Source organism: Streptomyces sp. NPDC032745, from assembly GCF_055579465.1.
The window spans coordinates 526369-582117 of sequence record NZ_JBVING010000005.1 but is presented as its reverse complement, the minus strand read 5'-3'; the positions used below and the strand labels follow the sequence as shown (position 1 = coordinate 582117).

The 55749-nt window shown below is 72.8% G+C and carries 52 protein-coding genes and 1 pseudogene (2 of these 53 cut by a window edge); 25 read left to right on the top strand and 28 right to left on the bottom strand.

Translation table 11 applies throughout. The features are described from left to right. The 13 genes from ACZ5WG_RS16920 to ACZ5WG_RS16860 form a co-directional block, all read right to left on the bottom strand. Positions 1-202: the start of a sensor histidine kinase gene (locus ACZ5WG_RS16920; protein ID WP_468723863.1), read on the bottom strand. 1199 nt of this gene lie to the left of the window's left edge; the window shows 202 of its 1401 coding nt (coding positions 1-202); its start codon is at positions 200-202; its stop codon lies beyond the left edge, outside the window. Next, on the bottom strand, positions 199-921 hold the full coding sequence (locus ACZ5WG_RS16915; RefSeq protein WP_468723861.1) for a response regulator transcription factor: 723 nt from the start codon (positions 919-921) through the stop codon (positions 199-201). The genes ACZ5WG_RS16920 and ACZ5WG_RS16915 overlap by 4 nt, the downstream gene beginning before the upstream one ends. Before the next feature lie 9 nt (positions 922-930). Then, complete coding sequence (locus ACZ5WG_RS16910; protein ID WP_468723859.1) at positions 931-1515, bottom strand: hypothetical protein; 585 nt, start codon at positions 1513-1515, stop codon at positions 931-933. A gap of 66 nt (positions 1516-1581) precedes the next feature. After that, positions 1582-2364 carry a cytochrome c biogenesis CcdA family protein gene (locus ACZ5WG_RS16905; RefSeq protein WP_468723857.1) on the bottom strand — a complete coding sequence of 261 codons (783 nt, stop codon included), beginning with the start codon at positions 2362-2364 and terminating at the stop codon, positions 1582-1584. Continuing rightward, on the bottom strand, positions 2361-2990 hold the full coding sequence (locus ACZ5WG_RS16900; RefSeq protein WP_468723855.1) for a TlpA family protein disulfide reductase: 630 nt from the start codon (positions 2988-2990) through the stop codon (positions 2361-2363). The genes ACZ5WG_RS16905 and ACZ5WG_RS16900 overlap by 4 nt, the downstream gene beginning before the upstream one ends. Then, positions 2987-3754 carry a thioredoxin family protein gene (locus tag ACZ5WG_RS16895; protein WP_468723853.1) on the bottom strand — a complete coding sequence of 256 codons (768 nt, stop codon included), beginning with the start codon at positions 3752-3754 and terminating at the stop codon, positions 2987-2989. Before ACZ5WG_RS16895 ends, ACZ5WG_RS16900 begins: the two co-directional genes overlap by 4 nt. Before the next feature lie 336 nt (positions 3755-4090). After that, positions 4091-4642, bottom strand: a complete 552-nt coding sequence (locus ACZ5WG_RS16890) for a hypothetical protein (protein WP_468723851.1) — start codon at positions 4640-4642, stop codon at positions 4091-4093. Between the two features lie 191 nt (positions 4643-4833). After that, positions 4834-5640: a CAP domain-containing protein gene (locus tag ACZ5WG_RS16885; protein ID WP_468723850.1), complete on the bottom strand. Its 807-nt coding sequence runs from the start codon at positions 5638-5640 to the stop codon at positions 4834-4836. A gap of 243 nt (positions 5641-5883) precedes the next feature. Further along, positions 5884-6174 carry a hypothetical protein gene (locus ACZ5WG_RS16880; protein WP_468723942.1) on the bottom strand — a complete coding sequence of 97 codons (291 nt, stop codon included), beginning with the start codon at positions 6172-6174 and terminating at the stop codon, positions 5884-5886. Positions 6175-6221: 47 nt separating this feature from the next. Further along, positions 6222-6578 (bottom strand): UBP-type zinc finger domain-containing protein, encoded by a 357-nt coding sequence (locus tag ACZ5WG_RS16875; RefSeq protein ID WP_468723848.1) that lies wholly within the window; start codon positions 6576-6578, stop codon positions 6222-6224. Continuing rightward, a complete protein-coding gene (locus ACZ5WG_RS16870; protein ID WP_468723934.1) occupies positions 6575-8053 on the bottom strand; it encodes an ATP-binding protein in 1479 nt (492 codons plus the stop codon). Before ACZ5WG_RS16870 ends, ACZ5WG_RS16875 begins: the two co-directional genes overlap by 4 nt. Before the next feature lie 14 nt (positions 8054-8067). Then, positions 8068-9744, bottom strand: coding sequence for an NAD(P)/FAD-dependent oxidoreductase (locus ACZ5WG_RS16865; RefSeq protein ID WP_468723846.1), 1677 nt, complete (start codon positions 9742-9744; stop codon positions 8068-8070). Positions 9745-9916: 172 nt separating this feature from the next. Next, positions 9917-11257 (bottom strand): helix-turn-helix domain-containing protein, encoded by a 1341-nt coding sequence (locus ACZ5WG_RS16860; protein ID WP_468723844.1) that lies wholly within the window; start codon positions 11255-11257, stop codon positions 9917-9919. Positions 11258-11469: 212 nt separating this feature from the next. Here ACZ5WG_RS16860 and ACZ5WG_RS16855 point away from each other — a divergent pair, with 212 nt between their 5' ends. Next, the gene (locus ACZ5WG_RS16855; RefSeq protein ID WP_468723842.1) at positions 11470-12246 is read left to right on the top strand and encodes a DUF4232 domain-containing protein; all 777 of its coding nucleotides are present in this window, start codon (positions 11470-11472) and stop codon (positions 12244-12246) included. A 110-nt stretch (positions 12247-12356) separates the two neighbouring features. Here the strand turns inward: ACZ5WG_RS16855 and ACZ5WG_RS16850 are convergent, their stop codons facing one another. Together ACZ5WG_RS16850 and ACZ5WG_RS16845 are read right to left on the bottom strand one after the other, a co-directional pair. Then, positions 12357-13322 (bottom strand): DUF1648 domain-containing protein, encoded by a 966-nt coding sequence (locus ACZ5WG_RS16850; protein ID WP_468723840.1) that lies wholly within the window; start codon positions 13320-13322, stop codon positions 12357-12359. Then, the gene (locus ACZ5WG_RS16845; protein ID WP_468723838.1) at positions 13319-13666 is read right to left on the bottom strand and encodes a GntR family transcriptional regulator; all 348 of its coding nucleotides are present in this window, start codon (positions 13664-13666) and stop codon (positions 13319-13321) included. Before ACZ5WG_RS16845 ends, ACZ5WG_RS16850 begins: the two co-directional genes overlap by 4 nt. 266 nt (positions 13667-13932) lie before the next feature. Here ACZ5WG_RS16845 and ACZ5WG_RS16840 point away from each other — a divergent pair, with 266 nt between their 5' ends. Together ACZ5WG_RS16840 and ACZ5WG_RS16835 are read left to right on the top strand one after the other, a co-directional pair. Further along, positions 13933-16086 carry a PIG-L family deacetylase gene (locus tag ACZ5WG_RS16840; protein WP_468723836.1) on the top strand — a complete coding sequence of 718 codons (2154 nt, stop codon included), beginning with the start codon at positions 13933-13935 and terminating at the stop codon, positions 16084-16086. A gap of 250 nt (positions 16087-16336) precedes the next feature. Then, entirely contained in the window at positions 16337-16771 is a 435-nt protein-coding gene (locus ACZ5WG_RS16835; RefSeq protein WP_468723834.1) for a hypothetical protein, read from the top strand. Positions 16772-16802: 31 nt separating this feature from the next. Here the strand turns inward: ACZ5WG_RS16835 and ACZ5WG_RS16830 are convergent, their stop codons facing one another. Then, entirely contained in the window at positions 16803-18284 is a 1482-nt protein-coding gene (locus ACZ5WG_RS16830) for a glycoside hydrolase family 15 protein (RefSeq protein ID WP_468723833.1), read from the bottom strand. Positions 18285-18498: 214 nt separating this feature from the next. Here ACZ5WG_RS16830 and ACZ5WG_RS16825 point away from each other — a divergent pair, with 214 nt between their 5' ends. Together ACZ5WG_RS16825 and ACZ5WG_RS16820 are read left to right on the top strand one after the other, a co-directional pair. Beyond that, positions 18499-20052: a hypothetical protein gene (locus tag ACZ5WG_RS16825; protein WP_468723831.1), complete on the top strand. Its 1554-nt coding sequence runs from the start codon at positions 18499-18501 to the stop codon at positions 20050-20052. A gap of 69 nt (positions 20053-20121) precedes the next feature. Further along, positions 20122-20598: a hypothetical protein gene (locus tag ACZ5WG_RS16820; RefSeq protein ID WP_468723829.1), complete on the top strand. Its 477-nt coding sequence runs from the start codon at positions 20122-20124 to the stop codon at positions 20596-20598. Here ACZ5WG_RS16820 and ACZ5WG_RS16815 read toward each other — a convergent pair. Further along, positions 20547-21557: an amidohydrolase family protein gene (locus ACZ5WG_RS16815; RefSeq protein WP_468723828.1), complete on the bottom strand. Its 1011-nt coding sequence runs from the start codon at positions 21555-21557 to the stop codon at positions 20547-20549. The two genes, ACZ5WG_RS16820 and ACZ5WG_RS16815, sit on opposite strands and share 52 nt — an antisense overlap. A gap of 47 nt (positions 21558-21604) precedes the next feature. Here ACZ5WG_RS16815 and ACZ5WG_RS16810 point away from each other — a divergent pair, with 47 nt between their 5' ends. Beyond that, positions 21605-21769, top strand: a complete 165-nt coding sequence (locus ACZ5WG_RS16810) for a hypothetical protein (protein ID WP_468723826.1) — start codon at positions 21605-21607, stop codon at positions 21767-21769. 127 nt (positions 21770-21896) lie between these two features. On the opposite strand, the gene ACZ5WG_RS16805 is transcribed toward ACZ5WG_RS16810, so the two are convergent. Then, positions 21897-23468, bottom strand: a complete 1572-nt coding sequence (locus ACZ5WG_RS16805) for an MFS transporter (protein WP_468723825.1) — start codon at positions 23466-23468, stop codon at positions 21897-21899. Between the two features lie 79 nt (positions 23469-23547). Between ACZ5WG_RS16805 and ACZ5WG_RS16800 the strand changes: the two genes are divergently transcribed. The 9 genes from ACZ5WG_RS16800 (at position 23548) to ACZ5WG_RS16760 (ending at position 30826) form a co-directional block, all read left to right on the top strand. Further along, on the top strand, positions 23548-23718 hold the full coding sequence (locus ACZ5WG_RS16800) for a ribbon-helix-helix domain-containing protein (protein ID WP_030301855.1): 171 nt from the start codon (positions 23548-23550) through the stop codon (positions 23716-23718). Then, positions 23715-24059, top strand: coding sequence for a VOC family protein (locus tag ACZ5WG_RS16795; RefSeq protein ID WP_266635549.1), 345 nt, complete (start codon positions 23715-23717; stop codon positions 24057-24059). The genes ACZ5WG_RS16800 and ACZ5WG_RS16795 overlap by 4 nt, the downstream gene beginning before the upstream one ends. A 245-nt stretch (positions 24060-24304) precedes the next feature. Then, a complete protein-coding gene (locus ACZ5WG_RS16790) occupies positions 24305-25408 on the top strand; it encodes an NAD(P)/FAD-dependent oxidoreductase (protein WP_468723823.1) in 1104 nt (367 codons plus the stop codon). 299 nt (positions 25409-25707) lie between these two features. Beyond that, a complete protein-coding gene (locus ACZ5WG_RS16785; RefSeq protein ID WP_468723821.1) occupies positions 25708-26673 on the top strand; it encodes a cucumopine synthase-related protein in 966 nt (321 codons plus the stop codon). Then, positions 26666-27793, top strand: a complete 1128-nt coding sequence (locus ACZ5WG_RS16780; protein ID WP_468723819.1) for an NAD(P)/FAD-dependent oxidoreductase — start codon at positions 26666-26668, stop codon at positions 27791-27793. The genes ACZ5WG_RS16785 and ACZ5WG_RS16780 overlap by 8 nt, the downstream gene beginning before the upstream one ends. 67 nt (positions 27794-27860) lie before the next feature. Continuing rightward, a complete protein-coding gene (locus ACZ5WG_RS16775; RefSeq protein ID WP_468723817.1) occupies positions 27861-28898 on the top strand; it encodes a class I SAM-dependent methyltransferase in 1038 nt (345 codons plus the stop codon). Next, positions 28895-29275: a cupin domain-containing protein gene (locus ACZ5WG_RS16770; RefSeq protein WP_266661278.1), complete on the top strand. Its 381-nt coding sequence runs from the start codon at positions 28895-28897 to the stop codon at positions 29273-29275. The genes ACZ5WG_RS16775 and ACZ5WG_RS16770 overlap by 4 nt, the downstream gene beginning before the upstream one ends. Continuing rightward, complete coding sequence (locus ACZ5WG_RS16765; protein ID WP_468723815.1) at positions 29272-30336, top strand: pyridoxal phosphate-dependent aminotransferase; 1065 nt, start codon at positions 29272-29274, stop codon at positions 30334-30336. Before ACZ5WG_RS16770 ends, ACZ5WG_RS16765 begins: the two co-directional genes overlap by 4 nt. 22 nt (positions 30337-30358) lie before the next feature. Continuing rightward, positions 30359-30826, top strand: coding sequence for a VOC family protein (locus tag ACZ5WG_RS16760; protein ID WP_468723814.1), 468 nt, complete (start codon positions 30359-30361; stop codon positions 30824-30826). 61 nt (positions 30827-30887) lie between these two features. Here ACZ5WG_RS16760 and ACZ5WG_RS16755 read toward each other — a convergent pair whose 3' ends face one another. Together ACZ5WG_RS16755 and ACZ5WG_RS16750 are read right to left on the bottom strand one after the other, a co-directional pair. Beyond that, positions 30888-32294, bottom strand: coding sequence for a M1 family metallopeptidase (locus ACZ5WG_RS16755; protein ID WP_468723813.1), 1407 nt, complete (start codon positions 32292-32294; stop codon positions 30888-30890). Positions 32295-32329: 35 nt separating this feature from the next. After that, entirely contained in the window at positions 32330-36235 is a 3906-nt protein-coding gene (locus ACZ5WG_RS16750) for a Pls/PosA family non-ribosomal peptide synthetase (protein WP_468723811.1), read from the bottom strand. Between the two features lie 269 nt (positions 36236-36504). Between ACZ5WG_RS16750 and ACZ5WG_RS16745 the strand changes: the two genes are divergently transcribed. Continuing rightward, on the top strand, positions 36505-38052 hold the full coding sequence (locus ACZ5WG_RS16745; RefSeq protein ID WP_468723809.1) for a hypothetical protein: 1548 nt from the start codon (positions 36505-36507) through the stop codon (positions 38050-38052). A gap of 43 nt (positions 38053-38095) precedes the next feature. Here the strand turns inward: ACZ5WG_RS16745 and ACZ5WG_RS16740 are convergent, their stop codons facing one another. Continuing rightward, positions 38096-38734: a sigma-70 family RNA polymerase sigma factor gene (locus tag ACZ5WG_RS16740; protein WP_468723808.1), complete on the bottom strand. Its 639-nt coding sequence runs from the start codon at positions 38732-38734 to the stop codon at positions 38096-38098. A 156-nt stretch (positions 38735-38890) separates the two neighbouring features. Further along, the gene (locus tag ACZ5WG_RS16735; protein WP_468723806.1) at positions 38891-39667 is read right to left on the bottom strand and encodes a hypothetical protein; all 777 of its coding nucleotides are present in this window, start codon (positions 39665-39667) and stop codon (positions 38891-38893) included. Positions 39668-39918: 251 nt separating this feature from the next. Between ACZ5WG_RS16735 and ACZ5WG_RS16730 the strand changes: the two genes are divergently transcribed. Together ACZ5WG_RS16730 and ACZ5WG_RS16725 are read left to right on the top strand one after the other, a co-directional pair. Next, the gene (locus ACZ5WG_RS16730; protein ID WP_468723932.1) at positions 39919-41049 is read left to right on the top strand and encodes an MFS transporter; all 1131 of its coding nucleotides are present in this window, start codon (positions 39919-39921) and stop codon (positions 41047-41049) included. Continuing rightward, positions 41046-42104, top strand: a complete 1059-nt coding sequence (locus ACZ5WG_RS16725) for a sugar ABC transporter permease (RefSeq protein WP_468723805.1) — start codon at positions 41046-41048, stop codon at positions 42102-42104. Before ACZ5WG_RS16730 ends, ACZ5WG_RS16725 begins: the two co-directional genes overlap by 4 nt. A gap of 243 nt (positions 42105-42347) precedes the next feature. Here the strand turns inward: ACZ5WG_RS16725 and ACZ5WG_RS16720 are convergent, their stop codons facing one another. Then, complete coding sequence (locus tag ACZ5WG_RS16720) at positions 42348-43541, bottom strand: acyl-CoA dehydrogenase family protein (RefSeq protein WP_468723803.1); 1194 nt, start codon at positions 43539-43541, stop codon at positions 42348-42350. A gap of 145 nt (positions 43542-43686) precedes the next feature. Here ACZ5WG_RS16720 and ACZ5WG_RS16715 point away from each other — a divergent pair, with 145 nt between their 5' ends. From ACZ5WG_RS16715 to ACZ5WG_RS16705, 3 genes are read left to right on the top strand one after another with little or no spacing between them, the layout of a single operon-like run. Beyond that, on the top strand, positions 43687-45519 hold the full coding sequence (locus tag ACZ5WG_RS16715) for a CoA transferase (RefSeq protein ID WP_468723801.1): 1833 nt from the start codon (positions 43687-43689) through the stop codon (positions 45517-45519). After that, on the top strand, positions 45516-47195 hold the full coding sequence (locus tag ACZ5WG_RS16710) for a class I adenylate-forming enzyme family protein (RefSeq protein ID WP_468723800.1): 1680 nt from the start codon (positions 45516-45518) through the stop codon (positions 47193-47195). The genes ACZ5WG_RS16715 and ACZ5WG_RS16710 overlap by 4 nt, the downstream gene beginning before the upstream one ends. 60 nt (positions 47196-47255) lie before the next feature. Beyond that, positions 47256-47999 carry a DJ-1/PfpI family protein gene (locus ACZ5WG_RS16705; protein WP_468723798.1) on the top strand — a complete coding sequence of 248 codons (744 nt, stop codon included), beginning with the start codon at positions 47256-47258 and terminating at the stop codon, positions 47997-47999. Positions 48000-48056: 57 nt separating this feature from the next. Here ACZ5WG_RS16705 and ACZ5WG_RS16700 read toward each other — a convergent pair whose 3' ends face one another. The 4 genes from ACZ5WG_RS16700 to ACZ5WG_RS16685 all read right to left on the bottom strand — a co-directional run bounded on the left by ACZ5WG_RS16700 (position 48057) and on the right by ACZ5WG_RS16685 (position 51115). Then, on the bottom strand, positions 48057-48860 hold the full coding sequence (locus tag ACZ5WG_RS16700) for a metal ABC transporter solute-binding protein, Zn/Mn family (RefSeq protein ID WP_468723796.1): 804 nt from the start codon (positions 48858-48860) through the stop codon (positions 48057-48059). After that, positions 48818-49684, bottom strand: a complete 867-nt coding sequence (locus ACZ5WG_RS16695; protein WP_468723794.1) for a metal ABC transporter permease — start codon at positions 49682-49684, stop codon at positions 48818-48820. Before ACZ5WG_RS16695 ends, ACZ5WG_RS16700 begins: the two co-directional genes overlap by 43 nt. Next, positions 49681-50316, bottom strand: coding sequence for an ATP-binding cassette domain-containing protein (locus tag ACZ5WG_RS16690; protein ID WP_468723793.1), 636 nt, complete (start codon positions 50314-50316; stop codon positions 49681-49683). Before ACZ5WG_RS16690 ends, ACZ5WG_RS16695 begins: the two co-directional genes overlap by 4 nt. A gap of 112 nt (positions 50317-50428) precedes the next feature. Further along, a complete protein-coding gene (locus tag ACZ5WG_RS16685) occupies positions 50429-51115 on the bottom strand; it encodes a DUF4389 domain-containing protein (RefSeq protein ID WP_468723792.1) in 687 nt (228 codons plus the stop codon). A gap of 159 nt (positions 51116-51274) precedes the next feature. Between ACZ5WG_RS16685 and ACZ5WG_RS16680 the strand changes: the two genes are divergently transcribed. From ACZ5WG_RS16680 to ACZ5WG_RS16670, 3 genes and pseudogenes are all read left to right on the top strand, one after another. Next, the gene (locus ACZ5WG_RS16680; RefSeq protein ID WP_468723790.1) at positions 51275-52255 is read left to right on the top strand and encodes a GlxA family transcriptional regulator; all 981 of its coding nucleotides are present in this window, start codon (positions 51275-51277) and stop codon (positions 52253-52255) included. 87 nt (positions 52256-52342) lie between these two features. Next, positions 52343-52953 (top strand): annotated as a pseudogene (locus ACZ5WG_RS16675) (isochorismatase family protein). A 282-nt stretch (positions 52954-53235) separates the two neighbouring features. Further along, positions 53236-54036: a maleylpyruvate isomerase family mycothiol-dependent enzyme gene (locus tag ACZ5WG_RS16670; protein WP_468723789.1), complete on the top strand. Its 801-nt coding sequence runs from the start codon at positions 53236-53238 to the stop codon at positions 54034-54036. A 163-nt stretch (positions 54037-54199) separates the two neighbouring features. On the opposite strand, the gene ACZ5WG_RS16665 is transcribed toward ACZ5WG_RS16670, so the two are convergent. Further along, positions 54200-54550: a hypothetical protein gene (locus ACZ5WG_RS16665; protein ID WP_468723787.1), complete on the bottom strand. Its 351-nt coding sequence runs from the start codon at positions 54548-54550 to the stop codon at positions 54200-54202. A gap of 123 nt (positions 54551-54673) precedes the next feature. On the opposite strand from ACZ5WG_RS16665, the gene ACZ5WG_RS16660 reads away from it, so the two are divergent. After that, a protein-coding gene (locus ACZ5WG_RS16660; protein ID WP_468723785.1) for a Gfo/Idh/MocA family protein crosses the window boundary here: on the top strand, positions 54674-55749 show its 5' portion. Its footprint extends 121 nt past the window's final position; only the first 1076 of its 1197 coding nucleotides appear in the window; its start codon is at positions 54674-54676; its stop codon lies off the right edge, out of view.

Genomic DNA, 55749 nt, shown 5'->3' with positions numbered 1-55749 from the left:
CCAGGCTCGCGGCGGACTCCTGCAGGGCGGAGGGGTCCGTGGTCAGGGCGAGGACGGGGGCCAGGGCGGCGGCACGCTGCTGGGCCGCGGTGACGCCCTGCTCCTTGACGAGCGACATCACCAGTGCGGCCAGCGGTATGAGGAAGGAGAGGGCGACCATGGAGGTCACGGCGAGCGCCACTCCGGCCAGCGAGCGTCTCAACGCGGTGCCACCAGCTTGATGCCGACGCCCCGGACGGTCAGCAGGTAGCGCGGGGCCGCCGCGCGTTCGCCGAGCTTGCGGCGCAGGGACGACAGGTGCACGTCGACGGTCTGGTCGTCCACGTACGGCTCGCGCCAGACCTCGGTCAGCAGACGGCGTTTGGAGACGACCTGGCCGCAGTGGTGGGCGAGGAACGCCAGGAGGTCGAACTCCCGTCGGGTGAGACGGAGCTCCTGGCCGGCCAGGTACGCGGTGCGCGCGCCCGGGTCCACCGCCAGCTCGCCCACGGTGGTGGGGCGCAGCGGCTCGGCCGCTGCCGCCGCCGGTGCACCCGCGGGGGTACCGGCAGGGGGGACGTGGCTGGTGCGCCGCAGGACGGCGGAGAGGCGCGCGATGAGCTGCCCCCCGGAGAAGGGCTTGACCAGGTAGTCGTCGGCGCCCGCGTTGAGGAGCTTGATGATCTCCCGCTCGTCGTCGCGGGCGGTGGCCACGAGCACGGGTACGGAGGATATGCCCCGGATCATGCGCAGGGCGTCACCTCCGTCCAGATCGGGCAGCCCCAGGTCGAGGACCACGGCGTCGACGGGCGCCTGGGTGACCTCTCGCAGCGCGCCGAACCCGTCGGCAGCGCTGCGTACGGCATACCCGTGCTCCGTCAGGACCTCGATCAGTGACTGGCGGATGCTGGGGTCGTCTTCCACGATCAGGACGCTCGGCATGGGGACACCTTAGGGGGCGTCGAACGCCGGGCCGTCGCCGGTGACGCGCAGGTGCACGGGGCGGTCGGACACCGGGATGGTGCAGCCGTCCTGCGTGCTGCAGCTCGCGTAGCCGAGGAGCACCGTGGCGTCGCCGTCGGTATCGGCGCGGACGGACAGGGTGGTGGTGACCGGGCCGTCCGGGTAGACGGGGACCGGGGCGTCGACACCGGGCACGCTGATCGACCGTACGTCCGCGCCGGCCGTCAGCTTGCCCTGCGGCTTCAGGACCCCGTTGACGGCCATCGCGGTCGGCCTGCCCACGCCCTCGATGCCGGTGGGCGGCAGATCGGTGCTGTAGAGGTGGAACCCCTTGGCCTCGGGCGTGAAGACCGCGGTGAGGGTGCCCTGCGAGGCGTGCCAGTCGGACACCGAGAGCGTGACGGTGACCCCGTTCTCGGTGAAGCGCGTCGTGCGCGTCGCGGGTGCGGAGTCGCCGGCATCCTTGGCGGGCTGCCCGCCGCAGGCCGCGAGTGCGGCGAGGGAGACGAAGGAGAGCAGGGCGGCCGCGACGGGGGCCTTCCGGAAAAGCCTCGTATGCGTGGAAAGGTTCATTGTCTGCCTCTGTGTCACGTGTCGGGGAGAGAAGGGGATCCACGGCCTCGGGGGCGAACAGCCTCCCTAGAAGGCGGTGGTGAAGTTCGCGCTCCACAACTGCATGCGGTACACCAGGTCGTTCCACACGCCGGTGGCCAGCAGCACGCCGACGAGCACGAGCATGCCTCCGCCGAACCGCAGGACCGCCGGGTAGTGGCGTTTGACCAGGCCGAAGGCGCCCAGGGCCCGCCGGAACGCCAGCGCGGCCAGGAGGAACGGCAGGCCCAGCCCGAGGCAGTAGGCGGCCATCAGCAGGGCTCCGCGGGCCGCGCTCGCCTCGGTCCAGGCGAGCGCCTGGACGGCGGCCAGCGTCGGGCCGATGCACGGGGTCCAGCCGACCGCGAACACCGCGCCGAGCAGGGGTGCCCCGGCGAGCCCCAGCGCGGGGCGCCGGTGGCTGCGGAACTCCCGCTGTGCGAAGCCCGGCAGGAACCCCATGAAGGACAGCCCCATGAACACGGTGAAGACCCCCAGCACCTGGGTGACCGCCTCCTGGTGGGCCACGAAGAGACGGCCGGCATGGCCGAACAGCGCGCCTCCGGAGACGAGGACCGCCGTGAAGCCCAGGACGAACAGCAGCGCGCCCGCAGCCATCCGGCTGCGCCGCCCGCCGTGCGCGTCCGCCAGGTCGGCGACCGACAGACTGGTCACGTAGCTGAGGTAGCCCGGTACGAGCGGCAGCACGCAGGGCGAGAGGAAGGAGACGAGCCCCGCGGCGAACGCCACGGGAGCTGCGACCGCGAGGGTTCCGTTCACGAGGGAAGGGGCGTCCGCAGCGGCGAGCGCCCAGTCCGTGGCCGCCGTCATGACTCCTCCTGCACCACGCGCGCGAGCAGGGGCCGCAGCTGTTCCTCTGTGACGGCGCCCCCGATGCCGACGGCGATGCGTCCGCGGCGGTCGATCACGAGCGTCGAGGGAATCGCCTGAGGGTTGAGCAGCGCGGGAGGGAAGCGGAGCAGGAGTTCGCCGGTGGGGTCGTGGAGGCTGGGGAAGCTCAGGCCGTGCGCCCGGACGAAGGACCGGGCCGCAGCCCGGTCCCGGTCCCGGGTGTTGATCCCGAGGAACCGGACCCCCTCGTCCCGGGTCCGCCGGCTGAGCCGCTCCAGGCCGTCGGCCTCCGCCCGGCAGGGGCCGCACCACGAACCCCAGACGTTGAGGACGACGACCTGGCCGCGGAACCCGGCGAGAGCGACGGGCTTGCCGTCCAGGTCGTCACCGGCCAGTGCAGGTGCCTCCTGCCGGGCGCCGGGATCCACGACCGTCGCCCCGGCCGCGGCCCGGACGGCGCTCACCCGCCCGTCCGGCGCCCCGGAGTCCGTACCGCCGACGGCGAGGACACCGCCGACCGCGACCGCGACCGCGAGGCCGGCCCCGGCGAGGACCACGGCGGAGAGCCGCCCTCGCCCCGGGACCAGCGGGGCGGGTCGTCTCACGACGCCCACTTGCGCAGGAAGGAGTTGATGCCCTCCGAGGTCAGGGACGGATTGCCGGTGACGTGGGTATCGGTGCGCACCGCGCCGGACGGCGAGACCACCACCAGTACGGGCATCGTGTAGGTCCCGCCCGAGGGGCTGTACTTGCGCAGCAGCGCGGAATTGGCGGAGCTGTTGCCGCCGATGTCGACCTTGACCAGGTGGAACGAGGCCCCCAGGATCGCGGCGGTCTGCGACTGGCCGAACACCTTGTCGGCGGCCTTGCAGTTGCCGCACCAGTTCGCGCCGAAGTCGAGCAGCACCGTCCGCCCGTCCGACTTGGCCGCGCGCAGCGCCGCGTCGATCTGCTTCTGCGCATCGGCCGAACTGTCGTAGCCGGGACCGGGTATCCGGGCCGGCTCGGGCGCCGTGGACGTACGGGGCGGCTTGGCGGGCGTCCCGGTGGGGGCCGCGGAACCGCTCCGGGCGCTCGAGGGGGTCGGCGAGGAGCCGGGCAGGGCGGTGGCGGACGCGGACGACGAGGCCGACGCGGTCGGCGACGCCGCGGGGGACCCGGTCGCGGACTCCGAGCCGGAAGCGAGGGCCTGCGAGGACTGGCCGGCCGCGGACTGCGCCGCGGATCCCACGGGCTGGGAGGACGGCCCGCAGGCGGCGGTCAGGCCCGCCGCGACCACCGCCGCGGCAACCAGCGGCAGTCGCGTCCCCAGGGGCGCGGGGGAGCGGCGCGGGTTCGTACGGCGGTCGGCACGGACGGGTCGGAGCATGTGAGGACGCATGGCGAGGACACCCCAAGGCACGGTTCGGACTGCGGGAGGGCAGAGCGCCCCCTCGGCTCGGTGGATCCGGCGGCCCCTCGGTCCGCCGGGGTGTCACGCCCCGGCGCCGAAGGCCGCTCGGCTGACGCGAGCATAGGACCGCTCCGGGTGGCCGGAAACGTATCGGCGTGATCTTGAGGTTGCCCTAAGGTGCCCTAAGGAACAGCTCACCTTCCGCTTCGCCGGAACTCGGCCCATCAGGCAGTACAACGTGCGGAATTGCGCGAAAGGGACCGGAGGGGCCCAGTGGGGCGGATCGGTCGGGACGGCCGGGGAGGCCGGGCCTCAGAACGACGACTCGCGGACACTGGCCTTGGCCCCCGGGTCGACCGTCGCCGTGATGACCGACCGGTGGTCGGCGCTGGTGAACGTGACCGTGAGGGTGTCGTCCGCGGTCTGCGAGGTGGTGGCCTTGAAACCGAGGGCGGGGATCGCGGAGATGAGGCACACGCCCCTGCTCCCGTACCGCACGGTGGCCTTGCCGCCCTGCGAGGGGACGGTGTGCAGGCCCGCGCCGCCGTCCTCGCAGTCGACGGCGGGCTTCGGTGCGGTGGGCCGGGGGGTCTTCGACGAGGCCTTGGCGGGGGTGGGCGCCGCGGCCGAGGGGGAGGGCCGCTGCGTCACCGTGGGCGAGGGGCTCGCGGACGCGGTCGGGGACGGCGGGATCTGGCCCGCCTGCCATGCCGGCGGCGTCTCGATGACCGTCGGGGCGGACCGCGCGACCGGGGGCGTGTGCCTGGTCGTGCCGACCACGAACTGGACCGTGACGAGTACGGCAGTCACGCTGGTGGCCGTGCACGACAGCCATATGAACAGGTAGCGCGGAATTCGGGGCACGGCCCCATAGTGGCCGACGCGCCGGCCGGCCTGTCACCCGTCCCCCTCGGAGGAGCCGCCGGGAGCCCTCGCGGGGCAACGCCGACGTCCTCCGCACCCGCGTACGGGGTCGGAGGACGTGGACGCCCGGTCGGCGGCCGGTGGGGGGTTCGTTCGGCGGCCGGTGGGGGGCTGTTCGCAAGCGGGGTCGGCTACCTCGGGGTCCCGAAGTCCTGCGTCCACCACGGGCCGCCGTCGCCCTTGTGGACGCCGATGCCGATCTCCTTGAACGAGCAGTTGAGGATGTTCGCCCTGTGGCCGGAGCTGTTCATCCACGCCTTCATGACCGAGTCGGCGTCGGCCTGGCCGCGGGCTATGTTCTCGCCCAGGCCGGACCATGCGTATCCGGCGGCCTCCACCCGGCTGGTCATGGTGGACCCGTCGGGTCCGGTGTGGGACATGACGCCGCTGCGGGCCATCGTGTCGCTGTACGTCCGCGCGGCGGCGCTCAGCTTGGAGTTCGTGGCCAGCGGGCCGCACCCGGCAGCGGCCCGCTCCTTGTTGACCAGGGACAGAACCGCGGACTCGGAGTTGGCGTCGACGGTGCCGGACCCACCGGACCCACCGGACCCACCGGACCCGCCGGAGCTGCCGGAACCGCCGCCCGTCGTGGTGGCGGGCTTGCGCGTGGCCTTGCCGGCCTCGCCCGACGCCGACTTGGCCTCGATGCTGCTCTCCGCCGCCGAGGGCTTCGTCGGAGCGGCGGATGCCGACGCACTTGCGTCGGGCGTACCCGACGGACTCGGGCTTGCCGTGGCCGAGGCGTCGCCGGCGGGCGTGGGGACGGCGGGGGCGGGGGTTCCCGTCCCGCCGCCGTTGCCGGCCGTCGGGGACGCCGTACCGGCTGCGCCGTCGGCCCGCCGGTCCGCGCGGGCATCACCGCCGGAGTCGGCCACCGCGACGCCGACCGCCACCGCCGCGGCCGCCGCGGTGACGGACAGCACGATGCGCGTACGCACCGTCTTCCTCCGCCGAGCCTCGACGCGGGACGGCGTTTCGGGACCGGGAGTTCGGCTGCGGCTCATGCCGGTAACACCTCACAGGAGAGGGGGAAGAGGGGAGTCCGCTCGAGCCTAGGCCGGTGATCAGCGAAAAAGGCCGCCTGGAGGGGTTCTTCAAGTTCCCTTAAGGAAGCCCGCAGGGTCAACACAGGGACGAGCCCGACATTCCACCCAACCTGACCGGCCGGAGGAGTTCGGGCGTCACGCTACGAGGTGGTTTTGCGGGGAGCTCTCCGCGGGCGTGCCGTGCTGTCGAGTCAGCTTCTCGCCATCGACGTCGATGTTCGGCAGGAGGCGGTCCAGCCACTTCGGCAGCCACCAGGCCGACTTGCCCGGCCGGCGACCGGGATCCCGGTGGCGCCCGTCCGGGTCCCCGGCTCGGGTGACATGTCCCGCAGGGTGCGCACCAGTGGCGCCCTCGCCCTGCAGTCCCAGCTCGAGGCTTGCGGCCGGCAGGGCAAGGGCGCCCGGGCCCATGAAGCCGAGCGGCATCGCGGGTCGTCCCGTGCCGGTGGCCGGGCCTCAGGCACCCCGTGCGGTCAGCCGTGCAGCAGTCTCGTCCAGTCCTGCGGGACCCGGTCGGCCGGTCCCGGGACCGGCTGGTCCGCCGGGTGGGCGGCCGGTGGCGTCAGCTCGGGCCCGGACTCGTACAGCTCGTTGGTGTCGTAGTCCCAGAACCATTCCTCACCCGGCTCGAAGCTCTGCACCAGGGGATGGCCGGCGGACTTCCAGTGGGCGGTGGCGTGCTGCGCCGGCGAGGAGTCGCAGCACCCGACGTGGCCGCACTGGGCGCAGCGCCGCAGGTGGAACCACCAGCCGCCCACCGCGTCGCACTCGGCGCAGCCGGTGCCGGTGGGCGGGACGCTCGGGTCGATTCCGTTGATGTCGTCGGTCATGCCGGCTCCTCGGCGGTCTCGGATTCGGGGGAGGGTTCGGGGGACGGTTCGGGTTCGGGGTCCGGGGCGGTCAGCGGCAGCAGCACCTGGAACCGGGTGTCGCCCGGTGCGGACTCGACCTGGAGGCTGCCGTGGTGCTTGTTGACCACGATCCGCCAGGAGATGTCGAGGCCGAGACCGGTGCCCTCGCCGACCGGCTTGGTGGTGAAGAAGGGGTCGAAGATGCGGCTGCGGATGTCCGCAGGAATTCCGGGCCCGGTGTCGCGGAACTCCACCAGCAGCCGGTCGCCCTCGCGTGCCGTGCGGACCGTCAGCGTGCCCTCGCCACCGGTGCTCCCGATGGCGAAGACGGCGTTGTCGATGATGTTCGTCCACACCTGGTTGAGCTCCGCCGGGTAGGCGGGCACCTCCGGCAGGGAGCGGTCGTAGTCCTTGACGACCTGCACCCCTCCGCCGATCTTGCCGGACAGCATCAGCAGGGTGCTGTCGAGGAGTTCGTGGACGTCGACGACCCGGTACGGGGCGCGGTCGAGCTGCGAATACTGTTTCGCCGCGTCCACGAGGTGGGAGATGCGGGTGGTGGAGTCGTTGATCTCGTCCATCAACAGCTCGGTCTCGACCGTGTAGTTGAGCCAGCCGATGGCTCCCGGCAGGATGTCCTCGGCCACGGTCGCCGCGACCTGCTCCAGCCAGTCCGTGTCCAGCCCGGCCTGTACGAAGGTCGGCGCGATCCGCCAGCCCTCCTGGATGCCGTGGTCATCGAGCCAGTCGGTGAGTTCGTCCTCCCGGTCGGAGGCCTCCAGAGGGCTCAACACCGGTGCCTTGGCAACACGTTCGGCGGTGCGCTCCTGGATCTCGATGAGCTCGGCGAGCGCCTCGCGCGAGTAGGGGCCCTGGGCGATGACGGCCAGCTTGTGCCGCATCTTGCCCACCCGCTCCCGCAGCGTCGCGGTGGCCCGTACGGCCGCCGCGGCCGGGTTGTTGAGCTCGTGGGTGAGACCGGCGGACAGCGATCCCAGCGCCAGCAGCCGTTCGCGCTGGCCGATGGCCCGCTGCGTGTTCCTCGACCCGAAGAACAGTCCCTCCAGCAGGTGAGCGGCCATCGGGAACCAGTCCCGCATGATGTCCGCGAACGACTCGGCGGGCAGTACGAAGAACCGCGTCGGCTCCGTCACCCGCATCGAGTTGGTGTACGTCTGCGGCACCTGGTCGCCCAAGTACGCCTGCATGGCTCCCGCGTACACGCCGCGCTGCGAGGTCCGGCTCACCTCGACGTCGTCGCCGCCGACCCGGCGCGACAGTACGACGGTGCCCTCGATCATCACGTAGAAGCACGTGGCCGGGTCGCCCTCGGTGTAGACGGGGCCGACGTCGAACCGCTCCACCCGCCCCTCGGCGCACAGCCGCCCGAGCTGCTCCGGGGAGAGCTTCTCGAACAGGAACAGCGAGGAGATCTCCTGCGGGTTGCAGGGCATGAACCGGTCATCGCTCATGACTGCTCCAGGTACCGGTGGACGAGCATCACGGCCATGGCTCCCTCTCCGACGGCGGACGCGACGCGCTTCGCGGACTGGGCGCGCGCGTCGCCCGCCACGAACACGCCGGGAATGTTGGTCTCCAAGTGGTAGGGCGGCCGGTCCAGTTCCCACTCGGCGGGCGGCCGCCCGTCCGGGGTGAGGTCCGGCCCGGCCAGGATGAAGCCGTGGTCGTCGCGCAGCACCGTACCGTCCAGCCAGTCCGTCAGCGGGGCCGCGCCGATGAACACGAACATCCACTGGGAGTCGACGAGTTCGGTCGCACCGCTGTCCACGTCCCGCAGCGTCAGCTGCTCCAGGTGCCCGTCTCCGTGCGCCTCCTCGACGACGGTCCGGGTCCGCACCGTGATGTTCGCCGTCTCCTCGATCTGCTGGATCAGGTAGTACGACATCGACGCCCTCAGGGATTCCCCGCGTACCAGCAGCGTCACCGACTTCGCGCCGCGCGCCAGGTACATCGCCGCCTGCCCGGCGGAGTTGGCGCCGCCCACGATGTACACGTCCTGCCCCTGGCAGGCGGCCGCCTCGGTGAGCGAGGAGCCGTAGTACACCCCGCAGCCGGTCAGGGAGTCGCAGCCCGGTGCGTGGAGCTGCCGGTACGACACCCCGGTCGCCAGGATGACGCTGTGCGCGGCGACCGTCGAGCCGTCGGAGAAGTGGACGACGCGGGCCGCGCCGTTGACCTCCAGCCCCGTGACCTCGCGCGCCGTGAGGATCTCGGCGCCGAACCGGCTCGCCTGGCGGCGGGCCCGGTCCGTGAGCTGCGCGCCCGAGACGCCGTCGGGGAAGCCGAGGTAGTTCTCGATGCGGGAGCTCTGGCCGGCCTGCCCGCCGGTCGCCGACCGCTCGACGAGGACGGTACGCAGCCCCTCGGAGGCCCCGTACACCGCCGAGCCGAGTCCGGCGGGTCCGCCGCCGATGACGACGAGGTCGTAGAAGTCGGCGGTCGGCGTGGTCGCGAGCCCCACGTGGGCGGCCAGCTCGGCCGCCTCCGGCTCGATCAGCACGGTGCCGTCCGGCGTGACCACCAGGGGCAGCCGCTGCCCCTCCGCCCCGGCGGCCTCCAGCAGCCGCTGCCCCTCGGGTTCGTCGGAGGAGTACCAGCGGTACGGCACCTGGTTGCGGGCCAGGAACTCCCGTACGCGCGAGGAGCCCGCCGACCAGCGGTGTCCGACCACCTTCGTGGCGGGTACCGGCCGGTAGTCGCTGGAGCGCCACGCCGTGAGCAGGTCGTCCACGACCGGGTAGAGCTTCTCCTCCGGCGGATCCCAGGGCTTGAGCAGGTAGTGGTCGAGGTCGACGATGTTGATCGCGTCGATGGCCGCGTCGGTGTCGGCGTACGCGGTCAGCAGCACGCGCCGCGCGCCCGGGTACACCGCCAGGGCCTGCTCCAGGAACTCGATGCCGTTCATCTGCGGCATGCGGTAGTCGGCGAGGATCACCGCCACCAGGTCGCCCCGCAGCTTCAGCTCGCGCAAGGCCTCCAGCGCGGACTCGCCGGACTCGGCGCGCACGATCCGGTAATCGGCGCCGTAGTGACGCCGCAGGTCACGGGCGATGGCCCGGGAGACTCCCGGGTCGTCGTCCACGGTCAGGATGACGGTCCGCGCTGTGTCGGCGGGCTGTGCCATACGTCTCCACCCCGAGTGCTCTGGGCGGGCAGCCCGGCGAGGCGCCCGCGCCGGTTCCAGCCCATCGTATGTTCGATCGTCCGGGACCGCCCCGGGACCGCCCCGGGACGCCGCGGGAACTTCCGGGGCGTCGCGGACCGTGCGCTCCGGGTACCCGCCCGGTCGCTCCTGGTCAGCGGACGGTCGTCCCCGCCTTGACCCATCCGTCGCCGCCGAGGGGGAACTCGTAGCCGGGCCGCCCGGTGTGGCCGCTGGTGCGGAAGGGCTTGCCGTTGTGGTCGATTCTGAGGGTGCCGTGGCGGGAGCCGCTGGACCACGACAGCTCCAGGTACCAGTTCACGTCGTACGCGGAGGCGCCGGCCCTGATGTGGAACACCTCCGGTTCGGACTCGCTCACCTTGAACGGGAAGTCCGGCTGCCCCGGCTCGGGCACGACGGCCGGGCGCGCGGCGTCGAGGGCCACGGTGAAGGAGCGGGTCGGGACGCCGGAGCCGCAGCCGACCCCCGGGTAGCCCATGGCGTAGTCGTTCCAGGCCAGGGGCGTGCGCTTGCCGGCCGTACGGACGGTCAGGCTGTCCAGGACCACCGTGTCCTTGCCGGAGCCCTGCAGGGTGAGCGTGACGTACTGCTCGCCCGCGGACACGGCTCCGGACGCCGCAACCCATGCGGGCGCGTCCCGTTCCACGGGCGGCGGGCCCACCTGGGCCGGAGGCTTGTCGATCAGGTAGTGCTGGCCGCACGGTGCCTCCCAGGTGTAGGGCTGGGTGGTCACCTTCACCGGCGTACCGGGCGCGTGGTCGTCACCGCGACCGGCAGGTGACGGGGTCGCGGCGGCGCCGGTACCGGCGGTCTCGGGACCGGCGCCGGCTCCCTCGGCGGCGGGTGCGGAGTCCGGGGGCGCAGCTGCGGACGGGGCTGCGGAGGCCGTACCGCCCTCTGTGCGTTCCCCTTCGCCGCGTGCGGGGGATGCGGCGCCCGCGGGGCTGTCCCGGACGCCGGCGTCCCGTGCCGCCAGGCTCGCGGTGAGCGCGACCGCCCCTGTGACGGCGGCCACGGCGATCCCGGCGATAACGGCCCGGCGCAGACGGCGCCGTTGCTTCGGAGCGGGCCGGTCCGAAGGGACGGTCGCGTCGGCCGGAAGGGGCCCGGTGCCCGTCGGCGTCTGCTCGGTCGGCTCGGGCTCCACCTCCGCCGCACGGGGCTCGGCGGTCACCGCGGCGGTGCCGGTCCGCGCCTTGGCCCCGCTACCGCCGCCCTTGCGGCTGCGGTTGGTGTCCGCCAGCACCCAACTCCGGTGCAGCGCGAGGAGTTCCCCGGGCGATGCCTTGCAGAGGCGGGCGAGCCGTTCGACCGGTGCGTACTCCGTCGGGACGACATCGCCGTTGCAGTACCGGTGCAGCGTCGACGTACTCATGTGGAGCCGTTTGGCGAGCGTTCCGTAGCTGTGACCGGACCGGTCCTTCAACTCCCGCAGCAGCCGGGCGAACCCGGCCTCGGCAGTGTCTTCCGACACTGTTCCTCCCACCCCGTGTCCCGTCCCGCATCCCAGGAACAGGTTGTTTCAGCAGCTCAGCGCCTGTTTCAGCGTTCCAGCGTCCCCGCCTGCCCGTCGTGTGTGGCGGCTGGGACGGATCACCGCACAGCCTTGAGCCATCCAAGCACACCGCTCCGGGAGACCGGCCTCGACCGGCCGCCGGAGCCACGTCGTATGAGAGGCCGTCAGCAATGACCGCATTCCGCAGGACCCCCGCCACGAACAGCGCTCGCCCGTCCCGTGCCCGCACCCCCCGCCGGCTCGCGAGTGCAGCCGCTGTCGCCCTCGCCGCACTCGCCCTCACGGCGTGCCAGAACGGCACGGGCATCAAGGACGGGGGAGCCGCCGCCGCATCCGACTCCGACACCGTCACGGCCACTCCCTCGGCGATGGGCGGCGCGGGCGGCACGGGCAGCACCCCGGGCACCCCGGACCCGGGCTCCGCGGCGACGTCCGGCGGGGCCAAGACGAACGGCGGCGCGAAGACCGGCGGCGGCCGGGGGGACGGGAAGGGTGCGTCGGACCCGTCCGCCGCGGGGAACCGCGTCCTGTGCAACGGCTCCAACACCGACGTCACCGTCCAGACGGTCTCCCGTCCGCTCAACCACATGCTGATCACGGTGAAGAACACCGGCTCGAAGCTCTGCGACCTGCCGTACCACCCGGTGCTCCGCTTCGACGAGATGCAGTGGGCGCCGACCGCGCAGCAGGAGACCCGGCCCCAGGCGGTGGTGTCCCTCGCGCCCGGCGAGTCGGGCTACGCGGCGGCCGTGCTGTCGGCGGCCGACGGCAGCGGCGAGGGCGGTACGACCGGGCACCGGCTCACGATCGCGTTCCAGGGCCGGACGCCCCACAGCAGCGGCGGCGCGTCCGCCACCCCGGCCTTGCCGGCGGCGGGCGTCTACTACGACAGCTCGCTGACGGTCTCGTACTGGCAGCAGAACGCAGAGGACGCACTCGGCTCGTGACCAGAGGTTCTGTCCTCCGGAGACCGTTGACGACGGCCGCGCACGCCGGGCGGGCAGCTCGCGGAGTTCGCCAAGGCGCACACACCGCTTGCCGCACGCCCGGCCTGGGGTCAGGGCTGCTCGGTACGCGTCCCGGCAAGGGAGTTGAGCAGCGCGGCGCCCCGTTCGGCGTCGTCCACGCTGACCGCGAAGTCCTTGCCCCCGGCCCGGATCACCAGGCATTCGCCGCTCCGCAGCATCACCGTCGGCCCCAGGCCGCTGAGCCGGTAGCCCCAGCCGCCGACCTGCGCCGGCGTCCGGTTCTCGGCCCGCGCCCACTCGACGTCCGCCGCGTCCCAGCGCCGCACCGGCCGGCCGAGAGGTCCGAACGCCACGTCCAGGCCCCGCTCGGTGACCCGTACCCGTACGGACGAACAGGTCAGCACCGTCAGCGAGACGAACGCGAACGGCACGATCAGCAGCCACATCGGCTTCGTCGGGTCACCGACCCCGAGGAGCAGTGCGGCGACCGCCACCAGCCCGGTGACGGCGGCGAGCAGGCTCAGCCAGGGGTTCGTCGTCCGGGAGAGCCACACCCGGCGCTCACCTGCGGGAATGTCCATCCGCGGGCCCTGCCCCGGCGGGACGGGGGCGGCGGGCCGACGGCTCACCAGCGCGCCTGCGAGCGCGGCCACGGACGCCGCCACCACGGTCACCACGGCCCCGACGGTCACCGAGTCCGCGTCGTGCCAGTCCGCGTGGTGGAGGTTCGCCCGCATGATCGAGACCTGCTCACCGGCCAGCAGCACCCCGCACGAGACCAGTACCGCCGCGCGCCACCGGCGTGCCGCCCGCCAGAACACGGCGCTCGCGACGAGCACGATCCAGATCGCGGACGGCACCAGCATCACCGCCCAGAGCGGGAGCGACCCGTCGGGCTCCCCGAAGGCCCCCCAGTGCGTCGCCAGCCGGTCCCGGTAGGCCCTGCGCGTCGGCAGCGGCAGCGCCACGAGCAGCGCGAGGATCCCGGCCGCCCAGGCGGCCGTCCCCCACGCCGCCCCGCCGCTTAATCCCGTCGTTCCCCCACGGTCCTTCACTGCGCCTCCTTGATCATCTCTATGAGATCGGCCTTGCCGTACCCCAGGCGGGCCCCGTCGGCCACCAGCTCCCGCACCCGCTCCAGCAACGCCGACCGTCGGTCCGCCCCGCCGGCCACGGTCACCCCGCGGCCGCGCCGGAACTCCAGCAGCCCCTCGTCGCGCAGCGCGCGCAGCCCCCGTAGGACCGTGTTGGCGTTGACGCCCAGCGCCTGCGACAACTCCCGGGCCGGCGGCAGCCGGTCACCGGGCCCGCACTCGCCCTCGGCGATGGCGCGCCGAATGACCCCGGCCACCTGCTCGTGCAGGGGGCGGTTGTCCGCGATGTTCAGCCTCAGCAGCATGGTGCCAATGACTCTAGCACCATCCATGTCATTTTGCATCGGTCGGGGCATGGGGTGCGCGAACGACCTCATAGGTAACAAAAGGGGCATCTCGTGCATTACTCCCATTCAACTCGGTTCCTGTCATATGCCTCTTGAGGGTGTGTCAGTCGCAAACGTGCGAGGCATAATCGGCCCCGGTCGTCTCCGGGAGCAGTGGAGCCATCGGGACATCGACCGACCTCCCAGCGGAATTCCGCACCGGACCGACCCTCAAGGCGCTGTACATGTCCCTGGCCAGCCGCACCCGCATCGCGGCCCTGCTCGCCGCGGTCTCCGTCGGCGTCGCCGGCGTGACGACCTGGGCCTACGGATACGGGACCGACCGGCAGCCGGCGGCCCCCGAGGCGGTCGTCAGTCCGAGCGTGACCGAGGGCTCCGCCCTCCAGGTCGTCGCACACCCCGACGACGACCTCTTCTTCATGAACCCCGACCTGAGCCGCTCCATATCGACGGGCATCAAGGTCACCACCGTCTACCTGACCTCCGGCGAGTCCGACGGCAGGAACGAGGCCCACAGCCCGCACCTCGAGGACGCCGCGGGGCCCGCCGACCGCGCCGCCTACGCGGAGGCCCGGCAGAACGGCATCCGGGGCGCCTATGCCCAGATGGCCACCGGCGACCGCACCAGCGCCTGGCAGCGGAAGTCCGTACCCACCGCCGGCGGGGGCAGCGCCGAGGTGGACGTCCTCGTCGCCAGGCCCGAGGTCAACCTGGTGTGGATGCAGCTCCGCGAGGCCCGCAGCATCTCCGGCGACAATCCGGACAGCCTGCGCGGCCTGTGGGACGGCCGGATACCCGCCCTGGGCGCCCAGCTGACCTCCGGGACGCCGGTCAAGCGTGCGTTCTCGTACACGAAGGACCAGGCGATAGCCGCCATCGCGGACGTGTTCGCGCTCTACAAGCCGACGACGATACGGACGCAGGACCCGACCCCCGGCAGGTCGGAGGGCGGGACCTTCCTCGACCACCAGGACCACATGTACGGCGCCCGCTTCGTCCAGGCCGCCGCCGAACGCTACGCGCAGTCCACGGACCGGCCGCACTTCTCGGTCCAGAACTACATGAGCTACCCGAACAGCTCGCTGCCGCCGACGCTCGACCCGCAGACGGCCGAGGAGAAGCTCGGCTACCTCAAGACCTACGCCTGGACGGACCACGAGGACTGGTGCGGCAGCCCCGCGGGCTGCGGCGACCGCAAGGCCGCGACGAGGCCCACCGGCGCCGGCTGGAGCCAGACCATCCGCTACAGCCGGGGTGACGGCACCTCCTGGATGACCGAGGGCGTCTCCGGACGGCTCTGGGCCTTCGCCGTGCTGGACAACCGGATGGCGTACTGGTCGCGCAGCGGCCCCCAGGCCCCCTGGCAGGGCCCCCGGTTCCTGCCCGACGCCGGCCCCGGCACCGGAATCGACGCCGGCGCGACGGCGGTCCGGCTCCCCGACGGCAGGATCGCCGTGTTCGCCACCCGCACCACCCTGGGCACGACGCCCCAGGGCTACGGCCGGGAGACCGTGTACGCCGTCCAGACCGGGGCCGACGGCGCATTCGGCCCGTGGCAGTCGCTGGGCACCCCGGACACCACCGACAGGTCCGGCACCTCGGCGATCAGCGGACCGTCCGTCGCCGTGGACCCGGCCGGCCGGATGACGGTGTACGTGCGCGACTCCGGGCGTACGCTGCGCGCCCGGGCCCAGACGACCCCGGACGGCGCGTTCGGCGCATGGCAGGCCCTGGGCGGCGCCGGCCTCCTGGGCGATCCGGTCACCGCGACCGACGGCTCGGGGCGGCGGCACGTGTACGCGGCCACGGCCGGCTCCGTACTGGCCTGGGTCCAGCCGACGCCGGGTGCCCCGTTCGGCGGCCCCTTCCCGACCGGGCTGCCGCAGACGACGGGCGTGCTCTCGGTGCGCCCGGAGGGCGACGGGGTCCGGCTGTTCTTCCGCCGGCCCGGCACGGGCTCCGTCGGTACGAGCCTGGCCGCCGCGGGCGGGCCCGCGCCGCAGTTCTCCCGGGTCGCCGCGGCCGGCGGTCTCGGCGGGTACGGGGCGGTGGGCGTCGCGGGCCACCTGCTCGCGGGCCGCGCGGGCGCGGGCACGGTCAGCGTGGCGGGCACGGACGGCCCGGAGGCCTGGCAGGAGTCCCGGATGCTGTACACGGGGGCCCCGGCGGGCGTGGCCGACTGGGGGGCCGGTACGGCCGTCGCGGCGGCGCTCGGCCTGGACGCCGATCTGCACATCGTGACGACGGTTCCCACGGCCGGATCCGAGCAGCTCGACAGCCGGCCCCCCACCCCGTGGCACCGGGCGGTCCAGCCCTGGGCGCTCGCGCAGGCCGGACGCCCGGGTGCAGCCGGCTCCGGGGGTCAGCCGCGGCAGTGACCTGCGCCGCAGCGTGCGTCCGCGGCCTCCGGGCCGCCCGGTGGCAGCGCGGATCGGGGCGGGTGAGGATGGCGGGCAAGGCCACCTCGCCGGGCAGTGGCGGGGATACCGCCCAGCCGGCGACGGCGGCAGGACTCTGACCTTCTGACCTTCTGACCCTCGGGCGATCGGGGCTCATATGACCCCTCTCTTCCTCTCGTGCCGACACCTCCGCATACGCGTGCGCCGGGGAGCGGGAACGGTCCGGGCCGTGGCCGCCTTCGCGGCCCTCACGGCCCTCGCGACCGGATGCAGGAACGACACTTCGCCCGCCTGGGAGTACCCGGAGCTCGGTACGACCTTGAGATCGCTTTCCCACGATCTGGAGGAGGGCTGCGCCGAGGCGGCCCCTGCGAGCTGCGTGGACGAACTCGACCGGATCGGCGTGCTGGCGGAGCGGGCCCTCGCGGAGGTCCTCGACCACAAGCTTCTCGCCGGCGGATACGTGGCAGCGATGAACGACCTGGCCGGAGCGAGGGAGCTCCGCCTCGCCGCCGCGCAGGAGGCCTGGGCACGCCGGGACCCGCACTACCTCCCGTTCAGTCGCGCCGTACAGGCGGAGCGCCTCGCGTACCGGCGCCTCCTCGCCGAGCTGGAGAGCCTGCGCACCGCTCCGCCCCCGGGTGACGGGACGGAGCCCGTCTGAGGCGGTGCCCCGGAGCGCGTGACGAGAGGACCTACCGGGACCGCAAGGGTGGTGTGGGCAGGGGCTCGCCGTCGAGTGCCACCAGGGACAGGACGGTGATCGAGCCCGTCCAGGCCAGCGGTGCGACCGATGAGGGCATGCCCGCCCGGTTCACCTTCTCCGGCAGCTCCCCGAGCGAGTTCCGCTTGGAGAGGACCCAGTCCAGGACCTGCCTGGCCTTCGCCGTCCTCCCCGTCCCCGCCCATGCGAGGGCGAAGAACGAGGTACTGGGCGTCCAGGCGTTCCCGCCCCAGGGCGCAGTCGGATCGTTTCCGGGTGTGAGACCCCCGTTGGGCAGGAGCAGCGCCTTGTGCGTGGTGTCGAGCGCCCGGGGCAGGTCGGCCGGCGCCGCGTTGAAGGGCGGTGCCATGAACGCCACCGCGCTGTCGTGTCCGTGCTGCCCGTCGACGGTGCGCTGATAGCCGAGGGGAGCGAACTTCTTGGATATCCCGGACGAGAGCCGCCCGGCGGCGGCGCTCCAGCGTGCCGCATCGTCCGGCCGGTCCAGCGCTCGGGCGAGGTCCGCGGAGGCGTTGAGCCCGGCGAGCAGGGGTGCGGCCGTACCGATGTTCGGCGTGGTCGTCATCAGCTCCCAGTAGTCCGGGGAGGCCGGGGGCAGCCCGTCCGCCCCCAGGGAGGCCGCCGCGCGGTCGGCCGCCTTGCGGATCATCGGGTAGAGGGCGGCCAGCCGGGCCTGGCGGGTGGTGCGGGGCGCCGTCTGGTACCACTGCCAAGTGGCCCAGGGGACCCAGCCGTTGGAGTCGAGCTGCCACCGCCTGCCGTCCGGCGGTCCGGAGCCGTCGAGTTTCGTCCGCGCGTCCCAGGTGCCGTCCTTCCGCTGGGTCGCGGCGCTGTAGCGGAGGATCCGGTAGGCCTCGGGCTCATGGCCGGTGTGCGCGAACGCGGCCGAGGCGAAGCTGGAGTCACGCGGCCAGGAGTACATCCAGCCGGGCGTCCACCCCGCCGCCATGGCGCCGTTCGGCCGGAGCAGCGCACGCATGGTCAGCAGGGCCCGCTCGGCCGCCGCGCGCTGCGCGGGAGAGCTGCCCGGGACCCGGCCGGCCGCCAGCCAGGCGCGGCTCTGCGCGATCTGCTGCCGGGCCGTCGGATCGTCGAGGGCCACCACGGCCGACGCCGTCCTGCCGACGGGGAGGTACTTCCACCGGCCGGACGGCAACCGCAGTACGTTGCTCCGCTCGACGTACCGCGCGCCCTGCGCGAGGGCCCGTGTGATGCCCTCGGTGGCGGTCGTGTTGGAGAGGAGTCCGGCGGTGGGGGCGGCGAGCACCGAGAGGGGCGCGTAGCTGCCGTCGGCATCGCCACGGCCGTGGTGTCCCGGCGGCCTGACCAGGAACACGGGCCGTTCCCCGCCGGTGTGCCGGCCGGCCGGGGCTCCTGCGGTGCACACGGGAAGGGCGACGCTCACGAGGGACGCCGTGACGACCGTCCAGCGAACGAGCCGGACAGCAGGCATCGCCACTCCCTCCGTCGGCCTTCCGTGAGTTTCCGCGCTGCTGCGCACGTTCCCGTGTGCGCGGAACTCCGGAATTCCGATCGTGGCAGACCCGTCCGGAGCCCGCCACGACATGCCCGCCGCCCGGGTGACCCAGGGTCCTCGGCACACCTCGCGCCATCGCATGGCGTAACAGCCGTGGCAGGGAAGGAGGCCCGCCGCAAAGGATGGGTGAATGAGCACTGCTCCGTTGTTGTCCGAGGGCGAGGGCCGTCGAACGCATTCCTCCGGAGCGGACGGCCGGGAGCGAGGCCGTCGCCCGTTCGTCCGCAGGCTCCTGCTGGGCGCGGGCGGGACCCTCGTGGCGGCGGCCGGGGCCCTGGTCGCCGTCGGGTGCTTCCTCGGGCTCTACGTACGGCCCACGTCGGACGACTGGTGCGCCGCCTGGAAGTCCCGTGACATGGGAGTCCTCGGCATCTCGTCCGATTTCTACACGACCCAGAACGGCCGGATCACCAACGCCCTCCTGAGCGGCATCGTCTACGGCGACGGACTCGGCGGAGTCAAGGTCCTGCCGACCGTCATAGCCGTCGCGTTCACGCTGGGTCTGGTTCTCCTCGGGTGCCGGTTCGTCCGGTTCCTCGGTGGAAGACCCCCGATGCTGACCCTGTTCGCCTGCGCCCTGGCCGTCCAGGCACTGCTCTACTACGCCGGAACGCGCAGTTATCAAGTACTGCTGTGGGCTCCTGCCACCATTTCCCACACCCTTCCCAGCGTCATCGGGGTGTGGGCGCTCCTGCTCGGCATCTGGACGGTTCGCCAATCCCGTGCCGCCGTACGTGCAGGCGGCTTTGCCGCTGCATTCCTCATCGCGTCCGGGCTCGGCACCCTGAGCGAACCGTTCGCACTCGTCAGCGGTCTGCTCGCGGCCGGCGCCGGCCTGCTGGCCCTGCCCCGCCTCAAACTGGCTCAGACCTGGCGCCCGTTCACCTGGTGCGCGCTCTGGTGCTCCGGACTCGTGTGCGGTCTGATCGTGCTCTACACCTCCCCGGGCGCCCGGTGGCGCCGTGCCCAGCAGCCGGACGGGGAGTCCGTGCTCTCCGCGGGCGAACTCAGGGGCACCTTCGAGGGCTGGCTGCACATGTGGGACTCCGTCACGGGCCAGTGGGCCTATCTGGGAGCCGCCGCCGTCGGCGTCCTCCTCGGCTGGGGAGCAGGCCTCCGGGCGCCCGCGCTCGGGCCGCGGGAGTGGCAATGGCGCCGGTCCGCCCCGCGGAGCATGCTGATCGCCGTGTTGCTGCTCCCCGTGCCGGTGGTGGTGCTGGGGTCGTTCGCCGTGGTGCTTGGCCTGCGCAGCGGCTACGGTCCGAGCGGGTGGACGTACGCCCGCACCTGGACGAACTACCTCGTGCCGATGGTGCTGGCGCTGTGCGTCTACGGCGCCCTGCTGGGGGAGTGGACCGGCCGGTTCCTGGCCCGCCGGCGCGCCTCCGTCCCCGTCGTTGCGGCCGGCATCGTGGCCGCCGGCGGCCTGGCGCTGGCCGCGCTGGCCGTACTCGTCCCGAGTGTCCAGCAGCTCACCACGGCCACGGTCACCCGTGCCGCGGCCTGGGACGCGCAGAACTCCCGCATCCGGACCGAGGCCGCGCAGGGCGCCACGGACATCGGATACCGGCCCCTGTACATCGGGGGCCTGGCCGAGCCCTTCTTCACGTCCGACCACACGCGGGACTGGGTCGCCGCATGTGTCTCGAAGTGGTACGGCATCGACCGGATCCACCGCCTCTGAGCGGGTGTTCTGCGGAGGCCGGACGGGCAGTGCCCCGGCTCCGGACCAGTCGGCAACCGCTCCTCGTCGGTGGCCGGCGCGGCCGAAGCGTGCGGTTCGATCATCACCGCGCCGCTCGCCCGCCCCGTCCCCGCCGACGATCCGTGCCCCAGCACCGACCCCGTCGTGTGCCGCATCCGCGTCCTGCCGATGGACGAGAAGGTCGAGGCCCAGCGGACCCGGATGAGCTACCACGAGCTCCTCGAGGACATGCACCGCACGGAGGCCGACATGCGGGCGACCGGGGCCACCGACGAGGAGATCGCCCGGGAGCTGGTCGACATGCGCAACCAGGCCAAGGCGATCACCCGGGCCGGCATGACCCCGGAGGAGGTCCGCATCCTGGAGGAGCGGAACATCGCCAAGTACGGCAACCCGCTCGGCCCCACCGCGGACCAGCTCTACGCCAAGTACGGATCCTGGCAGCAGGTCATCGACGCCTCGATGCGGACCAGTTACGCCGTCGACCGCGAACTCAGCCTCGAGTACCGGCCCTGCCCGGTCTGAGGAGTGCCCGACAGGCCGAGCAGGCCGGCCGCATTGGTGTCGAGGACCATCGTGGCCTCCTCCCGGGTGAGCCCGGCGTCGGCGATGTAGTCCACGGCCCGTAGGAAGACCTCCCCGTCCTCGTACGGGAAATCCGTACCGAGGACGAGGCGGTCCGCCCCGAAGGTCGCCGCCGCTGCCGCCAGCGCCGGTGCGTGCACGTGGCTGACCGTGTCGTACCAGAGGCGGCCGACGGCCACCGAGGGGAGTTCGGGCGTCCCCGGGGATTCGAACGCCAGATGGTCGTCGAGCCGGCGGGGCAGCAGTGGCAGGGCCCCGCCCAGGTGTGAGCCCAGGATCCGCATTCCCGGATGGCGTGCGGGTATGCCCGCGAGGATGAGGTGCATGAGGGCCACCGTGTCCTCGACCGGCGCCCCGACCATCCAGGTCATGCCGTGCTCGGTGATCAGCGGGCTGCCGGCTCCCTCCCCGGCCGGGTGGATGCACAGGACGGCGCCGCGCCGGTCGAGCTCCTCGTAGACGGGGCGGAAGAGCGGGTCGTCGAGGGTGTGGCCGAGCACGGTCGTGGTCACGCCGACCCCGACCGCGCCGAGGTCGTCGAAGGCGTGGGCGATCTCGCGCAACGCCGCATCGACGTGGGGGAGGGGCAGTGCGGCGAAGGCCCGGAAGCGCCCGGGGAACCGGGCCACCAGCTCCGCGTACGACTCGTTCGCCGTACGGGCGACCGCCACGGCGTCGGACTCCCTCGCCAGGTGCCGGGACTGCGGTGCCACGGAGAGCACCTGCAGGTCGATGCCCGCCCGGTCCATCAGCGCGAAACGGTGGTCGAGATCGGCCCCGGTCGCGTCGGCGCCGATCCCGCGCTGGGTACCCGTATCGGCCTTCCCCAGCCGCTCGAGGCGGTCGAGGTACTCCGCGGTCCACAGGTGGGCGTGCACGTCGATGCGCAGGGGGCTCACCCTTCGATGGAACGCCTCCCGCACGGTGCGGGCCAGTCGGGGGCAGGGTGCCGGGCCAGGGTGCCGGCCCACGGACCGCGGCCGTCGCCGCGAACGTCGCGGTGTGGGTGCTGGGCTCGTTCGTGGTCGAACCCACCGGCCTGGACGACCTGACCGCCGCCTCCGGAGCCGACGAGCCGCCCGCCAACTCGCCCTGTCAGGAGGGGCCCTGATCGTGGTCCTGGCGGGCTGGCCGGCCGTGGCCGGGAAGGTGCGGGCGGGCCGCCCTCGCCCGACGCGGGGTGCGGCGGCCCGTCAGCGCCGGCGTGCGGGGCCGGGTGCTGACGGGCGCCGGGGTGGTCAGCGCGGTTGCGGGGCCTCCGTGGTCTGGGCCTGGGGCGGCCGGGCCGGCTGGCCGGGGCCGCCCTGGGGGGCGACGAAGTCCTTGCTGCGGATGAGGGCGAACGCCAGGACACCGCCCACCAGCGCCACGATGCCGCTGACGACCAGCAGGTCGTTCATCGACGTCGCGAAGCCGGCCTGGACCGCCTGCTCCACCTGTCCCCGCAACTCCGCCGGGGCCGAGGCGATCGCCTGGCCGGGAGAGCCCATGCGGATGGAGTCCGCGATCCGGTCGCTCTGCCCCTGCAGTGCGGGGATGCTGTCGAGCCGGTCCCGCAGCGCCTCGTGGAGCGAGGAGGTGAAGAGCGAGCCGTACACGGCGATGCCGACGGCGATGCCGACCTGCCGGAAGGTCTGGTTCACACCGGAGGCCATTCCGGCGCGCCACACCGGGACGACACCGATCGCGGTCGAGGCCAGCGGCGGGTTGACCATGCCGGCCCCGATGCCCGTGACGATGAACCCCGGGATGAGGTGCGTCCAGTCGGAGCCGGCGGACACACCCGTCATGAGCAGGAGGCCGATCCCCACGATGACCAGCCCGGGGCCGATCAGCCACCGGGTCGGGACCTTGCTCATCAGGCGGCCTGCCGCCATGGCGGCGACGAGCGTGCAGCCGGAGCTGACCAGGAGCCGGGCGCCGGTGCCCATCGCGCTGTAGCCGAGGTCGTTCTGCAGGTACAGCACGAGGTAGATGAACATCGCGAACAGTGAGGCGTTCATCGCGAAGGCAGCGATCGAGCCGCCGAGGAAGGTCGGGGTGCGCAGCAGCTTCAGGTCGAACATCGGCTCGGACACGCGCGATTCGATCACCGCGAACGCCACGAGGAACACCGCGGCCAGGCCGAAGCAGATCAGCACGCCCTGCTCGCCCCATGCCGTGTCGCTCGCCCTGATCAGGGCGTACACCAGGCTGAACAGGCCCGCCGTGAGCGGCACGATGCCCAGCCAGTCGATCTTGGAGGCGCGCGGCGGACGGGACTCGTCCACCAGGCGGAGGGTGATGAAGATCGCGGCGATGCCGATCGGCAGGTTCACCAGGAAGATGCCGCGCCAGCTGATCCCGCTGGTGATCACACCGCCGAGCACCGGGCCGAGCGCGGTGGCGACACCCGCGACGGCACCCCAGATGCCGAAGGCCGAGCCCCGCTCCCTGCCCTGGAACGTGCCGGCGAGCAGCGCCAGGGAGGTGGCGAACAGGATCGCGCCACCGATTCCCTGCACCGCGCGGGACAGGATCAGCATCAGCTGGTCCTGCGCGATGCCGCACAGCAGCGATCCCGCGGTGAAGACCGCCAGTCCGATGACGAACAGGCGCCGCCTGCCGTACAGGTCGGCCAGGGAGCCCGAGGTGAGCAGGAGCGCCGCCAGGCTTAACGCGTAGGCATCCGTTGTCCATTGCAGGCCGCTGAAGCTCGCGTCCAGCGAGTGCTGGATGTCGGGGAGCGCGACCGCCACGATCGTGACGTCCAGCAGCAGCATGAACGTGGCGGCGCACACCACCAGCAGCGTCCACCATTGGCGTTTCATTGTTGAGAGCCCTCCTCGGTTCGTAACTCTTGTTCGATCAGCCCTAGTTGAACGAGCGCACGGATGCTAGCATCCTAGTATGCGTGCAGAAGTAAAGCAGTTCAACGTCTACTTGCCGGTGGAACTCATCCGGCAGATCAAGCACCATGCAATCGAGAACGAGTCGTCGCTCTCGGCCCTGGTCGCCGAGGCGTTGCGCACGTATCTCGCCGTCCACGAGCAGGAACCGCGGAAAGGAAAGCAGGCATGAGCACCGAAGGTGTCGAAGGCGTGTACCTCGAGACCCATAACTGGGGCAAGGCGGCCAAGTTCTTCCAGTCGCTGGGCTACAACGTCGAGTTCGCGACCGAGGAAGGCTCGGGGATGCTCCGCAACGGGGACGGCCCCTACCTGCTGCTCGCCGAGATCCCCGAGGACCAGAAGCCCGACTTCCAGGTCGTGCTGCGGGTGGGGGACGCCGGCGAGTTCGCGGTCGACCCGTCCGTCGAGGTGGTCGCGCCGTTCGAGGAGACCCACTACGGAACGCAGGAGATGAAGGTGCGCGACCCCGACGGGCGCGTCTGGAGCCTCCAGGCGCCGCTCAAGAAGTAGGTGCGGGGCAGCTGTCCTCATGTGCCACATGGTCCGCCTCTTCGGCGCAGCAGCCGACGAAGAGGCGGACTATTCGTCAACTCGGGGGCGGGGCGGCCCGTTGACCTGACAGACCCGCGGTATTTTTCCCCGTACGGCTCCGCACCGGCTTCCATGCTGCACTCCGTCGGCCACACCACCACTCGGCACACCCGGCTGTTCGAATTCCGGGCCGACGCGGGCAGGCCACGTTACGGAGATTGCGGATGTCTGAGCAGAAGAACACGGCGGAATTGCTGGTCATCGGTACCGGGGTGATCGCGATGTCCGTTGCCTACCACTGCGCGGAAGCGGGCGTTGACGTCGTCGTGCTGGGACGGGATCAGCCCGGTGCCACCGCGACGCAGACCGCAGGCGCATTTCGCACCTATTTTCCCGGGCGCGTGTACGACTCCGAACTGGTGGCGCGCAGCCTGGCCGATTTCCGTTCGTTCGGCGCCGCCACGGGAGCCGATCTCGAGGTGACGGAGACCGGGATGCTCGTGGTGGCGGCCACCGCGGACGAGGCGGCCGAGCTGCTGGCGGAGGTGCCCGACCAGCGCGAGGCCGGCGTGCAACTGGAGCTGCTGACCGCGGCGCAGGCCGTCGAGCGCAATCCCTGGCTGGACCCGGCCGGCGTCGAAGCGGCGGTCTGGTGCCCGCAGATGATCCGCCTCAGGGCGGACGAGGTGCTCCGGGGCTACACCGAGGGCGCACAGAAGCACGGTGCGCGCCTGGTCACCGGCGCCACCGTGACCGGGCTGGACGCGTCCACCGGCCACGTCGCCACCACGGCGGGCGATTTCACCGCACAGGCGATCGTCCTCGCGGACGAGCACGGCAGCGGTGACATCGCCGGGCTGGCCGGACTCGAGCTCCCGGTGTGGGGCCAGTTCGCCGAGCTGTTCCACACCGACCCGGTCGGCGACGGCGACGTCGCGTCGCCGTTCACCTTCCACCCCGCGGCCGGACTGAAGACGATGGGGATGGGGCCGTCCTTCCTGGTGGGCCTCGAGCGCTTCTCCCGGCAGCCGGGCATGCGGGACATCTGGCACGAGGCGGCCATGGACGAGGTGGCGCAGCGGTACCCGCGACTGCGGGACGTCACGCTGCACAGCGCATGGACCGGAACCCTCGACGTCACGCCCTCCAGGAGCGCCCTCATCGGCAGGGCGGGCGGCCGGCACGAACGGATCCTCTTCGCCACCGGCTTCACGGGCCACGAACTCGGCCAGGCACCGGCCACCGGCAAGATCATTCGGGACCTGCACCTCGGCCGGCACCCCGGCGTCGACATCACGCCGTTCTCGCTCGCCCGCAACGGGGCGTAACCCGCCCGGACTCCACCCCCTGCGCCGTTGCCGGCCGGGGTCTGCTCACATGGCCGCCGCACTGTCCACAGTGCGGCGGCCATGTGTTTTTCCGGCGCGACTCCGCGGAATTCTACATTTCTGGAATCGGAATTCCAAATTCCTGGAATGCGGCGGGTCGCCTGAAGTGACAGACAATTGGCAATATGACAAACAAGCGGCCCCTGTCGACCGGCTGAATGCTGTTGTTCATATATTCAAATCACGACGGCATCGCGCCCGTCGCTCGTATTCCAACCCCGATTAGAGGTAGGAGCACAATGCGGCAAATCGAGATCTCCTGGGAGCCGATCGGCGCCAAGGTTCGCGTCACTCTCCTCGAGGGACGCAACGCAGAACTTGTGGAGCCGTTGTGGGCGGCATTGCCGTACACGACCCTTCAGGGGCATGCGCTCGTGGCCGGCGACTGCATGTACCACGTACCGCCGGCGCACGACTTGCTGCACGCGGTTCCGGATTACAAGGTGAATCGCAAGATCCAGCCCAACGGCACGGTGTTCCTTTCCCCCGTGCAGCACCTGACCATCAAGTACGGCGAGCTCACCGAGCCGATGCCGACCTCGCCGATCGGCCACGTCGTGCCGGAGGACGTCGACCTGCTGCCGAAGATCGGTCAGCTGGTCTGGGAATCCGTCCACGGCAACGGTGTGCCCGTGATCGCCCACGTGCGGCGGGTGGACGGGCCGGCCGGCCAGGGCGTGCAGCGGCTCGCCGCCGAGTCCGAGCTGGTCCGCGAGCTGATCGAGAAGATCGCCGCGGAGACCGAGCGGGTGCTGGTCGACCCGACCGACGAACTGGTGGACATCCACGAGGGCAAGTCCCGGGGCACCTCCGGCGCCGGGACGAAGAACTCGGTCCTGACGACCCTCGTCGCCGTGAACGGCGAGACGCGGCCGCTCGGCTACGTGAACTACACCACCCTCGTGCGGGCCGGCCGGAAGATCGACATGCCGTTCCCGTCGCTGATCGAGCTCGCCAAGATCCTGCTGGTGAAGCCCACCGAATTCCTGGGCTACTGCGGAATGAACACCCTCTGGGACATCACCAAGGAGGTGGTCGCCGCACTCGACGTCATCACCACCCGTGAAGAATTCGTCGCCCTGATGGCGCAGATGGCGACGTACGTCAATGCACTCGGTGCGTGGAATCTGCAGCTGTTCCCGTGGGACCTCACGGGAGACGAGTGGACCTACCGTCCGAACGTTGCGAGGAGCACGAATGTCTGAGCAGAAGAACACGGCGGAAATGCTGGTCATCGGCGGAGGGGTGATCGGCACTTCAATCGCCTACCACGCGGCCAAGGCGGGCATCGACGTAGTCCTCCTGGAAAAGAACCAGTTCGGCGCCGCGACCACGTCCCAGACGGCGCGCGCATTCCGTACCTATTTCCCCCGCAAGCCGCACGACTCCGAGCTGGCGACGCGCAGCCTCGCCGAATTCAAGCAGTTCTCCGAGACCATGGGCGTCGACCTCGGGCTGCAGGACCTGGGCCTGCTGACGATCCTGACCAGCCCGCAGCAGGTGGCCGAGCTGGAAGCGGACCTGGCCGACCACCGCGAGGCCGGAGCGGCCGTCGAAATGGTCACCGCCGCGCGGGCGGTCGAGCTCAACCCCTGGCTGGACCCCGACACGATCGAGGCCGCGGTCTGGAACCCGGCCACCTACCGCATCAAGCCGGAGGCGATCGTCCAGGGCTACGTCGAGGGCGCGAAGCAGCACGGCGCACGACTCTTCTCCAACGTTGCCGTGACCGGGCTGGACAGCGACAGCGGCGTGGTCAGCACGACGGCGGGCGACTTCACCGCCCAGTCGATCGTCATCGCGGCCGGACCGCTGAGCGGCGACGTCGCCAAGCTGGCCGGCCTGGACCTGCCGGTGTGGGGGCAGTTCGCCGAGCTGCTGCACTCCGACGCGATCCGCACCGACCGTGACGTGCACAACCTGCCGTTCACCTTCCACCCCGTGTCCGGGCTGAAGACGATGGGCATGGGCAAGGCCTTCCTCGTCGGCCTGGAGCGCATATCCAAGCAGGACGGGCTGCGGGACATCTGGTACCAGGCGGCCGTCGACGAGCTGCCGAAGTGGTACCCGGAGCTCGAGGGCGTCAAGCTCTACAGCGCGTGGACCGGAAGCCTGGACGTCACGCCGACGAAGTCGGCCATCATCGGCAAGGGCACCGGCAAGCACGAGCGGATCTTCTTCGCCGCCGGCTTCACCGGCCACGGACTGGCACAGGCACCCCTCGCCGGCCAGATCATCCGTGACCTCTACCTCGGCCACAACCCGAACGTCGACCTCACCCCGTACTCGCTGGGCGTCAACCTGGCCCGGCTCGAGGCCTTCTGACCAGGTCAGTCTCGCGGCGGGCGGTGTCCCCACGGCCCGCCCGCCGCATTTCCGAGAGGTGTAGACGATGCCGCCGGTAGAAACATCGACCGCACAATGGCTCGGCGAGGCGCCGACGCCACTGAACCCCGACACCGCTTTCAACGGCTTCATCTGCGCGCACGTGCTGCACGCACTGGAGCGCCTCGGTCTGTTCCGCACACTGCAGGACGACGGCTCCGCCGAAGTGGCCCCGTTCTGCCGGGAGAACGGCCTGGACGAGGCCGTCTTCCGATCCCTGATCCGCGCCGCGGAGTCCTTCGGGTACCTGGAGGCGCACGGCGACCGCGTCCGGGCGACCCGGACCGGTGAGGAGGCCCGCCAGAAGCTGGGCTTCTTCACCTGGGGCGTCGGCGGGTACCACGACGTCTTCGCGAACGCCGCCTCCGTCGCCCGCGGGGAGCGCCGCTTCGGCGTCGACCTCCACCGCGACGAGGGGATGGTGGCCCTCGGCTCGGCGCAGGCGGACACCGCCCTCATGCGGCACATCCTGGACGAGGAGATCTCCCGGCTTGACTTCACGACGCTCGTCGACCTCGGCGCCGGCGTCAGTGAGCGGGTCTCCCGGCTGGTCCAGGCCCGCCCCGGAAGCCGGGGGCTCGGTATCGACATCAGCAAGTCCGCCACCGAGCTCGGGGCCGACACCGTCGACCGGTACGGCCTCAAGGGCACCGTCGAGCCCGTGTGCGCGGACGTACTCGACATCCTGTTCAACGGGCAGCGGATCGACGGCGCCGACGAAGCCGACGTCGTGATGAGCTTCATGTTCCTGCACGACCTGCTGGTCGACCCGACCCGCCGCGACGAGGTGATCCCCCGGCTGCGTGCGGCCTTCCCCAAGGCCAACACGTTCCTGCTGGGCGACACCACGGTGCGCCCGCGGGGCGGCGAGAGCACCCTGCCCGTGTTCTCCAGCGGATTCGAACTGGCCCACGCCCTGATGGGCGTCCCCATCTACACGCGTGAGCAGTACGAGGAACTCTTCGACAAGGGAGGCATGCACCTCCGACGCGCGGTGCCCTTCGGCGCGCCGCACACCTACCTCTTCGTGCTGGAGGCAGCGTGAGCCGCACGGCCACCCCCGAAATCGTCTCCGACCTTCCCATCCCGCTCGCGGTGGCGGGGCACCACCAGCCCGCGCCGTTCTACCTCACGGCGGACATGTTCGGCGGGATGCCGGTGCAGATCGCGGGCGGTGAGCTCAGCACGCTCGTGGACAAGCCGGTGGCCGCACCGCACACCCACGAGGTCGACGAGATCTACTTCCTCGTCTCGCCGCTTCCCGGGCAGGCGCGCATCGAGGTCCACCTCGACGGGGTCCTTCACGAACTGACCTCGCCGGCGGTGATGCGCATACCGGCGGGCAGCGAGCACTGCTTCGTCACCAAGGAGGCAGCGGTGGGGAGCTACTGCTTCGGGATCCTGTTGGGATCCCAGCTGTGAGTGCGCCCGCCCGGCCGGAGCCGAAGGTCTACAACACCAGCGTGCCGGATGCGGACACGATGGTGCGGTTGCACCTGAGCGAGAGCCCCTACGGGGCGAGTCCGGCGGCCGTCGCCGCGGCGGCCGGAGCACTGGAACGGGTCAACCGCTATCCCGCGCCGCAGAGGGAGGGCCTCGTCAAGGCCCTCGCCGTCCACTGGGGCGTGTCCGAGGACCAGATCGCCGTCGCCAACGGCAGCGACGAGCTGGTGCTGGCGACCGCGTTGACGCTCGGTGACCTCTCGCGGCCCGGACTGGTCGCCGCCGGTACGTTCCCCGGCTACCCGGAATCCCTGGAACGCATCGGCCGCGGGGCCGTGGCCCTCCCCCTGCGGGACGGCGCCCTCGACGTCAAGGAGTTCGCGAACGCACTACCGGAGCACGGCATCGGATACGTGTGCAATCCGCACAACCCGTCCGGAACCGCACTTCCGGAGGAGGCGTACGCCACTCTGATCGACGCGGCGCAGGCCAGCGGGGTGCCGCTGGTCTTCGACGAGGCGTACCAGGAGTTCAGCGACCCGGGCCTGCCGCAGACGAGGGACTTCCTCGAGCGGGGCGCCCCGGTGGTGGCGCTGCGCACCTTCTCCAAGGCGTACGGCCTGGCGGCCCTGCGGATCGGCTATGCCGTCGGCCGAGCCGATCTCATCGCCGAAGTCCGCCGGACGCTGAACGTCCTTCCGTTCAGCGTCAACCGGGTCGCACAGGCCGGAGCACTGGCCGCGCTCGCCGACCAGCAGTTCCTCGGCGAGATCCGCGAGGGCACCGCGCAGCGGCGTGAGTGGTTCACCGCTGAGCTGGAGCGGCGCGGGTACCGGTACCTCCCGTCGGTGACGAACTTCGTCGCCGTCCGGGTCGACGCCTCGCGGGAGGCACAGGACGCCCTCGCCAAGGAGTACGGGATTCTCGTACGGGACACCGGCCTGTTCGGCTTCCCCGGCCACCTGCGCGTATCGCTCGGCACGGAGGAGGAGCTGCGCAGCTTCCTCGACGCACTCGACAAGATCACCGCCGGCAAGTAATCGAAGATCACGGAGGTCAGGAATGGTCAAAGCAATCCCGGACGGGTACGCGGAGCTGACGGCCTATCTGTCCGTCGACGGCGCGAGCGAGGCGATCGCCTTCTACACCGAGGCCTTCGGTGCGAAGGAACTGGCCCGCTCCACCGCCCCCAACGGCAAGATCATGCACGCACAGATCCAGATCGGCGGCACGATCGTGATGCTGTCCGACGAGCTGCGGGAAGCCGGCCTGCTCGGCCCCCACTCCGTCGGCGGTACACCGGTCACGCTGTACCTGTTCGTCGAGGACGTCGACGCCACCTTCGCCCGTGCCCTGCGGGCCGGGGCGAAGCAGCAGCGAGAAGTCCAGGACCACTTCTTCGGCGACCGGGCGGGCCAGGTCATCGACCCGTTCGGCCACCGGTGGACGATAGCCACCCACATCGAGGACGTGTCCCCGGACGAGTTCGAGCAGCGTGCCGCGGCGCACATGCGCAAGGCAGCCGGCTGACCGGCAGCGACGGGGCGAGCCGGCCCTGCGCCCCACCGGGGGGCGCAGGGCCGGACCCGCGTCAGGCGGAGGTCCGGCCGCGGCGCGCGGGCTCGCCGTTCGTGGGCGGGTACGCGGGCTTCGCCGGTGTCGCCAGCCGCGCGGGCGGCGAGGGCAGCGGCGGGAGGGCCGGCTCGTACAGCCAGGCCGAGAACAGGTCGTCCAGCGACTCGCCCGTATAGCGGGCCACGTGCTGCGTGAAGCCCGCGGTGGTCACCACACCGTGGCGGTGCACGGTCGCCCAGTCGCGCAGCATGCGGAAGAACGCGCCGTCACCCAGGGCGCAGCGGATCGCGTGCACGACCAGACCCCCGCGCTGGTACAGGCGGTCGTCGAACATCAGCTTGCGGCCCGGGTCGACCAGCCGCAGGTCCTGCGGCTGCGAGGCCAGCAGCCGGTGCGCCGCGGCCGCCAGCGCATGCGCGGTGCGGCCACCGGAACGCTCCGACCAGAGCCACTCGGCGTACTTCGCGAAACCCTCGTTCAGCCAGATGTGCCGCCAGTCGGCGATGGTCACGCTGTTGCCGAACCACTGGTGCGCGAGCTCGTGGGCGATGAGGCGCTCCGAACCGCGCCCGCCGTCCACGTGGTTGGCGCCGAACAGGGAGAGCCCCTGGGCCTCCACCGGCACGTCGAGTTCCTCGTCGGCGACGACCACCGCGTACTCGCCGAAGGGGTAGGGCCCGAACAGCTCCTCGAACAGCTGCATCATGGCGGGCTGCCGGGCGAAGTCGCGGGAGAACTGCGGCAGCAGGTGCGCCGGTACGTGGGCGCTCTGCGGGACGCCGCCGAGCCCGGGATCGCCGAGCAGCACCGTCTGGTACACGCCGATGGACAGCCCGACCAGATAGCTGGAGGTCGGCGCGGACTGCTCGTACACCCATGTGGTCGTGCTGGCCCTGGTCGTCCTGGTGAGCAGCCGGCCGCCGGCCACCACCGTGTAGGCGGACGGGGTGTTGATCGAGATCTGGTACGAGGCCTTGTCGGCGGGCCGGTCGTTGCACGGGTACCAGGAGGGCGCGCCGACCGGCTGGCTGGCCACCAGCGCGCCGTCGCTCAGCTCCTCCCAGCCGAGGCCGCCCCAGGGGCTGCGGACCGGCTTCGGGTTGCCCGCCCAGTGCACCTCCACCGTGAAGGCGGCGCCGGCGGGCAGCGGCTTGGCCGGCCGGATGCGGAGCTTTCCGCCCCGGTGGGTGTAGTGCGGCGCCCGGCCGTTCACCAGGACCCGGCCTATTTTGAACTCGGCCAGGTTCAGGTGGAACTCGGTGAGCGGCGCCCGCCCGGCGATCGCGCTGACCCGGGCCGTCCCGGCCAGCCGGTTGGGGCCGGGCCGGTATTCCAGAGCGAGTTCGTACCGGTGCACGCGGTAACGGGGATCGCCGTTGGCCGGAAAGTACGGGTCCGATACCGCTGTCTTCTGGCCGTTCATGCCGCTTCCGCTCCCTGCGCTGTGCCCGGGCCCTGTCAGGTCCGCCATGCTTCGATCGGGTTGCCCAGCCAACGGGTGTCGGCGGGGACGGATTCCCCGGCCATCACGAGGGAGGCGGGACCCAGTGTGCTGTGGGCACCGACCGTACTCCCGGGCAGGACGATTCCGCCCGGTCCCAGGGTGGCGCCCTCACGGAGGACCACAGTATCCGTCCTCAAGATCCGGTCGTGGAAGAGGTGTGTCTGCAACACGCACCCGCGGTTCACGCTGACCGCATCGCCCAGCACCACCAGGTCCGACTCGGGCAGCCAGTAGCTCTCGCACCACACGCCCCGGCCGATCCGCGCCCCGAGCCCGCGCAGCCACAGGTTCAGCAGCGGCGTACCGGGCACCGGTCCGGCCAGCCACGGCACGGCCAGCACCTCGACGAAGGTGTCGGCCAGCTCGTTGCGCCACACGAAACTGCTCCACAGCGGGTGCTCGCCCGCCCGGTGCCGGCCCACGAGCAGCCACTTCGCGGCCACGGAGACCGCGCCCGCGGCCAGACCGGCGGTCAGCAGGACCGCTCCGGACAGCAGCGCGGCCTCCCAGGTGCCGAGCCTGTTCGCCGTGCTCAGGGCGCAGAGCGCCGCCACGGTCAGGACGGCCAGCGCGGCCGAGCAGAACACCGGGACGAGCCGGCACAGCTCCACCAGCCCGCGCGCCCACAGCAGCCGCGCGGGCGGGTCGTACGTCCGGCTGTGGTCGGCGTCGGCGGCGGACCGCGGCAGCCGGACCGGCGGCAGGCCCAGGTACGAACTGCCCTTCTTGGCCTTCTTCGGGGTCGCCGACAGCACGCCGACCAGCCCGTCGTCCGGCACGGTGCGGCCCGGCGCGGTCATGCCGGAGTTGCCGAGGAACGCCCGGCGGCCGATCTCGGAGTGGCCGATCCGCATCCAGCCGCCGCCCAGCTCGTAGGGCGCGGTCAGGGTGTCGTCGGCGAGGAACGCGCCTTCGCCGACGGTGGTGAGGCTAGGCAGCGCGAGCACGGTGGACACCTCCGCGCCCCGGCCGATCTTCATGCCGAGCAGCCGCAGCCACACCGGTGTGATCAGCCCGGCGTACAGGGGGAAGAGCGTCTCCCGGGACAGGTCCATCAGCTGGGTGACGGTCCAGGCCTGCCAGCCGACCCGGCTGTGCGTCGGATGGGTACCGGTGCGCAGCCCGAGGCTGAGCAGACGTACGGAGACCAGCAGGAGCAGCGCGTACGTGAACCCGTACGCGAGCGCCCCGGGCACCACGGCGAGCAGGGCTCCGCGCAGTGCCTCCACCAGCCCGGCACCGGCGGGCACGAACCGGCTCACCACGAGCAGCGCGGGCAGGGTGGCGAGCACGGGCAGGGCCGTGAGGCCGAAGCCCGCAGCCCCGTACGCGGCCCGCCAGGGGAGCCCGCGCGGCGGACGCTCCCTGGGCCAGTTCCGCTTGGCCCTGCCGAGCTTCACGGCGGGCGCGCCGGCCCAGCGCTGCCCGGTCGGAATCTGCCCGACCACGGCGGAGCCGGGGGCCACCTCGGCCCGCTTGCCGACCCGCGCACCGGGGAACAGCATGCTGCGGGTGCCGACCACCGCGCCCGCGCCGACCTTGACCGGGCCGATCTCGAGCCGGTCCCCGTCCAGCCAGTGCCCGCAGAGGTCCACCTCGGACTCCACGGCGCAGCCGCGGCCGAGCTTGAGCATGCCCGTCACCGGCGGCAGCGAGTGCAGGTCCACCTCGGGGCCCACCTTGGCGCCGAGCGCCCGCGCGTACCGCTCCAGCCAGGAGCCGGTGAGCGCCGTCGCGCCCACGTACTCGGCCAGCCGCTCCGCCGTCCACAGCCTCAGGTGCACGCTTCCGCCGCGCGGGTAGCGCCCCGCCTTCACCCCGCGCAGCAGCAGCCTCGCACCGCCGGCCGCGATGGCGAGCCGGCCCGGCGGGCTGAAGAGCAGCGCCGCACCGGGGAGGACGAACCACCACGAGGCGGTCGGTGCCCACGGATACGCGCCGAACCAGTGCAGTGCGTTGCCCAGGGCCAGCAGCGCCACCGTCCAGCGCAGACCGACCAGAGTGAACAGGGGCAGCAGCAGGAGCGACTGCACCACCTTGGCCCGCAGCGGAACGGGCGCGACGGTCCGGGCGGCGTCGTCGTCCCGTACGGACTTCTCCAGCCGTCGGGCCAGCTTGCGCAGGGTGGGCTGCTGGTAGATGTCGAGGACGGCCGCCCGCGGGTAGCGGGTGCGCAGCCGGGTGGTGAGCTGCGCGGCGGCGAGGCTGCTGCCGCCGATCGCGAAGAAGTCGTCGGCGGGGCCGGCGACGGCCACCCCGAGGGTCTCGCTCCACTGCTCGGCGAGCCAGGCCTCGGTGCCGTACAGCTGCTCTGCCGGGCCCGTGGTCTCCAGCTCGGGCAGCGGCCAGGGCAGCGCGTCGCGGTCCACCTTGCCGGAGGTGCGGGTGGGCAGCTCGTCGACCGGCGCGAGCAGGGGTACGAGGGCCGCGGGCAACTCGGCGCGCAGCCGCTCGACGGCCGCCGCGTGGTCCCAGCCCTCTTGGGCGACCAGGTAGCCGACGAGCAGCTGGTTGCCGCTGCGCGCCGTACGGACGGCCGCGGCGGCGCCCGCGACGCCCGGCAGGGCCTGGAGCGCGGCGTCCACCTCCCCCAGCTCGATCCGGCGGCCGCCGAGCTTGATCTGCTCGTCGCTGCGGCCGAGGAAGACCAGGCCCTCGGGTTCCGCACGCACCAGGTCGCCGCTGCGGTAGGCGCGCTCCCAGCCGAGGGACTCCAGGGGGGCGTACTTCTCGGCGTCCTTCTCGGGGTCGAGGTAGCGGGCCAGGCCGACGCCGCCGATCACGAGCTGGCCGCTGCCGCCCATCGGCACCGGCTCGCCGGACTCGTCGACCACGGCCAGTTCCCAGCCGTTCAGCGGGAGGCCGATCCGGATCGGCTCCTCCCCGGTCAGGAGCGAGGCGCAGGCGACGACGGTGGCCTCGGTGGGGCCGTACGTGTTCCAGACCTCGCGGCCCTCGGTGACCAGGCGCTGGGTCAGCTCGGGCGGGCAGGCCTCGCCGCCGAAGATCAGCAGCCGGACCTCGTCGAGGGTCTCGGGCTCCCAGAGCGCGGCCAGGGTCGGCACGGTGGAGACCACGGTGATCTCCTGCTCCACCAGCCAGGGGCCGAGGTCGGCGCCGCTGCGCACCTGGGAGCGCGGGACGGGCACGAGGCAGGCGCCGTAGCGCCAGGCCAGCCACATCTCCTCGCAGGAGGCGTCGAAGGCGACGGACAGGCCGGCCATGACCCGGTCGCCGGGGCCGATCGGCTCCTCGGTGAGGAACAGTGCGGCCTCGGCGTCCACGAACGCGGCGGCGCTGCGGTGGCTGACCGCGACGCCCTTGGGCTTGCCGGTGGAACCGGAGGTGAAGATGATCCACGCGTCGTGCTCGGGGCCGGGCCGCGCGGCGGACACGGCAGCGTCCGCGAGGCCGGTGGCGTCGATGCGCCCTCCGGCGCCGAGCACCGCCCGCACCCCGGCCTCGCCGAAGACCAGCTCGGCCCGCTCGTCCGGATCCTCGGCATCGACGGGCACGTAGGCGGCGCCGGCGGCGAGCACGGCGAGGATGGCCGAGTACAGCTCGTTGGTCCCGGACGGCACGCGTACGCCGACCCGGTCGCCGAGGCCCACCCCGGCGGCCTCGAGGGCGCGCCTGCGGCGTTCGACCTCGACGGCCAGCGCCCGGTAGGTCAGCCGGGCGGTGCCGTCGTCCAGGGCGAGCTCGTCCGGGAAGGCCCGTACGGAGGCCTCGAAGACGTCCACGAGGGTGCGCGCCGGGGCGGCGGGTCCGGCGCGGAACCGGGCGGATTTGCCGGACTCGTCGTGCAGGTCCCCGTCGTCGAGCAGGGTCATTTCACCGCGCTCAGGTGTGGCTGCCATCGGCCCTCGCGTCTCGGTCCCGGAAGAAGGTCCGGGTCGCCGGCGGAGCCCAGGTTTGCCCGGGTTGTTCCGGTCCAGCGCCAAACAACCGGCCAGTCTAGTGCGTCATCAAGGATTTTCCCGCTGAAGGCTTGCTCGTGGCGGAGAAGGGACGGTATGGCGGTGGCGCCCGTGACGGATGCGCCGAGTGACTGGCCGACCCCGGTGCGGGGTACACACGCGGGATGCACGGTCGAACGAATCGAGCGGGTCGACGTCCGGGGGCGCTGATGGGTCGGGCACTGCGGGTGGGGATACCCGTTCTTCTTCTGGGACTGTTCCTCTGGTACGCCTCGTACGCCACCACGATCATGGTCTGGGAACTCCGGAAGATCCTTTCGTGGCTGGCCGCGCCGCTGCTGGCTGCCGCCCTCGTCACCCTGGTGTGGCTGGTGGTGAAGGTGCTCCGGGGAACGCGGGACGGGCCGGCCGGTGCGGGCCGGGGGAGCGGTGGCGCGGCGGTGGCCCTCGGATGGCTGGGCGGCCTCCTCGTGCTGGGCATCGCGATCTGGTGGCTGGTGTACGGCTCCTACCTCCAGGATCGCGCGTACATGCGACACGTGCAGATCGTGGCCGAGCCGGTGCCCGAGCTGGCGGCCCGGGCGCCCTACGTGGTCGGAAAGGCACAGGCCGCACCGCACCTCGGCGATGTCACCGGCGAGATCTCCGACATCACGTACCTGCCCGACTCGAACCGGTTCGCGACGCTGGTCGAACGCCGGGGCTGGCTGTCCGGCTACGAGGTCGGCCTGGTGCAGGACATTCCGCTCGGTGGCAACAGCCGCAGCCGGCAACGCTGTTCGTTCGACGTGGACAGGGCCGGCGCACGGATCGGCGGCTGGTTCACCCACAACCTCGGCCGGAAGATCTCGGCCCGGAAGCGCTGGCTGCGCTTCGAGGCCGACGACGCGTACGTGACCTGCTCGGGCGACACCCCCATCGTGGTCGTCCCCCTCAAGCGCCAGACCGGGACCCTGGTGGTGACCGAACGGCCCGCCGGGCTGGCGCTCTACAACGGGCGGACCGGGAAGCTCACCATCACCGACGACACGGCCGCGGTGCCCGGCCCGTCCTATCCGCTGAGCCTCGCCGCCCGGCAGCGGGAGGGAACCGCAGCGGTCGGCAGCTTCAGCGACTGGTGGTTCGAACGCAGCGGCTGGGACGCGTCCGAGGACGGCGCCAACGAGGGCAACGAGTCGGAGTTCACCCTCCGGTACCGCGACGCGACCGGGAGCAGCGCGTACGTCACCCCCCTCACCCCCCAGGGGGAGGCCAGCTCGGTGGTGGCCGTGTCGACCGTGCCGACGCGCCATCGGGGCGGCGGGCTCGCCCCGATGACCGTCCACCGGCTCAGTCCGACGTGGTCCTCCCCGAAGGCGCTGGTCGCGCTGATCAAGGCCGAGTACCGGGACGTCTGCTGCTACAACGACGACAGGGTCTTCGAGGTCGTCCCCACCGGCGGCAGCACCTGGACGGCCACGGTCGGCAGCGAGCAGAACATCCGCTACCGGGTGGAGGGCAAGGGCCAGGTGGACGGGCGCGAGGCGAGCTGCCTGAAGGCCGCCGACGGAGCGCTGTTGCGGTGCGCGTATGCGGCACCCGGCTCGCCGGAGGAGCAGGAACTCCAGCGCAGGGAGCAGGAGAAACAGAAACAGAAGGACCAGGGCGCGGGCGGCTCCGGGGCCCCGGGCGACCTCACCGCGTACACCCCCGAGCAACTCGCCGACCTCCAGCGGCGCGTGTCCGACGAGGTCGTCCGCCGGCTGAAGGGCGGATAGGGGACGGGGGCCGGGGCAGGGTCGCTGCCCCGGCCGGTGGCGGTCAGGCGGCCGAAGCCGCGAGGGCCGGTGTTTCGGCGTCCGTGAGGAGCTCCATGAGCGACGTACGGGCGCGGGCGACCCGGGAGCGGATCGTGCCGATCGGGCAGCCGAGGGCGGTCGCCGCCTCGGCGTAGGGGAGCCCCAGGATCTGCGTGAGGACGAAGACGTCACGGCGTTCGGCGGGGATCGTGCCCAGCAGCTCGGTGAGGGCGATTCCGTCCTCGAACCCGGGCAGGCCGCGGGGCTGCGTCCGTTCGGCGGCGCTCTGCCAGTCGTCCCGGTCCGAGATCCGGGGGCGGGCCGCCTTGTGACGGAGGCTGTCGATGACGGTGCGCCGGGCGATGGACAGCAGCCAGGTGCGGGCGGAGGAGCGGCCCTCGAAGCGGTGCAGGCTGCCGAGGGCGCGCAGGAACGTCTCCTGCGTCAGGTCGTCCGCCGCCTGCGGATCGGCGCTCAGGTACGCCACGTAGCGCCGGACGTCGTGGTGCAGGGCGCGTACGAAGCGGTCCACCGCGTCGGGGTCGCCGTCGCGCGCGGCGAGCGCCAGGAGGGTGGTCGGCTCGTCCGCACCGCCCGTACGGCGGGCGGGTGCCGTCGTCGTCTCGGCGGCGGTCGGGCGGGGATGCAGGGCAGGGGTCATCGCCTGATGTCCTTCTGGGAATCCGGGATCCGGAGCCGGCGCCGCACACGCACTGCGTGGCGAGGCGGGCCGGTGAGCGGTACGGCCTGCCGGACGGCAAGGCCGATGACCGAGGCGGGCGGCGGAACCGCGTCGCGCGCGTCGGTGAGCCGGCTGTCAGCTGACAGCGGTCCCGAGGGGCGGACCCCGTGAGGTGATGGCGTGGACGAGGAGGAGCCCGCGCAGACGGCGCGGTCCGAGGGCGCGGCGGGCGCGCAGGCGTGGCCGGTGGGGCGGCGCGGGGAGGCGGAGGGCCCGCCGTAGCGGTACCAGGAGCAGACCGGCCACGGCGTGCAGGACCCGGAACGCGCCCCGCTCCCCGTACGCGAGCCAGAGCCCGCAGAGCAGGGCGGCGAGCAGGTGTGCGGCCAGCATGCCGGTCGGTGACATGGAGCCCATGTCGTGGCCGGCGTGCACGGCCATCCGCATCGGCATCCGCACGGGCGTCGGCATCTGCATCGGCATCTGCATGGCGATGCTGCCGTCGGTCATCGCCTGCGCGGCGTGGTGCGCGTGGCCGGCTGTGTGTACCGGTTCGGCGGCGGACGCGGGCGAGGAACCGGCCGGCTCGCAGAGCAGGTACCCGGCCCACCGACGGGCGAGGGAGGTGCCGGCGCCGCCCGGCGCAGGCGGCTGGGCGGCCGCCTGGGCCAGTGAGAACCCGGTGTGCAGGGCGGCCTGGACGGCGACCGTCGCCGAGATGACGGCCGGGAGCCCGCGTTCGTACTCGGCGAGGAACCACGCGAGCGCGCCGGTGGCGCCCGCAGCCGCCGCCACGGCCCACCAGGGGACGGACGTCCCCGTCATGAGGAGGTGGGCGAGGGAGGCGAGCAGCACGCAGGTGGCCGCGAACATCGCGGCCCGTACCGCGCGACAACATCGTCCCTGGGTCATGGCGGGCTCATCGTCGCATCCCTCTCAAGGCGGCTACAGAGGGGCGCCGGGAATTGGCATCACCGGACAAAACCATATGTGTCGCACGCCACAACAGGGCCTGGGAACCCGGCCGTTCACCACTCCGACTGCTGCCGTGGACCGAAATGACAGGTGTGGGAACGGAGTCTGCAGTGGCAGAACGGACGACCTCGGCGAAGGCGGCCGAGGCAGGGGCGGAGGGCCGTCTGACGGCGCTGCTGACCGGCGCCATGGCCTTCTCGATGCTGCAGCTGTTCCTGCTCGGCGCGCTCGGTCCGCGGCTGGTGGGCGAACTGGGTGTGTCGCCGACCGCCCTCGGCCTGACGACGACGATCGGCTTCGGAACGGCCGCCCTGCTCTCGCCGGTCGGTGGGCGCATGGTGGACCGGACGGGTCCGCGCCGCTCCCTCGTCGTCCTGCTGCTGGTCTCCGCGGCGGCGCTCGCGCTGATCGGCGCCGCCCCCGGGCCGGGTTTCCTCCTCGCCGCCGTCGCGCTGGGCGGGCTGCCGCAGGCTCTCGCCAATCCCGCGACCAACAAGGCGATCCTGGCCGCCGTTCCGCCCGCCCGGCGCGGGGCGGTGACCGGGATGAAGCAGTCCGGAGTGCAACTGGGCGCGTTCGCCGCCGGGTTGCCCCTGGCGGCGCTGGCCGGCGGGGTCGGCTGGCGCGGGGCGGTGTGGACGGCTTCCGCCGCGGCCGTGCTGGCCGCGCTGTGGGCGCAGCGCGCCCTGCCCGCCGATCCGCCGGCGAAGGCGGCGCCGCCACGCTGGTCGCCGATACCGCGGGGCGCCATCGCCTGGCTGGCGGTCTTCTCCGTCTTCCTGGGCTGCGGAATCGCCTCGGTCAACACGTACGTGGCACTCTTCGGCGTCCAGCGGCTCGGCATGGGACCGACGGCGGCCGCAGCCCTGGTGGCGGTGCTCGGCATCGCGGGCATCGCCGGACGGGTGGGCTGGTCGAAGGCGGCCCGGCCGGGGCGCGCCGAGTGGCTGCCCGGCCTGCTGGCCGCCGGGGCGGTCCTGGCGGCCGGCCTGCTGGCCGCCGCGCTGTACGTGCAGCCGCTGGTCTGGGTCGCGGCCGTCGCGGTCGGGGTGTTCGCCGTCTCCGGGAATGCCGTCTCGATGGTGCTGGTGATGCAGCGGGCCGCTCCGGGCCGGGCCGGCCAGGACTCCGCCCTCGTGGCGGCCGGGTTCTTCGCCGGGTTCGCGGTCGGGCCGCCGCTCTTCGGACATCTGGCGGAAGCGGGCCGGTACGGGCCGGGCTGGCTGCTGGTCGCCGGCGAGTTCGCCCTGGCCGGCGCCGTCGCGACGACCTGGGCCGTACGAGAACGGCGCGGCCCCCGTACGGAGGCCGCGGCGTGACCCCGGTGAACTGGGCCGGGAGGGCGCTGGCCGACGTACTCGACCGGGCAGCCGCCACCCGTACCGAGACCGGCGACCGGTTCCCGCTGTACGCCGACCCGGACACCGGCCGCTGGACGACCACCGGCCGGGGAGCGTGGACCGGCGGCTTCTGGGCGGGGCTGCTGTGGCTGCGGGCCCGGCACACCGGCAACGCGCAGGACCGGGCCGCCGCGGCCGCCTGCACCGCTCGGCTGGCCAAGTGGGTGGAGGCCGACACCGCCACGCGCGGGCTGATCCTCTGGTACGGGACGGCGCTCGCCGGCGCCGACACCGGGGCGCAGGAGCTACGGACCCGGGCGGCCCGGGCCGCACTGGCCGCGCTCGACACCGAACTCGGGCTGGTGCCCTGGGGGTCGGCCTTCGGCGGACCCCGGCTGCTGGCCCGGGTGGACGGCGTGCCGGGCATGGTGGCGCTGCTCGCCGCCGGGGGCCCGGAGGGTGCCCGGGCCGCCGCGTCGCACCTGCACCGGCACCTCGACCTGTGCCTCGGCGGGGGCGGACGCGTCGTACCGGCCTGGGAGTTCGCTGCGGAGGCGGGCTGGCAGGCGTGCGAGGAACCATCGGCCGGCTGGAGCCGCGGCAGCGCGTGGCTGCTGCTGGCCGTGGCCGACGCCCTGCACCGCCCCGAGGTCTCCCGCAGCGCCCCGGACCGGCTGGAGGCCGTCGCGGAGCGGCTGGCCGACGTGTGGACGCGGCCCTGCACCCCGCTCGTTCCCCTCGCCGACGAGGCGCTGCCCGCCGGCCCGCTGGACACCTCCGCCGCCGCCATCGCGGCGGTCGCGCTGCTGAAACTCGCCCGCCTGCCGGGCTGCCGGGCCGCGCAGTACGCGTACCGGGCGGCGGCGATCCTGGAACGCCTGGTGGGCGAGCACCTGACCCGCGGCATGCTGCTGGACGGCTGCTACGACGCCGCGAAGGGCGTCGCGGTGCGGCACGAGCTGGTCTGGGGCGACTTCTTCCTGGCACTCGGACTGGCGGCACTGACCGGACTGGTCGAGATCGGGGACGTCTAGGGGCTGTCCCGTAATCCCCGGTGGATCAGCGCGCGGCGTCAGATGCGGTGCATCGCAAGGCGGAGGAGCGTCCTCATACTGGGCGTATCCGGGCGTTCCGACAACGCAGCGAGGTGCCGTAGCTGTCGTCGCGCGCCCGCCGGGGATTACGGGACAGCCCTTAGGGGCTCGGCCCGTTGAGGCTGGAGGGCCCACGGCCGCCCCGTTGTTCTCTGCGCAGATGCACCGACGGGGCCCGGTCTCCTACGTCCCGTACGTACGGAGCACCCGGCGGGCCACCGAGGTGATGTGGAGCTCGTCCGGGCCGTCGAGGATGCGGGCGGCACGTCCGGTGCGCAGCAGCGCGGGCAGGGGGGTGTCGGGGCCGAGTCCGGCCGCGCCGTGGACCTGGATGGCCGCGTCCGCGACCTGCTGCAGCATGCGGGCAGCGGCGACCTTGGCCAGCCCCACCTCCACGTGTGCGTCCTCGCCCGCGCCGATCCTCGCCGCCGCCTCGTGGACCAGCGGGCGGGTGGTCCGCAGTGCGAGCAGCGCCTCGAAGACGTGCTGCTGCACGAGCTGGTGACCGGCGAGCGGACCGCGGGACCCCGTACGGGAGTTGGCGCGCGCGCACATGAGGTCGAAGGCGCGCTGGGCCTGGCCGAGCCAGCGCAGGCAGCGCAGGGTGCGGCCCAGCTGGAGGCGTTCCGCGGCGATCGCCAGGGCCTGCCCGCGCTTGCCTAGGAGGTGGTCGGCGGGTACGGCGACCCGGTCGAACTCGATCTCCCACTGGCCGGTGGCCCCGAACACGGGCAGCTCGCGTACGACGCGGAAGCCGGGGGAGCCGGTGGGGACCACCAGGAGGGAGAGGCCCTCGCGGTCGCCGGGCTCCCCGTCGGTCCGTGCGAGGACGGTGACCAGATCGGCCCCGGCCGCCCCGGAGATGAACCACTTGCGGCCGCTGACGCGCCAGCTGCCGTCCGGCTGTTCCTCGGCGCGGGTCGCCGTACGCAGCGGATCGGTGCCCGGGGTGTCCGGCTCCGTCATGGCGTAGCAGGCGCGCAGCTCCCCGGCGGCCAGCCGCCCGGGGTACAGGCCGCGGACCCGGTCGCTGCCGTGCCCCCGCAGCATGGTGGCGTCGAGCAGGGATGCGGAGCCGAGGGCCGCCGGTCCGTGGTCGCTGGCTCCCTCGGCCTCGGCGATGCGGACGTACTGCGCCAGGGGGAGTCCCCGGCCCCCCAGTTCGGCGCCGAGCGGCAGCGCCCACAGGCCCTCCTCCTTGGCCTGCGCCTGCAACTCCCGCAGGACCGCGGCGGCCCGTGGGCCGTCCGCGTCGAGCACCGGCTCGCAGGGCATCACCCGGCTCCGGACGAACTCCGCCACCCGGTCCCGCAACTCTTCTTCCCCCGAGGGGGGTTCGGGGCGGGCGTGACCCGTATCTCCTTGTTTCGGCACCATTTTCCTCCAGCCTGCCGGGAACCCGTGGGAACGACAGTCCGACTGCCTCCCCGAGGAACTGGTCGGGTGTGCACGCTCCCGGGTTCCCGTGTTGCGCACATCCGGGGCGCCGGTCACCGCCGCGCGCCAGGAGAAGAGGAGAGGCATGGCGTCACCAGCCGTCACCCGGACTGTCCGGCCGCTCGAAGGACTGCACCTCGCCGCCTCGGGTCCGCCCGGGCTGACCGGCCTGGTCGTGGAGCACCTCACGCTCCTCGGCGCGAGCACGGGAGCCCGTTCGGGAGCCCGTACGGGGGCCGGCCGGGGAGTCGGCACGAGAGCGGAGCCGCCCGAGCCGGGCGACGGCCGTACGGCGTGCATCGCCCTGTCCGGCAGGGGTTTCGAACGGCAGGACGCGTCGATGAGCTGGGCCGCGCATCCCGCGAGCGGTATGACGGACGAGGCCACCGTTCAAGCGGCGACCGGCATCATGGCCGTGCACGGGCGCCGCGACGGCGCGCCGCGCGGCCTGGCCGTCGACTGCGCCGCCACCGCCACGGGTGTACTCGCCGTGCAGGGGCTGCTCGCCGGGCTGCTGGCCCAGGCCAGGGGCGGCGGGGCGGGCCGGGTGGACACCAGCGCCGACAGGGCCGCTCTGCTGACGGTCTCCCAGTACCTCGCCGCCGCCGGGGCCGACGAGGGCGAGGCGGCCGAACTGGCCCCCGGCGGACCGCCGTTCACCTCCGCGGAAGGCCTTCTCTTCGAGCTGGAGACGCTGGACCCCGCTGCCTGGGCCGCGTTCTGGCGTGCCCTCAGGGCACCCGTCGAGGCCATCCGGGCGGGGTGGCGGCCGTTCCAGTTCCGGTACGCCACCGCGTGTGCCCCCTTCCCGCGGGTCCTGCACGCCACGGCGCGCGCACACAACTGGCAGCGGATCGAGGCGGCGGCCGCGACCTCGGGCGCCGAGGTCTGCCGGTTGCGGACCCTCTCCGAGCGCGCCGCCGAACACGACGGCGCCGCGCCCTGGTCCCTGGCCCCCTACGGATCCGGCCACCGCCCGCTGGCCGCGCCCCCCGCCGCCGCACGGCCGCTGGCCGGGCTGACCGTGCTCGAGGCGGGCCGCCGGATCCAGGCGCCCCTCGCGGCCCACCTGATGCGTCTGCTCGGCGCCGACGTCGTCCGGATCGAGCCGCCGGGCGGCGACCCGCTGCGCGGAATGCCCCCCGCCTGCTCCGGGATCTCCGCCCGCTGGCTCGCCCTGAACCGGGGCAAGCAGGCCGTGGAAGTGGACATCAAGACCGCCGCCGACCGGCGCCGGCTGCGCGAGATGGCCGCCGAGGCCGACGTCTTCCTGCACAACTGGGCCCCCGGCAAGGCGGCCGCACTGGGGCTCGACTCGGCCGACCTGGCCGCCGTGAACCCCGCCCTCGTCTATGCGTACACGGGCGGCTGGGCCGGCCGGATCCCCGGCGCCCCGATGGGTACGGACTTCATGGTCCAGGCCCGCACCGGAGTCGGCGAAGCCGCACGTCCGCAGGACGAGGCCGCTGCCCCGTCCCTCATGACCCTCCTCGACGTCCTGGGAGGGCTGATGGGAACCGAGGCCGTACTGGCCGGACTGCTCCTGCGCGAACGCACCGGAGCGGGCGTCCGCGTCGACTCCTCGCTGCTGGGGGCGGCCGACGCACTCACCGCCCCCGCCCTGCGCCGGGTGCGCCGCGGCGCGGACCCGCGCCGGCCCGCCGGATTCCGCCGCCCCTTGCGCACCGCGGACGGCTGGATCGCCCCCACCGACACCTGTGCGCCCGCGGCCGCCGCGTACGACCTGCGCGAACTGCCGACCGGCGATGCCCTGGCGCAGCTGCGCAGCCACGGCCTGTCCGCGACCGCGGTCACCACCGATCCGGCCGACCTGCACCACGACCCGCGCTTCACCGGCTCGATCAGCCGCGACGCGCACGGTGCCCCCGCCGTTCCCGACCCCTGGAGCTTCGTATGACCGTCGCCCTGCACGACCTGCTGCCCGCCGGCCTCCGCCGCACCTGGGCGGTCGACGGGACCTGCCCCGACCTCGACCTCTACAGCCTCTTCCGGGCCCGGCAGATCGCCGACCTGCACGCCACGGCCGTCATCGACGCCAAGGGCAAGCTCTGCTACACCGCGCTGGACCGCAAGGTGCGCGCTCTCGCCGCCGGGCTCGGGGATCTCGGCATACGGCCCGGCGATGTGGTCGGCGTCCAACTCCCGAACGGCCGGGGCGCGGTCATCGCCGAACTGGCCCTCGCCGCCATCGGCGCGGTGGCCCTCCCCTTCCCGGTCGGCCGTGGCATCCGGGAGGCCGCGTCCCTGCTGCGCACGGCGGAGGCCGTCGCGGTCATCGCGGCCGCCGAGCACCGCGGCGACCACCACGCCGCCGGCTTGCGGGCCCTGCTCCCCGCCCTGCCGGCGCTGCGCCACGTCATCGCCGCCGGGCGGGTCGGCACCGCACCTGAAGGAACGATTCCGCTGTTCGCCCTGCTGCGCTCCGACCCGGCTGCCTTCGTGCCCGCACGGCCCGACCCCGACAGCGCCGCCCGCATCCTGGTGTCCTCCGGCTCCGAGGCGGAGCCCAAGATGGTGGCGTACTCCCACAACGCGCTCGCCGGCGGCCGGGGCAACTTCCTCGCCTCGCTCATGCCCGACGGAACCCCGCCGCGCTGCCTGTTCCTCGTACCGCTGGGGTCCGCCTTCGGGTCCAACGGCACGGCCGTCACGCTCGCCAGGCACGGCGGAACACTGATCCTGCTCGACCACTTCACCCCTGAGGCCGCCCTCGCCGCCGTGCGCGAGCACCGGCCCACACACGTCCTGGGCGTCCCCACGATGGTCCGCATGATGCTGGACCGGCTGGAACACCCCGGGCCCGACGGGGGTGAACTGCCCCCGCCCACCGCCCTGGTCCTCGGCGGCTCGGCCCTGGACGAGACCACGGCCGAGGACGCCGCCCGCGCCTTCGGCTGTCCCGTCGTCAACCTCTACGGCTCGGCCGACGGCGTCAACTGCCACACCGGACTCGGCCCCGGGGTCCCGGAGGCCGACGGCACGGGCATCGTGGCCGGCCGGCCCGATCCCCGCGTCGCCGACATCCACATCACCGACCCGGACACGCACGAGCGGCTCGCGGACGGCGAGATCGGCGAGATCGTCGCCCGCGGCCCGATGACCCCCATGTGCTACGTCGCCGCCCCGGACCTGGACGCCCGCTACCGCACCCCCCAGGGCTGGGTCCGCACCGGAGACCTCGGCCTGATCGACGAGGGCGGCGTCCTGCACCTCGTCGGCCGTCTCAAGGACATCGTCATCCGCGGCGGCGCCAACATCAGCCCCGCAGAGGTCGAGCGGGAGCTCGCCTCCCACCCCCGGGTACGGGACGTGGTGTGCGTCGGCATCCCGGACGAGCTGATGGGCGAACGCCTCGCGGCCTGTGTCGTACCGCGCGGCCCCGAGGCTCCCACCCTCGGCTCGCTGGGCGCACACCTCACCCGCCGGGGGCTCGAACAGCGCAAGCACCCCGAGCGGCTGCTGGTACTGGCAGTGCTTCCGCTCACCCCGGCCGGCAAGCCCGACCGTACGGCCCTGCGCGCGAGGCTGGCGCAGCAGACGGCCATCGCACCTCCGCTCGCGCACGCGGGCTGACCGGACGAACAGGCGCAGCAGAGAACAGCACGACAGCACAGCACAGGACAGGACGGTCAGATGAACCGCAGGAACCTCCTCCGAGCCTCGACCGCGATCGGCGCCGCGGCCACGATGGCGGGCGCCGCCGCCGCGCCGGCCGCCGCGGCGCCACCGCGATCCGCCTCGCAGGCGACGGGTCCGCTGCGCGTGCACGTCGTCATGTACGACGGAGTGGAGGAGCTCGACTTCGCGGCCCCCTACGAGGTCTTCTCCGCCGCCCGCTTCTTCACGGACCGCGCGGTCGACGTCCGTTACGTCACCACCAAGGGCCCGGGTGCCGTGACCGCCGCCTACGGGACCCGGGTCCAGGCCGAGCACCCCTGGGCCCCACGTTCGGCTGACATCATCCTCGTACCGGGCGGCGGATACGCACGTCAGGACGGCCCCGGCGTATGGGCCGAGATCCGGGGCGGCACGCTCCCACGGGACCTGGCCGCGGCGGTGCGCCCCGGCCTCACCCTCAGCGCCGTCTGCACGGGCACCATGCTGCTGTCCGCCGCCGGCCTGACCAGGAACCGGCCCTGCACCACCCACCACAAGGCACGCCCCGACCTGGAGAAGCAGGGCGGCCTGCTGAAGAACGCCCGCGTGGTGGACGACGGCGACCTGGTCACCGCCGGCGGCATCACCTCCGGCCTGGAGCTCGCCCTGTGGCTCGTACGCCGGGAACTCGGCGCCGACGCGGCGACGGGCGTGGAGGCCATGCTCGAGTACGAGGCGCGCGGCACGGTGTGGACACCACCCGCGGCCCGACGACCGTGAACGCATGAAGGGCGGGGAGCACTCCCAGTGCTCCCCGCCCTTCGCCTGCGCCCCGGGTCAGGAACCGCCCATGGCCTTCTTCAGCTCGGCCGCCGCGTTGCGGTAGACCGGCAGCAGATCGAGGTCCGTGCCCGGGTAGTTGACGATCTCGACCTGCCGGGCACCCGAGTCGGGCAGGACGGTCCCGGTCGACATGTGGGCGTTGTCCAGGACCAGGGCCGGCTTCTTCCCCGAGAGCTCGGCGAGCTGCGCCGGGGTGACCGCCTCGGGACCGTACGTGCCGACCGCGGTGGCACCGGCCAGCTTCGCCGACCAGGTGGTGAACACCTGGCTGACGACGGCCGGGCTCTTCCCGCCGGGCCAGGAACCCTGGACGTCCTTCGACAGCTTCGCGTACTCGGTGTCGAACGAGGCCGACCACTTCGTGGCGGCGTCCTCGGTCCCGAACAGCTTGCCCAGGCGGGCCACTTCGGCCTTGACCTTGTCGGCGTCGTTGTCGAGGTTCACCTCGACCAGCTCGGCCTTCGAGCCGGCGGCCTCCTTGATCTTCGCCGCGTACGGTTCGAAGGGCGCGTAGAGGACGAAGTCGGCCTTGCCGACGGCGGCGAGGTCGGAGGGCTTGGGGTCGTAGTCCGGGGCGTGGTGCACCGACTGGGGCACGATCACCTTGACGTCCTCGGCTCCGGCGGCCTTGGCGAAGGCGCCCTCCCAGGTGGTGGTGACGACGACGGCCGGCTTCCCGCCGTGCCGGCCGGGCGGGCCGTCCTTCGAGGCGGCGTTGCCGTTGCCGCAGCCGGTGACGAGGGCCAGTGCCGCGCTCAGTGCGAGGAGGGAAGCGAATCGGACGCGGGTGCGCGCCATGAGCTGATGCTCCGTTCGGGGATGAGATGGACCGCGAGGACGAGCGTCCCCGCGGTGAGGACGAGGACCGGCCCCGGCGGCCAGTCGAGCCGGAGGGCGAGAAGGAAGCCGGTCAGGTTCACGGCCACCCCGATGCCGACCGCCCACAGGGTGATGGACCGCAGCGAGGTGCCCAGGCGGCGGGCGGCGAGCGCCGGAAGCAGGGTCAGGGCGTCGACCAGCAGCGCGCCGGTGAGCTTGATAGCCCCGGCGACCGCCACCGCGACCAGGACCAGGAGCACCATGGTCAGCGTCCCGACCGGGACGCCGGAACACTGGGCGAGCTCACGGTCGTACAGCAGCAGCGCCACATCGCGTCGCCGCCACCAGAACAGGCCCGGTACGAGGACCGCCAGCGCGCCGAGCACCGCGAGATCGGCGGTGCCCACGGACAGGATCGAGCCCCACAGCAGCGCGAACGCACCGGAGGCGTTGACCCCCGACACGGCGAGGACGAGCAGCGCGGCGGCGATGGCCAGGCTCATCAGCAGGCCCATCGCACCGGACAGCCCGTCCGGGGTACGGGCCAGCGGGGCCACCCCCGCACCGGCCAGGGCGCAGGCCACCAGCGCGCACAGCATCGGGTCGAGCCCGGTCAGCAGCCCGACCGCGATCCCCAGCAGGGCGACGTGCATCATCGCGAAGCGCACCGGCATGATGTCGAGGCCGACGATGACGACCCCGATCACCGGCAGGCCGACCGCCGCCAGCAGCAGGGCGAAGCCCGCCCGCTGTACGGGGACCAGCTGCAGCAGCTCGCCGAGACCGGCGGTCGCGAGGATCACCCGACCTCCCGCAGCCGGCCCGCGGCCATCTCCAGTACGCGGTCACAGCGCTCCGCGAGCGCCCGGTCGTGCGTCACGACGACGAGGGTCACCGGCAGGGCGGCCAGCACGTCGGCCGCCTCCTCCTGGCCGCCGAAGTCCAGTGCGGCGGTCGGCTCGTCGGCCAGCAGTACCTCGGCCCCCGCGGCCACCGAGCCGATCGCCCGGGCCAGGTACATGCGTTGCAGCTGGCCGCCGGACAGTGTGTGCAGCGGCCGTCCGAGCAGCGCCCCGACCCCCAGCTTGCGTGCCGCTTCGGCGGCCTCGGCCGGCGCGCCGCCGCTGGCCAGCAGCTCGTCGCCGAGGAGCGGGAAGCGGCCGGCCGCCGGCTTCTGCGGGATCCAGGCGCAGGACCGCCGCCGCCAGGCCCACTCGGCGGCCGATCCGGTGCCGCGGCCGCCGACCAGGATGCTCCCGGACACCTGGCGGTGCAGCCCGAGGACCGCCCGCAGCAGCGTGGTCTTGCCGGAGCCGTTGGTCCCGGTCAGCGCGACGCGCTCGCCCGCCGCGATGTCCAGGTCCACGTCGGCGACCGCCTCGACCCGGCCGTGGCGGCAGACGACCCCCAGCATGCGTACGTCCAGCCCGCCCATCCGTCGCCCTCCCGTCGTCCGGTGCCGGGTGACTCCCCGCACCCGGAGTTGGTCGGACGGAGGCCGGTCCCGGTTCCGGCGGGCGGCGGACCGGTTCGGCCCGGGCTTCGGTTCAGGGCGATGGGGCGGGAGCGGGGGCCGAGGCCGGGGCGGGCGCCGGGTCGTCGCCGCCCTGGTCGAGCCGGAACGGCGGGTACTCGTCCGTCATGAGCGCGGCGTACGCGGCGACGCGCAGCACCCACCGGTGCAGCCCCACGATCAGGTCGAACACGTCACGCGGGTACTTGGCGGTGAAGGCGAGCACCACGGCCGCGATCACGGCCAGCAGCGTGATCAGACCGCCGCCGGCGCACCAGCCGTGGCGCATGCCGCCGGTGAAGAAGGCGATGACCAGGTAGTGGGGGATCGCCAGCAGCCACCACTTCACCAGGACCAGCGGCCGGGACAGGCGCTCCGGGTAGGCGATCTCGAGGCGTGCCGGATAGCCGGGCTCGGGGCCGAGGCTGAAGGGCGGGTACCGGTCGGTGGCCAGGGCTCCGTACGCGTAGTACGAGACCCGCCACGACCAGCGGAGTACGCCGACGTTGAAGTCGAACAGGGCGCGCGGGTAGCGCTCGGTGAACAGGATCGCGAAGAAGGCGATCACGCTGACCACGAGGAAGGCGATCCACAGGAACAGCAGCACGATGTAGTGCGGGATCGCCAGGATCCACTTGACCAGCCACAGCCAGCGCGACAGCGGGCTGTCCAGATCGGCGCTCACCCTGACCGGGCGATACGAAGAACCGTTGGCGGACATGATTGCGTCACCGTCCCGTGTCCGGCGTCGTGAGCCCCGGACCCTGTGCCTTTCCATCATCCGCGCCGCACGGGGCATGCTCCAGTCGGCACCGGCGGTGTCCGGATGTGACAGACAACCGTCATTGCGGACATGTGACCGCGAGGCCAGGATGGATGCATGTCCACGCCCCACCGCGTCGTGATCGCGGTCTTCCCCGATGTCGACCTGCTCGACGTCACCGGCCCCGCCGAGGTCTTCGCCCTCGCGAGCCGGGAGGCCGGGCGACGGCTGTACGACGTACGCCTGGCGGGCCCGGACGGCGGCCAGGTCACCACCTCGGCCGGCGTCCGGCTGGTCACCGACCTCTCCTTCGCCGAGGTCGGCGCCGCCGTGGACACCCTCGTGGTGCCCGGCGCCGTCGAGCTGACGGAGGACGGTCCGGTCGCGTGCGTCGACGACGAGGTGGTGCGGTGGATCGCCGCCACCGCACCGCACGCCCGGCGCGTGGCGTCGGTGTGCGTCGGCGCCCACCTGCTGGCGGCGGCCGGCCTGCTGGACGGGCGCCGGGCCACCACCCACTGGTCCACCGCCGCCCAGCTGGCGGCCGACCACCCGCAGGTCGAGGTCGATCCGGACCCGATCTTCGTCCGGTCGGGCCGGGTGTGGACCGGGGCCGGGATCAGCGCCTGCATGGACCTGACGCTGGCCCTGGTGGCCGAGGACCACGGCGAGGAACTGGCCCTCGTGGTCGCCCGGCAGCTGGTCATGTACCTCAAGAGGCAGGGCGGCCAGAGCCAGTTCAGTGTTCCGCTCAGCCGCCCGGCCGCCTCCCGCAGGGACATCGACGCACTGCGGGTCTTCATCACCGAACACCTCGGCGCGGACCTGTCCGCGGCCGCCCTCGCGGCCCGGATGTCCATGAGCGAGCGCCATTTCGCCCGGACCTTCCGCAAGGAGCTGGGCGCCAGCCCCGCCGCCTACGTGGAGGCCGTACGGGTGGAGGCCGCCCGCCGGCTGCTGGAGACCACCGACCAGCCGCTGGAGCAGGTCGCCGCGGCGGCCGGCCTGGGCTCGGTGGAGACCCTGCACCGGGCCTTCCGCAAACAGATCGCCACGACTCCGGCCGCGTACCGCCGCCGCTTCCGTACCGCCCACTGACCGTTTCGACCCACCGATTGCCCGGCGCACCGGCGCCGCGGCCGCGGCTTTGCCGTGCCCGTTTCCGATCCGAAGGACGGTTCACCCATGTCTGCATCCACCGCGTCCACCACCCTGCGCGATGTCATCGGCCTCCCGGGCGCACTGCCCCGCCTGGCCGGGTCCACCCTGGTCATGGTCGACTTCCAGAACACCTACCGCACCGGCGTGATGGCCCTGGAGGGCGCGGAGCAGGCCCTCGGGGCGGGCGCACGTCTGCTGGCCGCGGCACGGGCCGCCGGCGCATCCGTCGTGCACGTCGTCAACGACGGCGGCGAGGGGAGCCCGTACGACATCCGGGCCGAGATCGGCGCCATCAGTGCCGAGGTCGCGCCCCGCGACGGGGAACCGGTCGTGGTCAAGGGGTTCCCGGACGCCTCCACGCCACGGAGCTGGAGAAGACCCTGCGGGAGCTGGGCGCCGGCCCCGACCTGGTCATCGCCGGGTTCATGACGCACATGTGCATCACCTTCACCGCCCAGGGCGCCTTCAACCTGGGCTACCGCCCCACCGTGGTCGCCGAGGCCACCGCGACGCGCGCCCTGACCGCCCCCGACGGCACGCTGGTGACCGCGGCCGCCCTCCAGTCGGCAAGCCTCACCACGATCGCCGACCTCTTCGGCACGGTGGCCCCCACGGTCGGCTCCCTCCCGGCCTGACCCGGAACGCAGGATGGTCCCGGACCACACATCGGCAATGCCGTTGCTTCGGGCGGGCGGTGGGGCATCGGCCTGCGGTCGATCCGGCGGTGCCGCGCCCGCTTCGCTCCGCCCGGCCGGACGGCGGGTGGGGTGCCTTCCGCCGGGCGCCGGTGACTTCCGGCCGCGCGGGAGCCCCGGCAGGAGCTCCTCCGGCCATCAACGGTTCGCATGGCTGAAACAACCGGCGGCGACTGAGAAAATCGCTGTCCGATCACCGGAGCACGGTGATAGACATCCGGCGTGGAAAAGAATCTTGAGTTCCCTGACCTGCTGCGACTGATCGATGAACGGTCGACCGCGTTCCGCGCCGTGGTCGCCGCCGCGCCCGGTCTCGACGCACAGGTGCCGACCTGCCCCGGGTGGACGCTGTTCGATCTGGTGAAGCACCTGGGTGGGGGAGACCGTTTCTGGGCCGCCATCGTCGGCGCGGGGTCCGCCGACGCTCCCCCGGCCGAGGCCGTCGCCGCGCGCGCCGCGCTGGAAGTGCCGCGGGAGCGTGAGGCCCTGCTGGCCTGGCTGGCCGCGTCGACGCAGCTTCTGCTGGGCGCCCTGCGCGCGGCGGGACCGGAGAGCGGTTGCTGGACGTGGTGGCCCGCGTCGCAGTCACCGCAGACCGCCGGCGGTGTCGCCCGGCACCGGGTCCAGGAGACTGCGGTGCACACCTACGACGCCCAGCTCGCCGGGGGCGCCCCACAGCCGCTGCCGGTCGGGCTGGCACTCGACGGTGTGGAGGAGTTCCTGTTCACCGTCTGCGCAACGCCGAGTGCCTGGCCGCACAAGCCCACGGCCTTCGACTTCCACGCCGCCGAGGGCCGCTCCTGGCGCCTCACCGTCGACGGCGACGGCGCACGCTCCACCCGCATCCCCGCGTCCACCGCCGAGACCGGCGAGGACTCGGACGCAGCCGGCGCCTCCGTCCATGGCACGGCCAGTGAGCTGGTCCTCTACTTGTACGACCGGATCCAGGCCGACTCCTTGCACGTTGACGGAGACGCAGGGCTGCTCGACCTGCTCCGCGCCTGGGAGCCGGAGGAGAAGTAGGACGTAGCGGGGGCGGTTGGCCGCCGGCACGGCTCGAAGAAGCCCAAGTCGGCCCGCAGCGCGGCGACCGCGGCGCCCGCCTGAAGCAACGGCATTGCCACACATCGGTCCGGGACCCTCCCAGGCGGCGGCGCGGACCGTGTGAGGGCGCCCGGCCCCGGGGTCAGTGGATGACGCTGAAGCTGCGCCAGGGGAGGCTGACCGGGGCCGTCACGTTCGAGAGCGTGGTGGCCACGTAGATGCCGTCGGCCCCGTCGGCCTTCTTGCAGTTCTCCGTCCGGTACAGGACGACGTCGACGAGGGTGTTGTTCTCGACGTGGGTGGCCCCCCTCGGGAGGATGATCTTGTGGCATCCCGTCACCGGGGTGTTGGAGTAGCTCAGCTCCGTCGGCGAGTCGTGGCCGCGGAAGGTGAGCATGCCGACGGTGCTCCGGCCCAGGCCCGAGCAGGCGGTGGCGGTCAGCAGCAGTGCTGCGGCCGCAGTGATGACGCCGATACGCCGGCTGTGGGACATGGCGCGGTCCTCGTCTGTGCGGTGGTGACTGGCCTTGGGCACAGCCTGCCCCGGCGGCGCCCTGGCGGCATCCGGTGCTCGGCCGGGCGGATGAACGCGGCCGGGACGGGAAGGGAGTCGGCCATGACTGACCTTCGCATCGGCGTCCTCGGATTCGGGCTGCGCGGCAGCATCGCGCGCACGGCACACCGGCCCGGCCGCGGGTCGGCGGTCACCGCGGTCGCGGACCCCGATCCGCGGGCCCGGGCGGATGCCGCCGCGGCCTTCCCGGGCGCGTACGTCACCGCCGGCCACCGGGCGGTGATCGAGGACCCGGAGGTCGACGCCGTCCTCGTGCTGACCCCCGACCACACCCACGCCGACCTGGCCCGCCAGGCACTCGTCGCCCGCAAACCCGCCTTCGTCGAGAAGCCGCTCGACATCTCGGTGGACCGCTGCGACGAGCTCCTGCGCACCGCCCGCGAGACGGGCACCCGCCTCTACGTCGGGCACAACATGCGGCACATGCCCGTGGTGCGGACGATGCGCGCGCTGATCGCGGCCGGCGAGATCGGCCGCGTCAGGACGGTCTGGGTCCGGCACTTCGTGGGCTACGGCGGCGACTGGTACTTCAAGGACTGGCACGCCGAGCGCCGGTACACCACCGGACTGCTGCTCCAGAAGGCCGCGCACGACATCGACGTCCTGCACTGGCTGGCCGGCGCCTACACGGACGACGTCCAGGCGATGGGCGACCTGATGGTCTACGGGGACAACCCGCACCGCCGCGCGCCCGGCGAACCCAAGGGCGACGACTGGTACACCCGGGACGGCCACTGGCCCCCGCACACCCAGCGCGGCCTCAACCCGGTCATCGACGTCGAGGACGTCTCGCTGCTCAACCTCCGTCTCGCCAACGGCGTGCTCGCCGCCTACCAGCAGTGCCATTTCAGCCCCGACTACTGGCGCAACTACACCGTCATCGGGGATGCCGGCCGCCTGGAGAACTTCGGTGACGGCCCGGGCTCCGAGGTCCGGGTCTGGAACACCCGGCGCTCCGGGTACCGGGCCGAGCCGGACGCCGCCCACACCGTCCCGGACGGGGCTGCCGCGGGCGGGCACGGCGGCGCCGACCCGCTCCTGATCGACGAGTTCCTGCGCTTCGTACGTCACGGGGGAGCCACGGACACTTCGCCGGTCGCCGCCCGTATGGCGGTCGC

Excerpts from the sequence above, each read along its gene's own strand:
- ACZ5WG_RS16685 (WP_468723792.1), bottom strand. The coding sequence starts at position 51,115 with ATGTCCGCCAACGGTTCTTCGTATCGCCCGGTCAGGGTGAGCGCCGAT.
- ACZ5WG_RS16875 (WP_468723848.1), bottom strand. The coding sequence starts at position 6,578 with ATGACCGACGACATCAACGGAATCGACCCGAGCGTCCCGCCCACCGGC.
- ACZ5WG_RS16735 (WP_468723806.1), bottom strand. The coding sequence starts at position 39,667 with ATGACCCAGGGACGATGTTGTCGCGCGGTACGGGCCGCGATGTTCGCG.
- ACZ5WG_RS16790 (WP_468723823.1), top strand. The coding sequence starts at position 24,305 with ATGTCTGAGCAGAAGAACACGGCGGAATTGCTGGTCATCGGTACCGGG.
- ACZ5WG_RS16805 (WP_468723825.1), bottom strand. The coding sequence starts at position 23,468 with ATGAAACGCCAATGGTGGACGCTGCTGGTGGTGTGCGCCGCCACGTTC.
- ACZ5WG_RS16905 (WP_468723857.1), bottom strand. The coding sequence starts at position 2,364 with ATGACGGCGGCCACGGACTGGGCGCTCGCCGCTGCGGACGCCCCTTCC.
- ACZ5WG_RS16700 (WP_468723796.1), bottom strand. The coding sequence starts at position 48,860 with ATGGCGCGCACCCGCGTCCGATTCGCTTCCCTCCTCGCACTGAGCGCG.
- ACZ5WG_RS16745 (WP_468723809.1), top strand. The coding sequence starts at position 36,505 with ATGGGTCGGGCACTGCGGGTGGGGATACCCGTTCTTCTTCTGGGACTG.
- ACZ5WG_RS16715 (WP_468723801.1), top strand. The coding sequence starts at position 43,687 with ATGGCGTCACCAGCCGTCACCCGGACTGTCCGGCCGCTCGAAGGACTG.
- ACZ5WG_RS16870 (WP_468723934.1), bottom strand. The coding sequence starts at position 8,053 with ATGCCCTGCAACCCGCAGGAGATCTCCTCGCTGTTCCTGTTCGAGAAG.
- ACZ5WG_RS16720 (WP_468723803.1), bottom strand. The coding sequence starts at position 43,541 with ATGGTGCCGAAACAAGGAGATACGGGTCACGCCCGCCCCGAACCCCCC.
- ACZ5WG_RS16785 (WP_468723821.1), top strand. The coding sequence starts at position 25,708 with ATGCGGCAAATCGAGATCTCCTGGGAGCCGATCGGCGCCAAGGTTCGC.
- ACZ5WG_RS16690 (WP_468723793.1), bottom strand. The coding sequence starts at position 50,316 with ATGGGCGGGCTGGACGTACGCATGCTGGGGGTCGTCTGCCGCCACGGC.
- ACZ5WG_RS16855 (WP_468723842.1), top strand. The coding sequence starts at position 11,470 with ATGACCGCATTCCGCAGGACCCCCGCCACGAACAGCGCTCGCCCGTCC.
- ACZ5WG_RS16915 (WP_468723861.1), bottom strand. The coding sequence starts at position 921 with ATGCCGAGCGTCCTGATCGTGGAAGACGACCCCAGCATCCGCCAGTCA.
- ACZ5WG_RS16910 (WP_468723859.1), bottom strand. The coding sequence starts at position 1,515 with ATGAACCTTTCCACGCATACGAGGCTTTTCCGGAAGGCCCCCGTCGCG.
- ACZ5WG_RS16865 (WP_468723846.1), bottom strand. The coding sequence starts at position 9,744 with ATGGCACAGCCCGCCGACACAGCGCGGACCGTCATCCTGACCGTGGAC.
- ACZ5WG_RS16845 (WP_468723838.1), bottom strand. The coding sequence starts at position 13,666 with ATGCTGCTGAGGCTGAACATCGCGGACAACCGCCCCCTGCACGAGCAG.
- ACZ5WG_RS16760 (WP_468723814.1), top strand. The coding sequence starts at position 30,359 with ATGGTCAAAGCAATCCCGGACGGGTACGCGGAGCTGACGGCCTATCTG.
- ACZ5WG_RS16750 (WP_468723811.1), bottom strand. The coding sequence starts at position 36,235 with ATGGCAGCCACACCTGAGCGCGGTGAAATGACCCTGCTCGACGACGGG.
- ACZ5WG_RS16665 (WP_468723787.1), bottom strand. The coding sequence starts at position 54,550 with ATGTCCCACAGCCGGCGTATCGGCGTCATCACTGCGGCCGCAGCACTG.
- ACZ5WG_RS16705 (WP_468723798.1), top strand. The coding sequence starts at position 47,256 with ATGAACCGCAGGAACCTCCTCCGAGCCTCGACCGCGATCGGCGCCGCG.
- ACZ5WG_RS16800 (WP_030301855.1), top strand. The coding sequence starts at position 23,548 with ATGCGTGCAGAAGTAAAGCAGTTCAACGTCTACTTGCCGGTGGAACTC.
- ACZ5WG_RS16680 (WP_468723790.1), top strand. The coding sequence starts at position 51,275 with ATGTCCACGCCCCACCGCGTCGTGATCGCGGTCTTCCCCGATGTCGAC.
- ACZ5WG_RS16840 (WP_468723836.1), top strand. The coding sequence starts at position 13,933 with ATGTCCCTGGCCAGCCGCACCCGCATCGCGGCCCTGCTCGCCGCGGTC.
- ACZ5WG_RS16795 (WP_266635549.1), top strand. The coding sequence starts at position 23,715 with ATGAGCACCGAAGGTGTCGAAGGCGTGTACCTCGAGACCCATAACTGG.
- ACZ5WG_RS16755 (WP_468723813.1), bottom strand. The coding sequence starts at position 32,294 with ATGAACGGCCAGAAGACAGCGGTATCGGACCCGTACTTTCCGGCCAAC.
- ACZ5WG_RS16895 (WP_468723853.1), bottom strand. The coding sequence starts at position 3,754 with ATGCTCCGACCCGTCCGTGCCGACCGCCGTACGAACCCGCGCCGCTCC.
- ACZ5WG_RS16710 (WP_468723800.1), top strand. The coding sequence starts at position 45,516 with ATGACCGTCGCCCTGCACGACCTGCTGCCCGCCGGCCTCCGCCGCACC.
- ACZ5WG_RS16880 (WP_468723942.1), bottom strand. The coding sequence starts at position 6,174 with ATGCCGCTCGGCTTCATGGGCCCGGGCGCCCTTGCCCTGCCGGCCGCA.
- ACZ5WG_RS16730 (WP_468723932.1), top strand. The coding sequence starts at position 39,919 with ATGGCCTTCTCGATGCTGCAGCTGTTCCTGCTCGGCGCGCTCGGTCCG.
- ACZ5WG_RS16830 (WP_468723833.1), bottom strand. The coding sequence starts at position 18,284 with ATGCCTGCTGTCCGGCTCGTTCGCTGGACGGTCGTCACGGCGTCCCTC.
- ACZ5WG_RS16780 (WP_468723819.1), top strand. The coding sequence starts at position 26,666 with ATGTCTGAGCAGAAGAACACGGCGGAAATGCTGGTCATCGGCGGAGGG.
- ACZ5WG_RS16825 (WP_468723831.1), top strand. The coding sequence starts at position 18,499 with ATGAGCACTGCTCCGTTGTTGTCCGAGGGCGAGGGCCGTCGAACGCAT.
- ACZ5WG_RS16775 (WP_468723817.1), top strand. The coding sequence starts at position 27,861 with ATGCCGCCGGTAGAAACATCGACCGCACAATGGCTCGGCGAGGCGCCG.
- ACZ5WG_RS16740 (WP_468723808.1), bottom strand. The coding sequence starts at position 38,734 with ATGACCCCTGCCCTGCATCCCCGCCCGACCGCCGCCGAGACGACGACG.